The 57,671-nt window shown below is 58.9% G+C and carries 44 protein-coding genes; 16 read left to right on the forward strand and 28 right to left on the reverse strand.

Annotated elements, in window-relative coordinates:
• Nucleotides 1-21 precede the first annotated feature (21 nt).
• Entirely contained in the window at nucleotides 22-1,047 is a 1,026-nt protein-coding gene (locus tag ACEG18_RS07695) for an aspartate-semialdehyde dehydrogenase (protein ID WP_372542148.1), read from the reverse strand.
• A gap of 174 nt (nucleotides 1,048-1,221) precedes the next feature.
• Nucleotides 1,222-2,610 carry an aspartate kinase gene (locus ACEG18_RS07700; protein WP_226802621.1) on the reverse strand — a complete coding sequence of 463 codons (1,389 nt, stop codon included), beginning with the start codon at nucleotides 2,608-2,610 and terminating at the stop codon, nucleotides 1,222-1,224.
• A gap of 103 nt (nucleotides 2,611-2,713) precedes the next feature.
• On the opposite strand from ACEG18_RS07700, the gene thrC reads away from it, so the two are divergent.
• Both thrC and thrB read left to right on the forward strand, forming a co-directional pair.
• Nucleotides 2,714-4,231, forward strand: a complete 1,518-nt coding sequence (gene thrC, locus ACEG18_RS07705; RefSeq protein WP_372542150.1) for a threonine synthase — start codon at nucleotides 2,714-2,716, stop codon at nucleotides 4,229-4,231.
• 203 nt (nucleotides 4,232-4,434) lie between these two features.
• On the forward strand, nucleotides 4,435-5,316 hold the full coding sequence (gene thrB, locus ACEG18_RS07710; protein WP_372542151.1) for a homoserine kinase: 882 nt from the start codon (nucleotides 4,435-4,437) through the stop codon (nucleotides 5,314-5,316).
• Nucleotides 5,317-5,574: 258 nt separating this feature from the next.
• Here thrB and yihA read toward each other — a convergent pair whose 3' ends face one another.
• The 13 genes from yihA to ACEG18_RS07775 all read right to left on the reverse strand — a co-directional run bounded on the left by yihA (nucleotide 5,575) and on the right by ACEG18_RS07775 (nucleotide 21,249).
• Nucleotides 5,575-6,165 carry a ribosome biogenesis GTP-binding protein YihA/YsxC gene (gene yihA / locus ACEG18_RS07715; RefSeq protein ID WP_055252447.1) on the reverse strand — a complete coding sequence of 197 codons (591 nt, stop codon included), beginning with the start codon at nucleotides 6,163-6,165 and terminating at the stop codon, nucleotides 5,575-5,577.
• Nucleotides 6,166-6,203: 38 nt separating this feature from the next.
• On the reverse strand, nucleotides 6,204-6,944 hold the full coding sequence (mtnN, locus tag ACEG18_RS07720; RefSeq protein WP_372542153.1) for a 5'-methylthioadenosine/S-adenosylhomocysteine nucleosidase: 741 nt from the start codon (nucleotides 6,942-6,944) through the stop codon (nucleotides 6,204-6,206).
• 78 nt (nucleotides 6,945-7,022) lie between these two features.
• Entirely contained in the window at nucleotides 7,023-8,141 is a 1,119-nt protein-coding gene (locus ACEG18_RS07725) for a serine hydrolase (RefSeq protein ID WP_372542154.1), read from the reverse strand.
• Nucleotides 8,142-8,457: 316 nt separating this feature from the next.
• A complete protein-coding gene (pflA, locus tag ACEG18_RS07730) occupies nucleotides 8,458-9,276 on the reverse strand; it encodes a pyruvate formate-lyase-activating protein (RefSeq protein ID WP_372542156.1) in 819 nt (272 codons plus the stop codon).
• Between the two features lie 187 nt (nucleotides 9,277-9,463).
• The gene (locus ACEG18_RS07735; protein WP_372542157.1) at nucleotides 9,464-10,318 is read right to left on the reverse strand and encodes a DegV family protein; all 855 of its coding nucleotides are present in this window, start codon (nucleotides 10,316-10,318) and stop codon (nucleotides 9,464-9,466) included.
• Nucleotides 10,319-10,595: 277 nt separating this feature from the next.
• On the reverse strand, nucleotides 10,596-12,038 hold the full coding sequence (locus ACEG18_RS07740; protein WP_372542158.1) for a glycoside hydrolase family 32 protein: 1,443 nt from the start codon (nucleotides 12,036-12,038) through the stop codon (nucleotides 10,596-10,598).
• A 101-nt stretch (nucleotides 12,039-12,139) separates the two neighbouring features.
• A complete protein-coding gene (locus tag ACEG18_RS07745; protein WP_052044095.1) occupies nucleotides 12,140-13,591 on the reverse strand; it encodes a PTS transporter subunit EIIC in 1,452 nt (483 codons plus the stop codon).
• 45 nt (nucleotides 13,592-13,636) lie between these two features.
• Nucleotides 13,637-15,019, reverse strand: coding sequence for a family 43 glycosylhydrolase (locus ACEG18_RS07750; protein ID WP_035137642.1), 1,383 nt, complete (start codon nucleotides 15,017-15,019; stop codon nucleotides 13,637-13,639).
• A 183-nt stretch (nucleotides 15,020-15,202) separates the two neighbouring features.
• Nucleotides 15,203-16,213, reverse strand: coding sequence for a LacI family DNA-binding transcriptional regulator (locus ACEG18_RS07755; protein WP_372542159.1), 1,011 nt, complete (start codon nucleotides 16,211-16,213; stop codon nucleotides 15,203-15,205).
• 302 nt (nucleotides 16,214-16,515) lie between these two features.
• Nucleotides 16,516-16,767: an autonomous glycyl radical cofactor GrcA3 gene (gene grcA3 / locus ACEG18_RS07760; protein WP_117583521.1), complete on the reverse strand. Its 252-nt coding sequence runs from the start codon at nucleotides 16,765-16,767 to the stop codon at nucleotides 16,516-16,518.
• An 85-nt stretch (nucleotides 16,768-16,852) separates the two neighbouring features.
• Nucleotides 16,853-18,904, reverse strand: coding sequence for a formate C-acetyltransferase (gene pflB, locus ACEG18_RS07765; protein ID WP_055310750.1), 2,052 nt, complete (start codon nucleotides 18,902-18,904; stop codon nucleotides 16,853-16,855).
• Between the two features lie 470 nt (nucleotides 18,905-19,374).
• Nucleotides 19,375-20,391, reverse strand: a complete 1,017-nt coding sequence (locus tag ACEG18_RS07770; RefSeq protein ID WP_372542161.1) for a 2-keto-3-deoxygluconate permease — start codon at nucleotides 20,389-20,391, stop codon at nucleotides 19,375-19,377.
• 108 nt (nucleotides 20,392-20,499) lie between these two features.
• Nucleotides 20,500-21,249, reverse strand: coding sequence for an SDR family NAD(P)-dependent oxidoreductase (locus ACEG18_RS07775; RefSeq protein ID WP_117654951.1), 750 nt, complete (start codon nucleotides 21,247-21,249; stop codon nucleotides 20,500-20,502).
• A gap of 363 nt (nucleotides 21,250-21,612) precedes the next feature.
• Between ACEG18_RS07775 and ACEG18_RS07780 the strand changes: the two genes are divergently transcribed.
• The 4 genes from ACEG18_RS07780 (at nucleotide 21,613) to ACEG18_RS07795 (ending at nucleotide 27,889) form a co-directional block, all read left to right on the forward strand.
• Nucleotides 21,613-22,062 carry a MarR family winged helix-turn-helix transcriptional regulator gene (locus ACEG18_RS07780; protein ID WP_372542162.1) on the forward strand — a complete coding sequence of 150 codons (450 nt, stop codon included), beginning with the start codon at nucleotides 21,613-21,615 and terminating at the stop codon, nucleotides 22,060-22,062.
• Nucleotides 22,059-24,425 (forward strand): ABC transporter ATP-binding protein, encoded by a 2,367-nt coding sequence (locus ACEG18_RS07785; RefSeq protein WP_217108185.1) that lies wholly within the window; start codon nucleotides 22,059-22,061, stop codon nucleotides 24,423-24,425. Before ACEG18_RS07780 ends, ACEG18_RS07785 begins: the two co-directional genes overlap by 4 nt.
• Nucleotides 24,425-26,281 carry an ABC transporter ATP-binding protein gene (locus tag ACEG18_RS07790; RefSeq protein WP_372542164.1) on the forward strand — a complete coding sequence of 619 codons (1,857 nt, stop codon included), beginning with the start codon at nucleotides 24,425-24,427 and terminating at the stop codon, nucleotides 26,279-26,281. The genes ACEG18_RS07785 and ACEG18_RS07790 overlap by 1 nt, the downstream gene beginning before the upstream one ends.
• Before the next feature lie 576 nt (nucleotides 26,282-26,857).
• Nucleotides 26,858-27,889 carry a 3-deoxy-7-phosphoheptulonate synthase gene (locus ACEG18_RS07795; RefSeq protein ID WP_372542165.1) on the forward strand — a complete coding sequence of 344 codons (1,032 nt, stop codon included), beginning with the start codon at nucleotides 26,858-26,860 and terminating at the stop codon, nucleotides 27,887-27,889.
• 184 nt (nucleotides 27,890-28,073) lie between these two features.
• Here the strand turns inward: ACEG18_RS07795 and ACEG18_RS07800 are convergent, their stop codons facing one another.
• A complete protein-coding gene (locus tag ACEG18_RS07800; RefSeq protein WP_372542167.1) occupies nucleotides 28,074-30,311 on the reverse strand; it encodes an ABC transporter permease in 2,238 nt (745 codons plus the stop codon).
• The gene (locus ACEG18_RS07805) at nucleotides 30,301-31,086 is read right to left on the reverse strand and encodes an ABC transporter ATP-binding protein (protein WP_372542169.1); all 786 of its coding nucleotides are present in this window, start codon (nucleotides 31,084-31,086) and stop codon (nucleotides 30,301-30,303) included. The genes ACEG18_RS07800 and ACEG18_RS07805 overlap by 11 nt, the downstream gene beginning before the upstream one ends.
• A 148-nt stretch (nucleotides 31,087-31,234) precedes the next feature.
• Here ACEG18_RS07805 and vsr point away from each other — a divergent pair, with 148 nt between their 5' ends.
• The 3 genes from vsr to ACEG18_RS07820 all read left to right on the forward strand — a co-directional run bounded on the left by vsr (nucleotide 31,235) and on the right by ACEG18_RS07820 (nucleotide 34,332).
• A complete protein-coding gene (gene vsr, locus ACEG18_RS07810; RefSeq protein WP_372542171.1) occupies nucleotides 31,235-32,224 on the forward strand; it encodes a DNA mismatch endonuclease Vsr in 990 nt (329 codons plus the stop codon).
• Nucleotides 32,225-32,722: 498 nt separating this feature from the next.
• Nucleotides 32,723-33,652: an AraC family transcriptional regulator gene (locus tag ACEG18_RS07815; protein WP_372542173.1), complete on the forward strand. Its 930-nt coding sequence runs from the start codon at nucleotides 32,723-32,725 to the stop codon at nucleotides 33,650-33,652.
• A 56-nt stretch (nucleotides 33,653-33,708) separates the two neighbouring features.
• On the forward strand, nucleotides 33,709-34,332 hold the full coding sequence (locus ACEG18_RS07820; protein WP_372542174.1) for an HAD family hydrolase: 624 nt from the start codon (nucleotides 33,709-33,711) through the stop codon (nucleotides 34,330-34,332).
• Between the two features lie 430 nt (nucleotides 34,333-34,762).
• Here ACEG18_RS07820 and ACEG18_RS07825 read toward each other — a convergent pair whose 3' ends face one another.
• Nucleotides 34,763-35,620, reverse strand: a complete 858-nt coding sequence (locus ACEG18_RS07825) for a class II fructose-bisphosphate aldolase (protein WP_022095149.1) — start codon at nucleotides 35,618-35,620, stop codon at nucleotides 34,763-34,765.
• A 335-nt stretch (nucleotides 35,621-35,955) separates the two neighbouring features.
• Between ACEG18_RS07825 and ACEG18_RS07830 the strand changes: the two genes are divergently transcribed.
• Nucleotides 35,956-36,759 (forward strand): DeoR/GlpR family DNA-binding transcription regulator, encoded by an 804-nt coding sequence (locus ACEG18_RS07830; RefSeq protein WP_217108191.1) that lies wholly within the window; start codon nucleotides 35,956-35,958, stop codon nucleotides 36,757-36,759.
• A gap of 74 nt (nucleotides 36,760-36,833) precedes the next feature.
• Here ACEG18_RS07830 and ACEG18_RS07835 read toward each other — a convergent pair whose 3' ends face one another.
• Nucleotides 36,834-37,994: an FprA family A-type flavoprotein gene (locus tag ACEG18_RS07835; protein ID WP_226790631.1), complete on the reverse strand. Its 1,161-nt coding sequence runs from the start codon at nucleotides 37,992-37,994 to the stop codon at nucleotides 36,834-36,836.
• Between the two features lie 129 nt (nucleotides 37,995-38,123).
• Complete coding sequence (locus ACEG18_RS07840; protein WP_225094228.1) at nucleotides 38,124-39,110, reverse strand: LacI family DNA-binding transcriptional regulator; 987 nt, start codon at nucleotides 39,108-39,110, stop codon at nucleotides 38,124-38,126.
• Nucleotides 39,111-39,493: 383 nt separating this feature from the next.
• Here ACEG18_RS07840 and ACEG18_RS07845 point away from each other — a divergent pair, with 383 nt between their 5' ends.
• On the forward strand, nucleotides 39,494-40,699 hold the full coding sequence (locus ACEG18_RS07845) for a galactokinase (protein ID WP_372542177.1): 1,206 nt from the start codon (nucleotides 39,494-39,496) through the stop codon (nucleotides 40,697-40,699).
• On the forward strand, nucleotides 40,690-42,318 hold the full coding sequence (locus tag ACEG18_RS07850) for a UDP-glucose--hexose-1-phosphate uridylyltransferase (protein WP_372542178.1): 1,629 nt from the start codon (nucleotides 40,690-40,692) through the stop codon (nucleotides 42,316-42,318). Before ACEG18_RS07845 ends, ACEG18_RS07850 begins: the two co-directional genes overlap by 10 nt.
• Before the next feature lie 328 nt (nucleotides 42,319-42,646).
• Here ACEG18_RS07850 and ACEG18_RS07855 read toward each other — a convergent pair whose 3' ends face one another.
• From ACEG18_RS07855 to ACEG18_RS07885, 7 genes are all read right to left on the reverse strand, one after another.
• Nucleotides 42,647-43,582 (reverse strand): hexose kinase, encoded by a 936-nt coding sequence (locus ACEG18_RS07855; RefSeq protein ID WP_372542180.1) that lies wholly within the window; start codon nucleotides 43,580-43,582, stop codon nucleotides 42,647-42,649.
• A 56-nt stretch (nucleotides 43,583-43,638) separates the two neighbouring features.
• Nucleotides 43,639-44,520, reverse strand: coding sequence for an aldose 1-epimerase family protein (locus ACEG18_RS07860; protein WP_372542181.1), 882 nt, complete (start codon nucleotides 44,518-44,520; stop codon nucleotides 43,639-43,641).
• A gap of 119 nt (nucleotides 44,521-44,639) precedes the next feature.
• Nucleotides 44,640-45,164, reverse strand: a complete 525-nt coding sequence (lacB, locus tag ACEG18_RS07865) for a galactose-6-phosphate isomerase subunit LacB (protein WP_006234831.1) — start codon at nucleotides 45,162-45,164, stop codon at nucleotides 44,640-44,642.
• Between the two features lie 63 nt (nucleotides 45,165-45,227).
• The gene (gene lacA / locus ACEG18_RS07870; protein ID WP_006234830.1) at nucleotides 45,228-45,656 is read right to left on the reverse strand and encodes a galactose-6-phosphate isomerase subunit LacA; all 429 of its coding nucleotides are present in this window, start codon (nucleotides 45,654-45,656) and stop codon (nucleotides 45,228-45,230) included.
• Nucleotides 45,657-45,965: 309 nt separating this feature from the next.
• The gene (locus ACEG18_RS07875; protein ID WP_372542182.1) at nucleotides 45,966-46,979 is read right to left on the reverse strand and encodes a hypothetical protein; all 1,014 of its coding nucleotides are present in this window, start codon (nucleotides 46,977-46,979) and stop codon (nucleotides 45,966-45,968) included.
• A gap of 287 nt (nucleotides 46,980-47,266) precedes the next feature.
• Complete coding sequence (locus tag ACEG18_RS07880; protein WP_006234827.1) at nucleotides 47,267-47,605, reverse strand: PTS lactose/cellobiose transporter subunit IIA; 339 nt, start codon at nucleotides 47,603-47,605, stop codon at nucleotides 47,267-47,269.
• 214 nt (nucleotides 47,606-47,819) lie between these two features.
• Nucleotides 47,820-48,824 carry a LacI family DNA-binding transcriptional regulator gene (locus ACEG18_RS07885; protein WP_372542184.1) on the reverse strand — a complete coding sequence of 335 codons (1,005 nt, stop codon included), beginning with the start codon at nucleotides 48,822-48,824 and terminating at the stop codon, nucleotides 47,820-47,822.
• 356 nt (nucleotides 48,825-49,180) lie between these two features.
• Here ACEG18_RS07885 and ACEG18_RS07890 point away from each other — a divergent pair, with 356 nt between their 5' ends.
• Together ACEG18_RS07890 and lacG (ACEG18_RS07895) are read left to right on the forward strand one after the other, a co-directional pair.
• Nucleotides 49,181-50,947 carry a PTS lactose transporter subunit IIBC gene (locus ACEG18_RS07890; protein ID WP_372542186.1) on the forward strand — a complete coding sequence of 589 codons (1,767 nt, stop codon included), beginning with the start codon at nucleotides 49,181-49,183 and terminating at the stop codon, nucleotides 50,945-50,947.
• A gap of 66 nt (nucleotides 50,948-51,013) precedes the next feature.
• Nucleotides 51,014-52,453, forward strand: a complete 1,440-nt coding sequence (lacG, locus tag ACEG18_RS07895; protein WP_372542188.1) for a 6-phospho-beta-galactosidase — start codon at nucleotides 51,014-51,016, stop codon at nucleotides 52,451-52,453.
• Between the two features lie 432 nt (nucleotides 52,454-52,885).
• Here lacG (ACEG18_RS07895) and ACEG18_RS07900 read toward each other — a convergent pair whose 3' ends face one another.
• A complete protein-coding gene (locus tag ACEG18_RS07900) occupies nucleotides 52,886-53,887 on the reverse strand; it encodes a LacI family DNA-binding transcriptional regulator (RefSeq protein WP_372542247.1) in 1,002 nt (333 codons plus the stop codon).
• 284 nt (nucleotides 53,888-54,171) lie between these two features.
• On the opposite strand from ACEG18_RS07900, the gene ACEG18_RS07905 reads away from it, so the two are divergent.
• Nucleotides 54,172-55,950, forward strand: a complete 1,779-nt coding sequence (locus ACEG18_RS07905; protein WP_372542190.1) for a PTS lactose transporter subunit IIBC — start codon at nucleotides 54,172-54,174, stop codon at nucleotides 55,948-55,950.
• Between the two features lie 75 nt (nucleotides 55,951-56,025).
• Nucleotides 56,026-57,447: a 6-phospho-beta-galactosidase gene (gene lacG, locus ACEG18_RS07910; protein WP_372542192.1), complete on the forward strand. Its 1,422-nt coding sequence runs from the start codon at nucleotides 56,026-56,028 to the stop codon at nucleotides 57,445-57,447.
• The last annotated feature ends 224 nt before the right edge of the window (nucleotides 57,448-57,671 follow it).

The following is a 57,671-nucleotide window of genomic DNA, read 5'->3' on the forward strand; positions in this document are numbered from 1 at the left end:
CCCCGCCGGACAGGTCCACCGCTACTCGCAGAGCAGCTTAGCGATCTGGACGGCGTTGGTTGCCGCGCCCTTACGGATTTGGTCGCCGCAGCACCAGAAGGTGATGCCACGCGCTGCCTCGGGGTTCGAGATGTCGCGACGCACACGGCCGACCCAAATCAGGTCCTGGTCAGAGGTGTCCATCGGCATGGGGAAGCGATCGTGCGCATCCTCGGCAGCCATATCGTCAACCAGCTTGACGCCGGGAGCGGCAGCCAGCGCAACACGGGCCTCGTCAACCGTAATGTCGCGCTCAAACTCGAGCGTAATGCTCTCGGAGTGCGAACGCAGCACGGGCACGCGCACGCAGGTGCAGTTCACGCGCAGTTCGGGCAGATGCATGATCTTGCGGCCCTCGTTCTGCAGCTTCATTTCCTCGGAGGTAAAGCCCTCCTCCTTGACGCCGCCAATCTGCGGAATCAGGTTGCTCGCCAGCTGGGCGGCAAATGCGCGCGGCTCGGGAATCTCCTCGCCGCGGCCCAGGGCGGCCAGCTGAGCCTCAAGCTCGGCCATACCGGGAGCGCCAGCGCCCGAAGCCGCCTGATACGTCGAGACAATCATGCGCTTCACGCCGGCGAGCTGATGCAGCGGCCACGTGGGAACCAGGCCGATGATGGTCGCGCAGTTGGGATTGGCGATCAGGCCGTGATGCCACTTGATGTCGTCGGCATTGATCTCAGGCACAACCAGCGGCACTTCGGGATCCATGCGGAAGGCGTGACTGTTGTCGACCACGACGGCGCCGCGCTTGACGGCCTCGGGCAGCAGCTCCTTGGCAATATCGTCGCCGGCAGCGCCGAGCACGATGTCGCAGCCCTCAAAGGCCTCGGGGCAAGCTTCCTCAATCGCAACCTGCTCGCCGCGGAACTCAACGGTCTTGCCCGCAGAGCGCGCGCTCGCCAGCAGCTTGAGCTTGCCAACCGGAAACTCCTGCTCGTTGAGGCACTCGAGCATCTGGGTGCCCACGGCTCCCGTCGCGCCCAAAATAGCAACCGTGTACTGTTTCATGCTTCCCCCTTTAAAGGTTTTGGCTTTTGCCCGCACGCCGAGCAGGCCGATTGTTGTTGCCAGTGTATACAAGAACGGGGCGGGCACGAAACCCGCCCCGTCGAAACGAAACCGAAACGAAACGCCCCGCGCTAGATTTTTGGCACTTGTCCCAAAAATCCACCGGGATAGCAGCTACTTGTGGAGCGAAGCCAGGGCGGGATCGGCCGGCGCGGGAGCTTCCAGGTCGGAGACCTTCACAATGCCGTTTTCGTCGGAGAAGGCACGGTAAATGGTCTGAATCGCCAGGTCGAAGTCCTTCTCCTCGACACCGATAATGATGTTGATCTCGTCGCAGCTCTGCGAAATCATACGCACGCTCACGCCGGCCTGACCAAGCATGCCAAACAGGTGGCCCGAGATACCTGCGCGGCCGCGCAGGTTACGGCCGACGGTCGCGATGAGCGCCAAGCCCTCGACAACCTCGATCTCGAGCGGCTCGACCTCCTGCTGAATGTCGCCCACGAGTGAGTACAGCGAATCGTGCACATCCTGCTCCTGCACCACGGCGCCAAAGCGGTCGACGCCGGTGGGCATATGCTCGACGGAAACGTCATAGCGCTCGAAGACCGAAAGCGCGCGGCGCATAAAGCCGACGCGCGGCTTGGTGCGGTCGCGGGCCACGTTGATGGCGACAAAGCCGCGCTTGCCGGTCACACCGGTAATGATGGGCTCCGCCTCGCCCTCATCAGCCGTCTCGCTAATGATGGTGCCGGGGTCCTGCGGCGCATTGGTGTTCTTAATGACCAGCGGAATACCCGCCTCGCGCACGGGGAACACGGCCTCCTCGTGCAGGACGCTTGCGCCCATGTACGAAAGCTCGCGCAGCTCCTCGTAGGTAACGCGCGCAATGGGCTGAGCCTCCGGAACAATACGCGGATCGGCAGAATAGAAACCCGAGACGTCGGTCCAGTTCTCGTACAGGTCGGCGCCCAGGCACTTGGCCAAGATCGAGCCCGAGATATCGCCGCCGCCACGATCGAGCAGCTTAATCTGGCCCTCACGCGTCGCGCCGTAGAAACCGGGCATAACAAAGCCGCCCTGCTGGCCGTACTCCTGCACCAGCTCGGAGGTGCGGTTCATGCTGAGCGTACCGTCATGATGGAACGCCACAACCGTCGCGGCGTCCAGGAACGGCAGGCCCAGGTACTCGGACATCAGACGAGCGGTGAAGTACTCGCCGCGGCTCACAAGCTCCTCGGTGGAGTAGCCGCCCGAGCGGGCGCGTTCGGCAAAGGCTGCGAACTCCTCGCGGATGGGATAGGTGAGCTCCAGCTCGTCAGCGATATCAAAATAGCGCTGGCCAATGTCCTCGAGCAGCTCCTCACACGACACGTGATACTTAACGTGAGCGTTAACCAGGTAGAGCAGGTCGGTCACCTTGGTATCGCCCTTAAAGCGGCGACCGCAGGCGGAAACCACCACAAAACGGCGGGCCGGGTCGGCATCGACGATGGCCTTGATCTTCTTGAAGTGTTCGGCGTCGGCGACCGACGAGCCGCCAAACTTGGCAATTTTTATCATGGGCTGGAGGTTACCTTTCTAAAAGCCTCTGCAAACCTGTTTTGCGCGCTCTGATACCATGAGTTCACCGATTGGGACCAAGGTATCCGAGGAGCACTGTTATATGGGAACTTATCATAGTACACGAGGACGCACTTTATCATGCTCAAGTAAGGTGGCAATCCGCACCGGCATCGCTCCCGACGGGGGTTTGTTTGTCTCGGACGAGCTTGGCACCCAGCAGGTCGATATCAGCTCGCTTACCGATAAATCGTACTTTGAAATCGCTCAAAATGTGTTGGGAATGTTACTGAACGATTACACGGACGAAGAAATTTCGGCCTGCGTGAATGAGGCTTACCGCGGTACGTTTGCGAATGATGAGGTCACACCGCTCGTCAAACTCGATGCCGCACCGGGCACCGACGTCCCTCAAACCTATGTGATGGAGCTCTTTGGCGGCCCCACGAGTGCCTTTAAGGACGTCGCCCTGCAGATGCTCCCCCGCCTCATGGCCCGCACCTCCGCCAAGGACGGCGGCGCCGAGCGCATCATGATCGTCACCGCCACGTCGGGCGACACGGGCAAGGCAGCACTCGCCGGCTTTGCCGACGCCCCGGGCACGGGCATCACCGTCTTTTATCCCGAGGGCAAAGTCAGCCGCGTGCAGAATCTGCAGATGTCCACTCAGGAGGGCGATAACGTCGCCGTCTGCGGCATCCGCGGCAACTTCGACGATGCCCAGAGTGCCGTCAAGCGCATCTTTGCCGATAAGGAGCTTGCCGAGCGTCTGGAGACCGCCGGCACGGTGCTTTCGAGCGCCAACTCCATCAACGTCGGCCGCTTGGTACCGCAGGTCGTCTACTACTTTGCCGCCTATGCGCAGCTGCTGCGCGCCGGCGCCATCGAGGCCGGCGACGCCGTGGAGTTCTGCGTACCGACCGGTAACTTTGGCGATATCCTGGCCGGCTACTACGCCAAGCGCATGGGTCTGCCCGTCGCCAAGCTCATCGTCGCGAGCGACAAGAACAACGTTCTTGCTGACTTCCTGACCACCGGCGTCTACGACCGCAACCGTCCGTTCTTCACGACCATCTCGCCGTCGATGGACATCCTCATCAGCTCTAACCTGGAGCGCATGTTGTACTTCCTGTCCGATGGCGACTGCGAACTCGTTGCCGGCCTTATGGAGCAGCTGGCACAGACTGGTCGCTATGAAGTTCCCGCCGACCTGCTGGCAAAGATTCAGAGCGTCTTTGGCTGCGGTTGGGCCAGCGAGGACGAGGTCCGCGCTGCCATCAAGAGCTGCTGGGACGCGAACGGCTACGTGATCGACCCGCACACCGCTTGCGGCTATCACGTCTTTGAGCAGGTCGCCCCCACCGAGGGCGCCAAGGCCCGCGTGCTGCTTTCGACCGCCAGCCCTTACAAGTTCCCGCGCGCCTGCTGCGACGCCCTGGGCCTCGACGTTCCCGAGGATGATTTTGAGGCTATGCGTGTACTCGAGCAGGCCACCAACACCGTCGCCCCGACCCAGCTCGCCGAGCTCGAATCCAAACCCGTCCGCTTCGAAGACGTCTGCGACGTAGCCGACATGGCCAACTACGTCGAGTCCGCAGCAAAAAAGATGGCTACCAACTAAACCCCTAATTAAGCGCCGGCGAAAGCCGGCGCACCTTCTTTTATCAGATAACCCCCGGGATGATGACGAACGTGCACAGCGTGCCTGGCTGTTTAGTTCGTCGCGAGTTCCGCACGCAAAGGAAAGCACTTAATGTGCTTTCCGTCTTGCGCAGGACTGCCCGAGCAGCGAACTAAACAGCCAGGCACGCCAGGAGGACTCACATGATCAAGATCACCGTCCCAGCAACAAGCGCCAACCTAGGCATCGGCTACGACACCCTCGGCATGGCCGTCAGCCTTTACTCGCACTTCACCTTCGAGCGCGCCGACAAGCTCACCATCACGGGCTGCCCCGAGGAATTCCAAAACGAGAACAACCTGGTCTACGTGAGCTTTGTCGATGCGCTTGCCGCATGGGGCGAGCCGGCCTTCCCCGTCGCCATCGACGTTCAGACTGACGTTCCCGTCGCTCGCGGCCTGGGCTCCAGCTCCACCTGCGTTGTCGCCGGCATTATGGCCGCCGCCGCACTGACAGGCCACACCGTCGACCGCGCCGAGCTCGTCCGCATCGCCACCGAGGTCGAGGGCCATCCCGATAACGTCGCCCCCGCTATCCTGGGCGGCGCCGTCTGCTCCTTTACGCCGACCGATTCGCTCCCCCAGTGCCTGCGCTACGAGGTAAGCGATCGCTTGCGTTTTATTACCGTGATTCCGCCCTACGAGGTGCATACGAGCGAGGCGCGCAAGGTTGTGCCGCAGGAGATTCCACTCTCCACCGCCGTATGGCAAATGGGCCGCATCGCCGGCATGACGCGCGGCCTGGAGACCGGCGACCTTGACCTGATTGCCGCTGCCAATGACGACCGCATCCAGGAACCCTATCGTCGCCGTCTGATTCCCGACTACAACGCCGTGCGCGACACCTGCCTTAACGGCGGCGCCAAGACCATCTGGATCAGCGGTTCGGGCTCGACCCTTATGGCCGTGACCGACGACACCATCGTGGCAAAGTTCCTGCAGGTCAAGCTGCGTGAGCAGTTCCCCAAGTGTGACACGCACATTCTGACGTGCGACACCGAGGGCGCTCAAATCGAGTACCTGTAGACATCGCCGATCGGTCTGTCCGGGCCACCCAGGGGCATCCCCCTAAAAACGTCCTCGCACTTGAGGCCCACTTATCCTGCTCCTTCGGAGCTGCAGATAAGCGGGCCTCGTGCTGCGGAATGTTTTTAAGGGGATGCCCTTGGGTGGCCCTATGGCAACGTGGCTAGCGATGTCTACAGGGACCCACGCTTTGAAGGGGCGCCGGGCTGAAATTATGGCTTTTTATTGATAGGGGCTCTTGCTAGATTGGGGCACTTATTAGAGGCAGGCCTCGGCAATGCGGCGCTTGAGTTCGTCGATGCCGGTGCCGGTTTGGGAGCTTGTGATGATTACGTTTTCGGCCGGGACGTTGAGCTGCTTTTTGATGGCTGCTGCCTGGCGGGCCTGCTGGGTGCGGCTGAGCTTGTCGGCCTTGGTGAGGCAGACGATAAAGTTGAACTCGTTGCCCTGCAGGTAGTCGATCATGTCATGGTCGAGCTTACTGGGATCATGGCGAATGTCCACCAGCGACACAACCAGGTTAAAGCTGCGCTCGGAGTCGAAGAAATCGCCAATGAGCTCGGCCCAGCGATCGCGCTCAGCTTTGGAGCGACGGGCGAAACCGTAACCCGGCAGGTCCACAAAGTGCACGTCGTCGGCCTCGAAGAAATTGATATTGCTCGTCTTACCCGGCGTACTCGAAACCTTGACGAGGTTCTTGCGGCCAAAAAGCTTGTTCATGATCGATGACTTGCCCACGTTGGAGCGGCCGACGAAGCTCACCTCGGGGCAGGTGGACTCGGGGATCTGCGAAACCTTGCCGTAGCTGGCGACGAACTTGGCAAGCTGGTAGTTAATGGAATCGGCCATGGACACTCCTTGGTCGTAGGTTCTTACAAAAGAGCGCGCTAGTAGATAGCAGCGATACGGCGAACGATATCGAGCGTAATGCCGCTCGCGGTACGGGCATACTCGAACAGGTCGAACTCGCGGTCGCAAATCGCATCGTACGCCTCGTCACAATTATCGCTGATAGCGCGCAGCACCAGGCAATCGACACCATTTTTAGTTGCGACATGGGCAATCGCCGCGCCCTCCATGCCGACACAATCGGCATGCGTCGCCTCGATAGCGTCGTTGCGCATGGCGGCACCCGTCACAAAACGGTTGCCCGTGGCAATCGTGCCGACCAGAAACTGCTTTGCGCCCCCGTTCGAGGCGGCTGCATTTGTCGAAGCGTCGACAAAGCCACGCTCAGCAAGCACATCGGCGGCAATATCGACCAGCGCGGGCGTCGAGACAAACTCCTCGAGCCCCGGTGCAGACTCGGCGATAAGCGCGGCATCGGTATCTAAATAGCGCAGGCATTTGCCAATGACGACATCGTCGATATGGAGCTTGGGATTCAGGCCACCTGCGATACCAGAAAACACAACTGCCTGTGGAGCATACTTGCTAATGAGGTGCTGTGTTGCGGCGGCAGCGTTTACCGTGCCCATACCCGCCGTCGTGGCGACAATCGACAGGCCGTCGAGCTCGCCGGTCACAACGTTCAAGCCCGCCTCCTGTACCATGCAAACGTTACCCAACTCTTCCTTAATCTGCATGATCTCTTTTTCGAGCGCACCGATAATCGCGATGGTAGCCATTCCATTCCCCAAACCTATACGAAATTCTCAACCACGGTATGGTACCAGCATTTTGTTTGACCTCGTCAAACGAACACGCTAGGCCAGCACAGCTCGAGCATCAAACAGAGCCTTTGCAATCGCAGTCACCAGCTCACTCGAGCGGTCGCTCCACGGCATCGATGTCATGACGCTCATGACATAGGTACGGTCATCGATGTCGATAAGGCCCGCATCGCATGTCGAATAGCAACCATCCTCGCTAATCCAGCCTGCCTTGTTGCGCACCAAGGCTTGGTCGTCCGCAATGCCGTCGCGGATAAAGGACCGGGTCGTAGAGGCCAAAAGGCCCGACAGCCATTGCGACGTCTCGCTATCACGGCTCAAATACTCGCTCATCTCGCGCCACAACTTGGCCGAGGTGCGCGGGCAATAGGTGGGAAAATCACTCATCGGATCGAGTGCGGTATCGTAATCGATGCCAAGACTTGCAATCCAATCCTCGTAACCGACACGGTCAAACGTCACGCGTAACGCAATAAACGAATCGTTGTCCGAATTAACGACCGCGGCATCGATCAGGTCGCGCACCGTCTGCCAACCCATGTTGTAGCCACCATAGGTGCCAAGGGAATCATCGAGTGAAACCTGACCCGTCTCGACCAGAGATTCGCAGATGTACAACGCATAGAGCGCCTTGTAGCTACTCGCACCGTAAACCTCGACATCGGCGTTATACGTCACACCCTTGCCGCTTGACAGGTCGTAGAACACCACACCCACATCGCCCAGCTCTTGCGCCCGACTCAGGGCATCCTGGAGCAAGGCAAGGCTCTCATCCTCCAGGACGGGGATCTGGTCATCAACCAGTGAGAAGGTCTGCACGGTATTGCCTGAGGGAATATCGTTAAAGTCCGCCTTCGAAAGCCTCGTCTTGAGGCTCGCTGTCGACAGGGTTTGGCTTGCGGTGGCTTTAGATTCAGAGACCTTTTTGTTTTGCGTCTGTACCGTTGACGCATCTGAGTGTGCCATTCGCTCCGACGCATAGGTTTTGGCGGTAATTCCGAGGATAATAACCGCCAACGTTAGCATCCCAATGGCGGCAATCTTCGTCACGCGGATGCGAGCGTCGGCAAGGCCACGCGAAGACGTGCCCTTCGCCTCATATCTGCTGCTATGCTGCGGCACATACTCGTCCCGCGATGCGTTGTTTCGCACGTGGTCTCCTGGCTGCTACCGTTTTATATACGAGCAGCATAATACCGAGCAGGCATTTCTTTCCAAAGATATTCAGCGGCGTTTAAGGCGTCTTTAAAGAAACCACAAGCGTATTTATCCAAATGGCGCGATTCTGTTGCGCATCTCTACCCAAATCGCACTTGCGGTGAAATAGTTCCTGTTTGGGCGACATGGGCCTAAAAACAAGAACTATTCCACCGCAACTTGACAGGGCTCTTTAGCAATCAACTTGGTGCCCAGGGGCACTCATTTAAGTCTGTCCCCAATGAGTGCCCTTGGAGGCGAAAATGGCTCGCTAGCCGATGGCGTTTTTGAGTTCCGCGCGGCGCTTTTTCATGCCCGTCATGACGGCGTTGCGAAGCTCGGGCATGCGCGCGGTATCCATCTGAGGCACGCCCTCGAGCTTATAGGGAATGCCCAGTTGCTCGTACTTGACGACACCCATCGTGTGATACGGCAGCATTTCCAGGCCGACCACGTTGTGCCACGGGGCGATTAGACGACCGAGCGCCTCGCATTCCTCCACCGTATCGGTGATACCCGGCACCACCACGTGGCGAATAACAACCTTAATCTTGCGACGCGCCAGCTCATCGCCAAACGCCAGGATTCGTGTGGGATCGCAACCGGTCAGCTTTTTATGCTCGACGGGATCGGCATGCTTAATGTCGAGCAGCACCATATCGGTCTCGTTGAGCACAGCATCGAACTTCTCGGGGTGGTTGGGGTCAAACGCATATCCGCAGCTGTCAAGGCAGGTATGCACGCGGCCATCGGGGTTGGTGTGCATTGCACGGAACAGGTCGGCCAAAAACTCGGGCTGCAGAAGCGGCTCGCCACCCGAAACCGTAATTCCGCCGCTGCGGTAAAACTCATGGTTACTCTGGAACTCGTCCATCAGGTGCTCGACGGTCACCATGGTGCCGCCTTTAACCGACCAGGTATCGGGATTGTGACAATACGCACAACGCATGGGGCAGCCCTGGACAAACACCACAAAGCGGATGCCGGGTCCGTCGACAGTACCCATCGTCTCGATTGAATGCACGCGGCCCAGGGCAAACGCAGAGTCCTCGGGACGAGCGTCCACTCCCTCAAGCGTCATTTCAGCCATTCGCGCTACCTTGCCTCTCCTTTGGTTTTGCCAATTAAAATGCCAGAGCCATTCTAGCCCATACGCATGATGGTGAAACGGTTTGGCGGTCAATTGGGTTGTCCTATTTGGCCCCACGCAAGAGCGGCGGAAAGGTTATCGCAACCCGCCCGCCGCCGAGGCAATAGATATCGATAGACGCCAGGCCTTACGCCTTAAGCGTAAGCACCGCACCAAAGGCAGTCGGGCCGCAGTGGCTCGAGATGACGCCGCCGACCTGAGTCCAGGTAACGTCCTTAAAGCCCAGGTCGTGCGCATAGACTTCCATATCCTCGCGCAGCTCCTCGGAAAGACCTACTGAATACGCCAAACCAATGTGCGAGTAATCAATATCGCCCTTCGCAACCATGTGGTCGATAAAGGCACGGGCGCACTTGAGCATAGAGCCGCGGAGCTTCTTGGTCGCCACGAACTTGCCGTCCGTTACCTCAATGCAGGGCTTAATCTTGAGCAGATGGGCACCGAGGAATGCCACGTTGGACAAACGACCGCCGGCCTTAAGGAAGGCGAGATCGGTGGGGACAAAGCCCAACAGCACGCGGTCCATCACCGAATTGGTGAAGGCAAAGATCTCGTCGACGGTGGCATCCGGATGGGCTTCGATATACTTGGCAGTCTCGACGACAACAAGCGACTGTCCCACCGAGACAAAGCGCGTGTCCATGGAGAACACGTAGTCGCGCCCCTGGGCCGCAATCTTCGAGGACTGATGCGAACAGGTCGTGGCTTCGGAATACGCGAGATGCAGAATGGTCGCGTCGGGCTGCTCGGCGTGAATGCGGTCGTACACGTGAGCAAAATCCGCAGTCGCACAGCCGCTGGTCTTGGGCATTACGCCAAACTCGTTGCAGCGCGAGTAAATCTCGAGCGGATCGATCGAGCCGTCCTCGACGGTCTCGTCACCAATCGTGACATGCATAGGCACGCGCACGATGCCGTAGCGCTCGCAGAGCTCCGGCGTCACATCCGAACCAGACTCAACCACGATTACGTACTTGCCCATTATCATCACGACCCATCTCGACGTTAGCTTTTCACTACATGACACACGCCCGGCACACTGTTGCACAACGGCGTCCAAGCGCCAAAGAGACGCCGCCCTTTGCACACAACAAAGGACAGCGTCTCCCTGGAAAACTCCGTGCTTATTTAGGATTCTACACGGTTTGCAACAATGTGTTACTTACTCCGCAAACGGTAGCTATACACGATAAACGGTAGTTCGCTGCGGCAACTGCGACACATTCCGCCCGGCAAGTCCAATCGTGCTCCACGCACGGTTAATGCGCGAGGCGGTAGAAATCCATCGACGCCGCACCCTCGGCATGCAACCCCATCGCCGAAACCGCCGGCGAATAGGTACGGCTCGTAAGTGCTGCCTCGCCGCCGTTGGCAAAAATCTCGACCATCGTAGTGTCCGAAAGCACGCGCAGGTCGCGAAGCTCGCTGAGCTCAATCGACCTCCGGTCTCGCCCATAGCCTTCATTACCCATATCGAGGGTAAGCATCCCCTCCGCATAACGCACAAAGACACCCTTGCGGATTTCGAGCTCGACCATCTTGGCGCCCTCACAGGAAACCACAAGATCAAACAGGCGGCCCGGCTCCTCGACGGTCTCTCCGCCTACAGCACGAACGCAGCCGCCGCGCATCCTCTCAATCTCGTGCGCCGGCTGCTGGCAGAGCTTACCATCGCGCATGCTCAGCTCTCGCGGCACCGTCAACGCGCACTGCCACCCGCGCGCCACCGTCGGGTTTTCCGCCGTCGCATCGGGGCAACCCGACCATCCGATCATCAATCGCCGGCCTGCAGCATCCTCAAAGGACTGCGGAGCATAGAAATCAAAACCGGCATCGACCATCGGGGGCATGCCCTGCCCGACGATTTTAAAGCTCGGCGCCTCCCAATCGGCCTCGATGGGGAACCACACGCACTGATGCGGATTGCGGTAACGCCAACCATCGGCAGGCACACCCTGCGGACAGCAAACGAGAACAAGCCCGCCATCGAGCTCAAACAGATCGGGGCACTCCCACATAAAGCCAAACTTCTCGCCCAACTCAATGCGCGTCGCATAGCTCCAGTCCTCAAGATTGCGCGAGGTATAGACAAGCACGCAGCCACGGTCGTCTTTCGTACGAGCGCCCAGAACCATGTAGTAGATACCATCGTGCTCAAGGATCTTGGGGTCGCGCACGTGCGTACCGATATCGTCGGGGTAATCGACCGGTCCAACAGCTATGCGCTTCTCGCCCAATTCGTCGGGGTTCTCCGCAACCATATGAATCTGGTTTTGCTCACGACCCGTCAACACGTAGTCGTAATCATCGCGATCAAAATGCTTGACGTTGCCGGTATAGAAGTAGTGAATCTTGCCATCACGTACAAAGGCAGAACCAGAATACGCTCCGTTCGAATCCAAATCGGAATCGGGGAACAGCGCGGGGCCGCGATTCTCGTACGTCACAAAATCCTTTGTCGTCAGATGGTTCCAAAGCACTGGACCGCCATGCGCAGCATCGAACGGATCGTATTGATGATAGATGTGATACGTATCACCAATCTGAACCAAACCGTTGGGGTCGTTGAGCCAGCCAAGCTCAGGCTCCACATGGAACAGGAGCCTATCGGGGTCGGACGCGATGCGACCCGCCGTCTCATCCTGTCCGGCACGCCACTGCTCATAGTCCGCGCGTGTCACCTTATTTTTTTGATTAAACATCGCCGTTGACTTTCTCGTCTATGGGGAAGGACGCTCGACTCACACGAGTCGAACGCCCTTCCTCAAATGGACTTATCCTCAGATTACACTGAACGGCTCAACTAGAAGCTAACGTCGAAGCCAGCGCCAGCGCCCTCTTCATCGGTGGTCGGCACGCCCTTTGCCTTGTTGTAGGCAAAGATCAAGACGATTGGCACGATAAAGGCGATGAGATTGCCAGCCACATACCACACGAGGGTCTCGGGCGTGACGATGAGCAGGCCAAGCACGCCGGTCAGACCCTGACCGATAGCGCGCACCTCAAAGAGCTTGACGAAGGCACCGCCGCAGCCTGCACCGATGCATGCGCAGATGAACGGAATGATCGAATAGCGCATGTTTGCAGCAAAGATAGCGGGCTCGGAGATTCCGACCAGCGTCGGGATAAAGGACGACATGCAGATGTTGCGCTCTTTGGAGTGCTTCTTGTGAATGAGGTACATACCGATGGCGCCGCCGCCCTGGGCGATGATGGAAACCGACCAGATGGCCTGGATGTAGTTGAAGCCAGTCGTGGCAACAAGGTTTGCCTCGATACCCTGGATGAACTGATGCGTACCGGTAACGACGAGCGGCTGCAGGAACGCGGCGAAGACAAAGGCACCAAAGACGCCCATCCTGTTGTACAGGATATCGATTACGCCGGCGAGGACGTCACCGATCAGGTTACCGAGCGGGCCGAACACGGTGAACAGGGCGACGTTAGCAAGAATCAGGGTAACGGTCGGGACAAAGACGAACGAAACGACCTCGGGGATGTACTTCTGGGCAATCTTTTCGACCTTGGCCATAAACCAGGCGGTCAGAATTGCAGGGAACACGCCGCCCTGGAAAGCAACCATGGGAATGGAGAGCGGACCAAAGTTCCAGTACTCAGCACCCGTCGGGTCCATAACGAACGTGTTGCGGTTCATAAGGCTCGGGTGAACCATGACGATACCGACGAGGATGCCCAGGATCGGGTTACCGCCAAAACGCTTGACTGCGCTGTACATAACCAGGACAGGCAGGTAGTCGAACGTGGTGGCGATAATGGCAAAGAAGCTTGCGAGGTTCTTGAGGAACTCGCTGTGATCGGCGAGGCTGCCCTCCATGCCAAAGAGGCCGTTGGCAACGATCAGCGACTTAAGGCCGATGATGATTGCAGCGCCGACGAAGGCGGGAATGATGGGGATAAAGATGTCCGAGAATACCTTGAGGACCGAGAAGAACTTGCCCTTCTTGTCCGCCTCGGCGCCCTTGACCTCGGAAGCGCTGATCTCCTTAACGCCCGTCAGAGCCATAAACTCATCGTAAACCTTGTTGACGGTACCGGTACCGAAGATGATCATGAGCTGGCCGCTGTTGTACAGCACGCCCTTGACGCCATCGATGTTCTCGAGCTCGGCCTTGTTGTATTTGCTCGTATCCTTGAGCACCAGACGCAGACGGGTCACGCAATGCGTGGCGCCCTCGATGTTCTCCAGTCCGCCGACGTTGTCGACGACTTGCTGGGACACTGCCTTGTAGTCCATGTTCCTCTCCATTCCTTTTCTAAATCATAAAACGGTTCGTTGCCGCTACAGAGACGCGATCGTTGCGTTTGCGCACTTGAGCGCACCGTCGGTGACGGTAAGCGCCACACCCTGGCCCTGCTTGTTGCAGAAGCGAGCGTTGAGCGCAACGTCATCGACAAAGATGGTCGCGATGTCGTCGTCGACGACCAGACGCACATGGTGAGTGCCCTCGCCCTTAAAGAACAACGGACGCTCGAGGCCCATGTTGTTGACCTGGAACCACGGGTACTGGGGAGCCGGCGTGAACTCGAGCTTGCCCTCGCGCAGGTTGGCGCGGAACTCATAGGCAAGACCGGTCTCGGCGTCCTCGGCGAACTTGACCGAGAAGCCGGCAGCGTTACCGCCGAGCTCAATGTCGGCATCGAGCAAGTAGGTGGAGCCGGCATCTGCGGCGAGCACCTGCTCGACCTTGCCCGACTCGCAGGAAAGCTCAAAGGTCTCGACTGCCTTAGCCTCGCCAAAGGCGCCAAGCATGCTGTCGGGGAGCTTGGTGCCGAGCGTTCCGTCGGCACGCTGAACGATCTCGAGGGGCATAAAGGTGCCACCCCATAGGTAAGAGCTGGGGTCGCCGCCCTCGTCACGCGTAGGAACCCAACCAAAGAGAACGCGACGCTCGCCATCGAATGCGGTGCGAGCGGCGTAGTACGCGCGGCCGTCGAAGGAGTCGTCAGCGGGGGTAATCCAAGGACCGTTGATGGACTTGGACATGCGGTAACGGGTCTTGTTGCCGTCGCTGTACTCGGAAAAGACGAGGTACCACCAGTCGCCCATCTTAAAGAGATCAGGCATCTCAAACATGGTGTACAGGCCCGGGTTCCACCAGTCGCCCTGGAACTCCCAGTTGGTCAGATCCTTGGAGGTGAACTTGACCAGGCGGCCGGTCATCAGACGCTTGTCCTCGCCCACACGCGTGCCGAGGATGAGCATGTACTCTTCGTTCTCCTCATCCCAAAGCACAAAGGGATCGCGCCAGTTGCGGTCATCGTAACCCTCCTGGGGCGGAAGCAGCGTCTCGGCGATGTTCTTCTCCCACTTGACGGCGTCGTCGCTCGTTGCGTGAAGAAGAACCTGCTTCATCAAACGTGCGCGGACCTTATCGCGATTGCAACCAGTGTAGAGCGCATGGTACTTGTCGCCCACCTTAAACACCGTGCCGGCATAAATGTACTGGTCGACTTCCTCGTCGCCGCCGCGCTCAAGGCTCTCGCCAAAGTCCTTGTAGTTGACGAAATCCTTGGTCGTAGCGAGTGCCCAGCCAAACGGCTCTCCGAAAGGTTCGGGGTTACGCGTGTCACGCTGATGATAGAGATAGAACGTGCCGTCCTCGCCGTACGGCATGATGTCGCCTACCCAAATTCCCTCAGGCTGGTAATACACCTTGTGCATCCGAGACTTCCTTTCCACGACATACTAACTCGGTACAATGGCAAGATATGTCAATCGTTTTTATATGTCAAACGTTTTCATACCAATACGTCTTTTCGCAGTTCCAGTCGTCGGTAAACGGTTGACATATGCCGGCGAACGGTCATCAGAGGCGTTTGAGGAATTCTTTTGGCACGGGATGAACTACGCGGTTTTGCCCTCAATGAGTTCAACGGGGAGCTTGATATTCGATTCGGGATTATCGCCGTTAATAAGAGCGATGATGGATTGCGCCGCGAGCTCTCCGATGCGATCGATATCTTGACGTACGGTTGTTAAGTCAGGCATAAACGTCATAGTGCGGCGGGCACCATCCGCACCCACGACCTTAATGTCATCTGGAGCGCTCAAGCCGCGCTGCTTCATCACGTTGAGACAGATGGCAGCCATCGTATCGTCTCCCGCAAAGATGCCGTCAATATCGGGGTTCTCATCGAGGATCTTCGCAACGACCGCGCCCTTTTCGTCGTCGGGCTTAACGAACTCAACCTCACGGACAAGCGCGGGCAAACCGGCCTGCTCAACAACATCGAGGTAGGCATCGGTACGCTTATTGGCAGGCATGCGCATGCGGCTATTGCTGCGCAGGCACAGGATGCGTGAACATCCGTCATCGATCAGGCGACGCGTGGCAAGTTCGCCGATGCTATAGCTGTCGCTCGCAATCTGAACAGAGGCCTCGCCAAGGTCGCAGTCGATACCAACCAGGCTCAAGCCCATCTCGGCATATGCCTCAGCACCGATATTGAGGGAGTTGACGATGACGCCATCGACCATATTGCGGCGGAGCATGTCAATATAGGAACGCTCAAGATCGGGTCGATTGGCGCTGTTGCACAGCAACATCTTAAAGCCGTTTTCCGCCAACGTGCGCTCGACCGCCTGCACAACCTGAGCATGGAACGGACTGCTCACAAAGGGAACGATCATGCCGATAAGGTTCAGGCGACCGTTGAGCATGGCACGGGCGATATCGTTGGGCGTGTAATTGATGCGCTCCATCGCGGCATGGACCTTATCGCGGGTTTCTTGGCTAATATAGCCGCGATTATTAAGCACGCGAGATACCGTAGTAGGCGAAACCCCCGCCACCGCTGCAACTTCCTTGATGCCAGGCTTAGCCGTATCCTTAGAACGAGCACCCTCGCGAGCCATAGCACCCTCCCCCATCAACATGTCATACGTTTACATACGAACAAAGCATACCCCAACAACAGCGGGAAGACGGTAACAGCACAAGTAAGTAAACGACTCATCCAAATAATTAGGAGAGTTCCGCCTAAAGGGTGACTACACAGGACCCCCGCCGGGCCGCTTTGGGTTACTTTCCAAAACATTCCGCAGGACGCAAAGAGGCTCCGCAGCGCGAAGCGCGCAGCGGAGCCTCTTTGCATGTCCGAGGACGTTTTGGAAAGTAACCCAAAGCGGCCCGGCGATCCTGCGGGAGTTAAATCCCTTTAGAACTTGTCGTGGAAGGTACGCGAAATGACCTCGTCCTGCTGCTCCTTGGTGAGCGTGTGGAAGTTCACGGCATAGCCGGAAACGCGGATGGTCAGCTGCGGGTACTTCTCGGGGTGAGCCTGAGCATCGAGCAGCGTCTCACGGTTGAAGACGTTGATGTTCAGGTGGTGGCCACCCTTCTCGGCGTAAGCGTCGAGCATGTGGACCAGGTTATCGGCCTGAGTCTCGGAAACTTCAGAAACCTTCATAATGTGTCTCCTTCGATTGATAGGCGCCGGCCGAAACCGGCGCGCTAATCAGTAATCGTTATTGTTAGTATAGCACTAACAATAGTTACTCGCCCAACTGATCAAGGTCGATATCGCCAAAGAACACCTGGTCCTCCTTGCCGAGCGCACTCGGGATGATGGAGAAGGTGTTGGAGATGCCGTCCTGAGCATCGCGGAACGGGAGCTTGGAAACCGAAGACAGCGAAGCGATGGCGCCGTGGCTATCGCGCTTGTGCATGGGGTTAGCACCCGGGGCGAACGGCTGGCCAGCCTTGCGGCCGTCGGGCGTGGAGCCGGTCTTCTTACCGTACACGACGTTGGAGGTGATAGTCAGAACCGAGGTCGTGGGCACGGAGTTGCGGTAGGTGTCGTTCATGCGGATGTACTCCATGAACTGGTGCACAACGTCGTGAGCGATCTGGTCGACGCGGTCGTCGTCGTTACCGTACTTGGGGAACTCGCCCTCGGTCTCGAAGTCGACGATGATGCCGTTCTCGTCACGGACGGGGTGGACCTTGGCGTACTTGATGGCGGACAGGGAGTCGGCCACGACGGAAAGGCCAGCGATGCCCGTAGCGAACCAGCGATGCACGTGCTTGTCGTGCAGAGCCATCTGGATGCGCTCGTAGCAATACTTATCGTGCATGTAGTGAATGATGTTCAGCGAGTTGACGTACACGCCAGCGAGCCACTTCATCATGTCGTTGTACTTGGCCACAACATCGTCGTAATCGAGCGTATCGCCCTCGACGGCGCGATACTTGGGGCCGACCTGCTTCTTGGAGACCTCGTCAACACCGCCGTTGAGTGCATACAGCAGGCACTTGGCCAGGTTGGCACGGGCGCCGAAGAACTGCATCTCCTTGCCGATGCGCATGGAGGACACGCAGCAGGCGATGCCGTAGTCATCGCCGTGGTAAACGCGCATGAGGTCGTCGTTCTCGTACTGGATCGAGGAGCTGGCGACAGAAGTCTTGGCGCAGAACTTCTTGAAGTTCTCGGGCAGACGGGTCGACCACAGAACGGTCATGTTGGGCTCGGGGCTGGTGCCCATGTTCTCGAGTGTGTGCAGGTAGCGGTAGCTCATCTTGGTAACGAGCGTGCGCCCGTCAACGCCCATGCCGCCGATGGACTCGGTGACCCACTGCGGATCGCCGGTGAACAGGGCCTGGTACTCGGGGGTACGGGCAAACTTGACCATGCGGAGCTTCATGATGAAGTGATCCACGAACTCCTGGATCTGCTCCTCGGTGAAGGTACCGTTGGCAAGGTCGCGCTCAGCGTAGATGTCGATGAACGTGGAGGTACGGCCGATGGACATAGCGGCGCCGTTCTGCTCCTTAACGGCAGCGAGGTAGGCGAAGTACATCCACTGGATGGCCTCCTGCGTGTTGGTAGCAGGGTTGGAAATATCGAAACCATAGGTCTCGGCCATCATCTTGAGCTCGCCGAGGGCGCGAATCTGCTCCTGCAGCTCCTCACGATCGCGGATGTTGTCGGCGGTCATGACCGTCGGGGTGGAAGCCTTCTGGGCCTCCTTGTCCTTGATCAGGTAGTCAACACCGTAAAGGGCGACACGACGGTAGTCGCCGATGATGCGACCGCGGCCATAGCCATCGGGCAGACCGGTGATGATGTGGGCCGAGCGGCAGGCGCGCATCTCGGGGGTGTAGACATCGAAGACGCCGGCGTTGTGGGTCTTGCGCTCGAAGGTGTAGCGCTCGACAACGTTCTCGTCGACCTTGTAGCCGTGCTGGCTGGCAGCCTGGCAAGCGATGCGGATACCACCGTTGACGTGCAGCGCGCGCTTGAGCGGCTTGTCGGTCTGGAGGCCTACAATGGTCTCCTTCTCGCGGTGGGCGTTATCGATGTAGCCAGCGGGGTGGCTCACGATGCCCGTGACGGTCTTGGTGTCCATATCGAGGACGCCGCCCTGCTCGCGCTCCTTGAGCAGCAGGTCGAGAACCTCGCCCCACAGCTCCTTGGTACGCTCGGTCGGGCCGGCGAGGAATGACTCGTCGCCCTCGTAGGGGGTGTAGTTCTTCTGGATGAAGTCTCGGACGTCAACCTCTCCCGTCCAGATGCCTTCCTTGAAGCCTTCCCATGCCTCCTGCATTGTGTAACCACGCTCCTAGTTACGTGTAATGCGGCGCTCTCTCACACCGCTGCTTATTGAATTCTTGAATTATCGGCTTGCACTACCGGCTTCTTCCGTTCTTCACCACACGTTGGTACAGGGAAAAACGTTTGTCCACCTTGGAACTGCAACCCAAAACCCAAGATTTCACCCGTTTGAGAAGGATAACATAGCCACCCCCTTCATCAGGTCTGTTATATGTTTCTTTTTTTATACCATTAGTGCGTTTTTAACAAATCCGCAGGAAATGCGAGCGCGAACAACTACCGTTCACCGATTTGTTTGGTATTTTTCCTTGCCTTTGTACGACATTCACTCTAGCTGTTATGCCAGTTTTAGCAGGGTAAAGTGCCCCAGAGATCCCACAGAAACTGCAGGGCGGCCACGGGATTTCCCCCGGGGCCGCCCTGTGGCATGGCTAGTTATTTAGCTTTAATTGCCGCTTGACATTAGGCGGCTGCGGAGGCCTTGTCGGTCGTTGCCTTGCCGTTGCTCTGCTGGCCCTCAAAATGCTTGTGGCACCAGCTGGTAACGAGCGGGGTCAAAATGGCCGTCACGATAGCGCATGCTGCAACCTGTGCCGTAGCCGTCGCGAGCACGGCGCCGCCGTACATGGCCTCGTTGACGCTTGCCATGGCAGCAGGCGTGGCCACATTGGCTCCGGCGCAGCTCGAAATGGCCGCACCTGCGACACCCGTACCGCCCGTGAGCTTATCGACCGCGATGACGGGAATTGCAAAGACCACCGAGCAGATCACGCCGAGCAGAATACCGGGAAGACCGCCATTAATGAGCTGGCCAAAGGTCATGGTCGAGCCCATGGCAAAGAAGACGAGCACAATGATGGCGGAAAGTGCCGGAGCCATCATCTTCTTAAAGCTGGGGAACAAGTTGCCCAGGATAATGCCGACGACGATCGGCAGGATGGCGCCCACGAGCGACCAGCCAATCGGAGCCTGACCGGCGGCGCCGAGCACAATCATCGTGACCGGAGGGCCGACAACGAGCGTGGTGATGGCGACAGCGCCACGCTCGGCCTCGTTGCCCATGGTGCCCATCAGTCCAGCGTACATAGCGTTGTTGGCACCCGTGCAAGCGGCCAGCATCACCATGGCAGAGATGCCAAACAGGTTGTCGTTGAACACATAAAGGATGAGCAGCGACACGGCAACGACTACGATTTGCTTGACGGCAATGATAATGGCGCCGCGGGCAGCGGCGGCAGGAGCGCTCTTAAACGAAATCGTCGTACCGACGATGAGCAAAAAGGCGCCAACAAGCGGGCCTGCGCCCTGCTGGGTCATGCCGAGCGTAAAGCTGCCGAGCGTTTTAAACAGGTCGGGGAACAGCGTGTTGAGCAGGCAGCCCAACAGAAGCGGCACCAAGATATTGGCACCCGGGATGGAGGACATCTTAAAGAACGGCTCTTTTGCCGCCGGCGCCTCCACCGCAGTCGATTCACTCATTTATATCTCCTTTTGATGCTTGCGACACGTGGCCGCACGCTCCTGTGCCAGAAAGAAGGCGACGGTCCCGAGTCGCAGGAGCCGTCGCCGAACGATCACCGCGGGGTATTACCCGTCCAGGACGATGCCACCATCGCAGTCACCGATCTCGCCGTTCACGAAGCTGGCGAGGTCGGAAGCGAAGAACAGCACCATCTGCGCGGGCTCGCTTGCCTGGGCGGCGCGGCCCAGAGGGATACCGTTGATGATGCGCTGAGAGTTCTCGTCAGAAAGAATCGAGGTCATATCGGTAAGGGTGAGCGATGGGCATACAGCGTTGCAGCGGACGCCAAACTTGCCGCCTTCCTTGGCGACAGCCTTGGTTAGACCGTTAACACCGGCCTTGGAGCTCGCGTAGGCCGCGGTGCCGAGCAGGCCGCCGCCGATCTTGCCAGCAACAGAGCTCACGTTGACGATAGAGCCGGCATGCGCTGCCTTAAAGTGCGGGTACACGGCATTCATCATGGTGAAGGTACCATTGAGGTTGATGTCGATGGTGCGACGCCACTCGGTGTCATCGATCTCGTCGAACTTCTTGGTGCTGATGACGCCAGCGCAGTTGATCAGGATGTTGGTTTGCGGCAGATCGGTGAAAATCTGCTCGACGGTCTCGCGCGCCTTGGGCGCATCGGCAACATCGAGCTGATAGAACTTGTTGCCCTCGCCAAGCTCGGCCACAGCGGCCTCGCCCTTGGCAGCGTTCCTTGCGATGAGCGCGACGTGTCCGCCGCCCGCAACGATACCCTTGGCAATCTCGAGGCCAATGCCCTGAGTGCCACCGGTAACAATCGCGGTTTTGCCCGTGAAGTCAAATGCCATGACTCCAACCCCCTTGATTCAGGTGTCTCCTTGCGGGAAGTTGGAGCATCGCACGTGGCGATAAATGAGTCCCAGTCGTCATGGTGATGACAACCCCTCGCCTAACCGCGTGCATGATAATGCTTTGAAACGCTACAATTATTGAATTATTTTAACTCTTTATGCGCTCTTTATATTGCCTAGCGGCCAAGTAGTTTTTTGGGACATGCCTAGAAATCTACCCCTAACTTCGCTGGTACCGACGACATACGGAGGTTCGCCTAAAGGTAGTTTTCTAGGCATGCCCAAAAATCTACCGAATGGGACAGCTGAGCGGGGGTATCATCTTTCACCGAAAATAGTTTCTAGTGTTAGGGGTTTTCGGTGGAAGATACCGATTTCCGTGAACTTGGGCGTCAGCTCCTTACCGAGTTCGGCAGCATGCATCAGGGCATTTCGCGTTTTGCGGACAAAGCCCTCGGCGGCGAGATGGCCGTCATGCGCGCCCTCATACTCGCCGGCGGTTCGCTCACGCCGAGCGAACTCGCTGATCGCGCCTGGGTCTCGAGCGCCCGCATCGCCAATATCTTACGCGCCCTCGAAGCCAAGGGCTGGGTCGAGCGCGAGCACTCAAAGACCGACCGTCGTCGCGTGCACGTCACGGTGACCGACAAGGGATTCCAGGATCTCGAAATCAAACGCCGGGAATTCGAGGACCGCACCGCGGCTTTCCTCGAGCAGCTCGGCGAAACAGATACCCAAGAGATGGTGCGCCTTCTTAGACGTGCCAACGAAATTATCGACCGCAATCAAGAAAGGAGAGATGCCAAGTGAGGATTCTCAAGCTCTTTAAAAAGCATGTCCTGGCACTGTTCGCAGCTATCGTACTTATCGTAATCAGCTGCAACGCCGATCTGGCACTGCCTACCTATATGAGCGACATCGTCGACGTGGGCGTGCAGCAAGGCGGCATCGCCTCGCCCGTGCCCGACACCATCCGCGCCGAATCGCTCGACGACCTCGAACTCTTTATGAGCGCCAAGGACGCCAAGACGGTAGAGGCTGCGTTTGGCAAGGCAGACAAAAACGGGATTCGCACGTACAAGGGCACCGAGGACGAGCGCGCCGACGGCAGCAAGCTCGCCGACATTATGAGCCTGCCCGAAACTGTCGTCCTTTCGCTCAACCAGGGCATTGACGCCAGCTCCATGGACGACATGATGGGCACGTCCGGTGAGAAAGACAACAGCGGCGCCCAGGCCATGCCCACCCCCGAGCAGATGGCGGCGATGACGCCCGAGCAGCTCGCCGAGATACAGCAGAAGGCCGCAGCGGCGCAGAACATGCAAAAGCAGATTGATGCCGACGGCGGTAAGATCACCATAAAGAGCCTGCGTCTGGGCGTTGAAGGCGGCCTAATCGACCAAAGCAAGCTCGTCGAGGGCGCCAACCAAATGGCAGACAAAATGGGCTCCATGTCAGGCTCCATCGTCACCCAGCGCGCCGTGAGCTATGTACAGGACGAGTACAAGGCACAGGGCATCGACCCCGCCGACGTGCAGAACGCCTACCTGAGCCGCATGGCGACCACGATGTTTGGGCTGTGCCTGGTATCGCTCGTCGCCACCATCCTGACCGGCGCCGTGGCGTCGCGCACCGCCTGCTCCATCGCCCGCGACCTGCGCCGCGAGACCTTCAACAAGGTTATGCACTTCTCGCCGGCCGAGGTGGGCAAGTTTAGCCAGGCCTCGCTCATCACCCGCTGCACCAACGACATTCAGCAGATCCAGATGGCCGCAACCCTGTTTATCCGCATGTGCCTGATGGCCCCCGTCATGGGCATCGTCGCCGTCATGCGTGTCCTGGCCAACCACACCGGCCTGGAGTGGACCATCGCTGTGGCCATCATCGCGGTTTCGGCCGTCGTCGGCGTGCTCATGGGCCTCACCATGCCCAAGTTCAAAAAGATGCAGAGCTTTGTGGACCGCGTGAACCTTACCGCCCGCGAGCTGCTCGACGGCCTTATGCCCATCCGCTCGTTCAACCGCGAGGAACATGAGCTCGAGCGCTTTGACAAGGCGTCGCTCGACCTGATGACCACGCAGCTCTACACCAACCGCGCCATGAGCTTTATGATGCCGCTCATGATGCTGGTCATGAACTGCATCACCGTGCTTATCGTCTGGTTTGGCGCCCAGGGCGTGTCCGACGGCGTGATGCAGGTCGGCAACATGATGGCGTTTATCTCCTATACCATGCAGATCGTCATGGCGTTTATGATCCTCACCATGGTTTCGGTCATCCTGCCCCGTGCCGAGGTCGCAGCCGAGCGCGTGGAAGAGGTCATCACTTGTCCCACGAGCATCAACGACCCTGCCTCGCCCAAACTGCCCGCGGCCAGCTCGCCGCGCGGTGAGCTCACCTTCCGCGACGTGAGCTTCCAGTATCCCGATGCCCGTGCCGACGTCATCAGCGGCGTGAACTTCACCACGCATGCCGGTCAGATGCTCGGCATCATTGGCTCCACGGGCTCGGGCAAGTCCACGCTCGTGCAGCTGATTCCGCGTCTGTACGATGTCACGGGCGGCAGCATTTCGCTCGACGGCATCGACGTGCGCGACATGACCCTTTCCGAGCTGCGCCGCCGTATCGGTTATATTCCGCAGCAGGGTCGCCTGTTCTCGGGCACCGTCGAGAGCAACCTCAAGTTTGCCGGCGACATGGTAAGTGATGACGACATGCACAAGGCGGCATGCATCTCACAGGCCAAGGACTTTATCGCCGAGCGCGAGGGCGGCTACGACTCCCCCATCAGCCAGGGTGGCTCCAATGTCTCGGGTGGTCAGCGCCAGCGCTTGGCCATCGCCCGCGCATTGGCCAAAAAGCCCGAGGTTGTGGTGTTCGATGACTCGTTTAGTGCCCTCGACTACAAGACCGACGCGCGCCTGCGCGAAGAGCTTGCCAAAAACGTTACCGACGCCGCGCTCGTGGTCGTGGCCCAGCGCATCGCAACCATCATGCACGCCGACCAGATCATCGTGCTCGACGACGGCCACGTGGTGGGCACCGGCACGCACGAGGAGCTGCTGCGCAGCTGCCCGGCGTACCTGGAGATCGCACAGTCGCAGCTTTCCGCCGAGGAGCTGGGGCTTACCCAAGAAGAAATTGCAGCCGTCACGGAAGGAGGCGAGCGCTAATGGCAGACGAGACCAAGACTCAGATTCCCAAGCCCACCCGCCAGCGTGGTCCCATGGGCCGCATGGGCGGCATGCGTCGCGGCGAAAAGGCCAAGGACTTTAAGGGCACCATGAGGCAGCTGCTCGGCTATATCGGCCAGCACAAGATTGCCGTGTTTACCGCCGTCGCCTTTGCCGTGTGCTCGGTCATCTTTAACATTGTGGGGCCCAAGGTGCTCGGCCAGGTTACCACCAAACTGTTCGAGGGCTTGGTTGCCAAGGTCAACGGCACCGGCGATGTCGACTTTGCCTGGATCGCCAAGACGCTCGGCTTTTTGCTCTGCCTGTATCTGGCGAGCTCTATCTGCAGTCTAATCCAGGGCTGGCTCATGACCGGCGTCACGCAAAAGATCTGCTACCGAATGCGCAAGGAGATCGCCGCCAAGATTGCCGTCGTGCCAATGAGCTACTTTAACGGACACAGCAAGGGCGACGTGCTCAGTCGCATCACCAACGACGTCGATACGCTCGGCCAGTCGCTCAACCAGAGCGTGACCCAGCTCATCACGTCGGTGACGCAGATTATCGGCGTGCTCGTCATGATGCTGTCGATCAGCCTGCCGCTCACCGGCGTCACCGTGCTCACGCTGCCGGCCGCCGCGATTATCCTGACCGTGATGATTCACTTCTCGCAGCCGTACTTCCGCGAGCAGCAGCAGGTTCTGGGCGCCGTCAACGGCATTATCGAAGAGGATTTTGCCGGCCAGAACGTCATTCAGGTGTTCGACCGCGCCGAGGCCTCGATCGAGGAGTTCGACCGTCAGAACGACCGCTTGTTTATTAGTGGCTGGCGCTCGCAGTTCCTGTCGGGCCTGATGATGCCGCTCATGAGTTTGGTGGGCAACATGGGCTACGTGGGCGTCGTCGTGGTGGGCGCGCAACTCGCGCTGACCGGCAATGCCACGCCCGGCGACATCCAGAGCTTTATCCAGTACGTTCGCAACTTTACGCAGCCGGTGCAGCAGCTGGGCAACGTAAGCAACACGATGCAGTCGATGGCCGCCGCCACCGAGCGCGTCTTTGAGTTCCTGGCCGCGCCCGAGGAGGAGCAGAAGGCCGACGCGCAGATTCCCGAGAAGCGCCCCGGCCACGTGGAGTTTGACCATGTCAAGTTTGGCTACACGCCCGACAAGACCATCATCCATGACTTTAGCTGCGAGGCGCAGCCCGGTCAGACCATCGCCATCGTCGGCCCCACCGGCGCCGGCAAGACCACGCTCATCAAGCTGCTGCAGCGCTTCTACGATGTGGACGGCGGTTCGCTGCGCGTTGAGGGCATCGACGTGCGCGACTGGGATCGCGCGGCGCTGCGCGGCGAGTTTGCCATGGTACTGCAGGATACCTGGCTGTTTAACGGCACCATCCGCGAAAACATCCGCTACGGACGCCCCGATGCGACTGACGCCGAGGTCGAGGCCGCCGCACGCGCCGCACGCTGCGACCACTTTATCCATACGCTCGCCGGCGGGTACGACTTTATGATCAATGAGGAAGGTACCAACCTGTCGCAGGGCCAACGCCAGCTCGTGACCATCGCCCGCGCCATTTTGGCCGACCGACCGGCGCTCATTCTGGACGAGGCGACCTCCAACGTCGACACCCGCACCGAGGAGCTCATCCAGCGCGCCATGGACGCGCTGATGCAGGGCCGCACCAGCTTTGTTATCGCGCACCGCCTGTCCACGATCCGCAACGCCGACGTGATCTTGGTAATTCGCGACGGCGACATCGTCGAAAAGGGCACGCACGACGAGCTACTCGCCCAGGGCGGCTTCTACGCCGACCTGTACAACTCGCAGTTCGACGAAGCGGCGTAAATACTGCCACAGGGAACGGATGACGCCCGAGAACGGGGGCGCAGGACAGCCTGCGCCCCCGTTTTATGTCCTTCGAGCCTCGAAACGCCTTCCCTGGGACCTGATTGACGGCGCCTTCCAGATCCCATGGTCAAAAAAGGACAAATATGAGTACTGTTACTTTTTCAGTAACAGCCAAAACAGCCCCAAACGACCTCTTTGCGGCCTCTATACGCCTTCAAATTAATCAAAACGCCCGTTAGCAGGCTTCTGTGTGCCAACGTTAATGAACATATTTACTGTTGTGTCTATCATCTTGTAAGGTTGATATGATACTACGCTAGCAACAGTACTCATATTTGCCATTTTTTGTCCACGGGGTATGCCGCAGAAGATCCAACTTGCTCCAGCGTGCCATACGCCGGCCCTCCCCTTCCGGCGAGTGCCGACATTTCCCCAGATAAAACCGACCAAAATAAACCTGTCCCTTTTTGGCAGGTTTCAGGGTGACAAGGGCTTGCACTTTAGCATGCGACAGCGGATAATGCCGTGCATTCGACAATTCACGCTTTGACTTATTTGATTGAGGAGGTCCCTATGGCCATGGAATTTAAACGCAAGCTGCCAATCCCCATGGAGATCCGCGAGGAAATGCCGCTTTCCGCCGAGCTTACCGCCAAAAAGCAGGCATTCGACGCCGAGGTCGCCAAGGTCTTTACCGGCGAGGACGCACGCAAGGTGCTCATCATCGGCCCGTGCTCTGCCGACCGCGAGGACTCGGTGCTTGAGTACATGAACCGACTGGCCAAGGTCGCCGAGGAGGTCAAGGACAAGCTCATCATCATTCCGCGCGTCTATACCAATAAGCCGCGCACCAAAGGCACCGGCTACAAGGGCCTGCTGCACAACCCCGACCCCGAGGCGCCCGATGACCTGCTCGAAGGCGTTAAGGCCATCCGCCACATGCACCTGCGCGTCATCGAGGAGACTGGCTTCTTTACCGCCGACGAGATGCTCTACCCGTCCAACTATCAGTACCTCGTCGACCTGCTGAGCTACGTCGCCGTGGGCGCGCGCTCGGTCGAAAACCAGGAGCACCGTCTGGTATCGAGCGGCATTTCGGTGCCTGTGGGTATGAAGAACCCCACCGCCGGCTCCACCACTGTCATGCTCAACTCCATCTATGCTGCCCAGGCGCATCAGAGCTTTATCTTCCGCAACTGGGAGGTCGAGTGTGACGGCAACCCGCTCGCGCACGCCGTCATGCGCGGCTACATCGGCCTCGACGGCCGCACCTACCCCAACTACCACTATGAGCATCTGGAGCGTCTTGCCGAGCGCTATACCGAGCACGCCGGCTACGCCAATCCGGCGGCGGTCATCGACTGCAACCATGACAACTCGGGCAAGCGTCCGCTGGAGCAATATCGCATTTGCAAGGAGGTGCTCGACAGCTGCCGCCGCAGCGAATCCATCTCCAAGCTGGTCAAGGGCTTTATGATCGAGTCTTACCTTGAGGACGGCAACCAGCCGGTCGATGGCGGCGTCTTTGGTAAGTCGATCACCGACCCGTGCCTGGGCTGGGAAAAGACCGACTACCTCATCCACGAGATCGCGGAGCGTATTTAGAGTTACGCGGTTTTACCAAACCGCGTAACGACTCGACGCTGCAAACGCCCCTAAGCGGCAATCTGACGTTCGATCGTCGGTCGCGTACCAAAGCACGCTTCCCTCCTCTTTCACGTCACCTTGCTCGCTTAGGGGCGTTTTCGCTGACTTATGCTCAACCTACAATAATTCCGAGCTGAACAAGTTACTCGCTGTAGCGGGTGGCGATGGCAGCTTGTACCATGCCGGTGCTCATGAGGTAGGTCACCAGGAAGTAGCCACCGTATGCTGCCAGGAAGATTGCGCAGGTGAGGCCCACGGTGCCGGCGATGCTCATATCGCCGAATACGCTCACCAGCTCGATGATCACCTTGAGCGCCACAAAGGAGTGCGCCAAGCCCACTGCCAGCGGGAACAGGAAGAACACCGCTTGCTGCGCCATCACCGAATGCCGGATCTGACGGTCGTCACAGCCGATCTGTGCCAGCACACGATAGCTGCGGCTGCCGTCGGCCACGTTGGAGAGTTGCTGGATCGACAGAATCGCCGCGCATGCAACGACCAGTACAAAGCCAATGTAGATGGCCAGATAGCTAATCATGCCGTTCATCTGCGCCGCCTGCGTATACATCTCGGAGCGCGTGATGAAGACTCCCCACGACCCCGGCTCCTTGCCGTCAACGAGCAGATCGTCGAGCAAGGTGTATTTAATGCTCTCGTCTGCCTCGGTCGTATCCATCCCCTGTTTGTAATTAACGAGCAGATTACTGGCATACGGCTGCAGATTAAGCTGGGACAGCAGCTCATCGGCTACGACCACGGTGCCAGGATTGCTGCCCATCGCCGAGTTGGCGATGGCCGCCGTGTCCTCGTCCGCCTTATCGGTTGCGGGCTTGAGCGTATGCCCGCCCAGGGTAAGGGCATGGCCGCCAGCCATATACTTGGTGTACAGGTCGCCCAGCTCACCGCCCATATCACACGTGAGCAGATACTGGTCGCGGCCAATGCTCACCGACTCCTCGCCCATCATCTGGCGCAGCTTGTTGTACTGGCTCGCCGGCGTCACATACAGACCCATCGCATCGGCGTTGCTTCCCTCGAGCGCCTTGGGGAGCTTTTCTCCCATGGCCTTGCACATCTCACCCGCCACCACCGAGGGGCCCGAGCCGCCAAGCGGGTAACTCAGATACGAATCGATCTGCACATGCTCACCGGCAACATCGGCGATATTGACCTTCTTGCCGGTCTCGTCGTTGTTGTCCGCCGACTTGCCCTTAATACCGTCTGCAACGTTATCGGGATCTTTACGATCGCCATGCCATGCAGCGTACAAATCAACCGTTGCATCGGCCAGCACCATGCGATCGGCCTCAGACGGATTGACATACTCCTTGTAGTAGTCGAGCGTTTCGGGCGTGTAATAGACATACGTCTGCGACATGTCGGCCGGATTATAGCGCTCCAGATTCTCGTTCATCACGTTGGCAATCGACATACCGCACGTCACCGAGGTGATGGCCAAAAACAGGAGCATCGCGATGACGCCCATCGAAAAGCACACCGTGTTGACCTTGGCCGCAAGCTGGCGCACGGTAAACATGTTGAGGCCGCGCCAATACACGCCGCGCAGGCTCTGCAGCAGCTTGATGAGCATGCCCGAGAGTCCCCAGAACAGGGCAAAGGTGCCCACGGTAACCATAGCGGTCGTAATACCAAACTGGTTCATGGCCTCTTGCAGCTTGCTGTCCGTCGCGGCTAGCGGGAACCCATCACGTAGCAGACGGTAATAGGCCACGCCCACAAGCACCACGCCCACGGCAAAGATGGCAATCGCGATCCAGGGGTTGCGTGTCTTGATGCTCTCGTTGCGACGCTCGGCACCCATAAGCTCGATGAGTTTGGTACGACGCACGGCGCGAAGGTTCAGCAGTAGCGTGAGCACAAACATTACGAGCATGCAGGCAAGGGTCAGATTGAACGCATGCACCGAGAAAAAGAAGTGGAAATTGGCGATCTGTGTCTTAAAAAGCGAGGCCGTAAAGAACGTCATGAGCTGGGAGAGTCCCACACCCAGCACAATGCCGGCGACAAAGGCCACGACCGATACTATCACGGTCTCGAGCGCCATGATCGTGGCGACGCGCCCACGCCCCATGCCGAGCACCTGGTACAGGCCAAACTCCTTCTTGCGGCGTTTCATGATGAAGTTATTGGCGTACACCATCAAAAAGGCCATGACACCGGCCAAAAAGTACGTCAGGTCACCGAGCATGCTGCCCATAACCTGCGCCAAGCCCTTTTCATCGATTCCGGCGATGTCGACCTGCATCGAGATGGTGTTGAAGGCGTAGAAGACCGTGACGCCCAGGGTGAGCGTCAAAAGGTAGACGAGGTAGTCGCGGCCGGCGCGGCGGACGTTGCCCCAAGCGAGTTTACAGAGCATCGGAGCCCTCACCGCCCATCATGGCAACGACCTCCATAATGCGGTCGAAGAACTCTCGGCGGTCGGTGTCGCCGCGGCGCAGCTCGGTGAAGATCTTGCCGTCGCGAATGAACAGCACACGGCTCGTGTAGCTGGCGGCAAAGCTGTCGTGCGTGACCATGAGCACCGTGGCGCGCAGGCGGCGGTTGAGGGCCTCCAGGCTCTCGAGCAGCAGGCGAGCGCTCTTGGAATCGAGGGCGCCGGTGGGCTCGTCGGCCATGATCATGGTGGGGTCGGTGACGAGCGCGCGAGCCGCGGCAACGCGCTGCTGCTGACCGCCGGACATCTGATAGGGATACTTGTCGAGCACCTGACTGATGGACAGGCGCGCGGCCACATCCTGCACGCGAGTCGAGATCTCTGCCGAGTTTGTGCGGGCGATGGTGAGCGGCAGGGCGATGTTCTCGCGTGCCGTGAGCGTATCGAGCAGGTTGGAGTCCTGGAAGATAAAGCCGAGCTCCTCGCGGCGGAACTGCGAGAGTTTGGCCTGCTTCATACGCGTCACGTCCTGGCCGTTGATGCGGATCATGCCACTTGTGGCGCTATCGATGGTCGACACGCAGTTGAGCAGCGTCGACTTGCCCGAGCCCGAAGCGCCCATGATGCCAACAAATTCGCCGCGGTTGACAGTAAAGCTGACGTCGTTGAGCGCGCGGGTCACGTTGCCCAGCGCTCCGTATACCTTTTCGAGATGCGCGACCTCCAGTACCGGGGTCGCCATGTGCGTGGTTTGCATACCGAGTCCTTTCTTGCAATTAGTCTACGGCATCTATAGTCGCAAGAAGACGAGTCGGCTACCATCGATATGGCTTACGCTTGCCTTACCGTTGTGTAAGGCACGGGTAGCTACCCTGCCATGTGTTGATGTTGAGAGAGGACTCCTGTTGAAGACTGTTCATGTTGCCGCTGGGATCATTCGCAAGGATGGATCTGACGAGCTGCTTGCCGTGCAGCGCGGCTACGGCGACATGCAGGGACTTTGGGAGTTCCCCGGTGGCAAGCTCATGCGCGGCGAGACGCCCGAGGACGCCGTACGCCGCGAGCTCATGGAAGAGCTGCAGGTAAAAGTCACCAACCTGCGCGATTTTTACACCGTTGAGTATGACTACCCCGATTTTCATCTCTCGATGGAGTGCTACTACTGCTCGCTGGCCGATGAATCCGATGAGCCTCAGAAGCACGACCGCCAGCTCGATATCCGCTGGATTCCGCGCACCTCGCTTGCCACGGTGGAATGGATGCCCGCCGACAAGGGGCTCATTGATGCCCTGATTGAGTTGAAGGAAGATCGGCTTGAGGCCAACGGCACTGCCAACGACGCCGAGGCCACCACGACCGACGAGCCCGCTTCCAAGCCCAAGCGCGCACCTAAGCGCCGCAGCAAAAAGCGTCCCAAGCCCGGCCTGCTGGACGGCATCGATACCTCGGACCTCTCCGCCGACGAGCGTGAGCTCGTGCGCCGTCGCGCCGCTATAAAAAAGTCCATGAAAGGCAACAAGCGCGCCAACACCAAGCCCGAGCTGCTCGTACGTCAGCGCCTACGGGCTGCGGGCCTTACGGGCTATCGCTTGGAATGGAAGGTTCCCGGCAAGCCCGACATCGCCTTTCCCGGGCGCAAGATCGCCATCTTTGTCAACGGCTGCTTTTGGCACCGCTGCCCCAAGTGCAACCCTAGCCAGCCCAAGCGCAACGTTGAGTTTTGGGAGGCAAAGTTCCGTCGCAACGTTGAGCGCGACCGCGCTGCCGTGGCAGCACTCACTCAAATGGGTTGGACACCCATAACCATCTGGGAATGCGAGCTCAAGAAAGACCACATCGACGCCACGATGGAAAAGGTCATCGAGCAGGTGCGCGCCGCAGAGCCGCAGCGCTAGGAGCGAGCCGTCCACACGCCCCACACAGGCGAGCCACATCCACGTCACAAACCTTAGAAAGCCCTTAAGCTCAAAACCTTTCAAGAGTGTTACTCGATACCTCTGACCTGCAGTTTCATCGTAACATCAAACCAGGTTAAGCCTTTCTTTAGCGCTTCTTTGCAGCAGCCGCGGCATAATACTGCCAACGCACGGGACCTAGCAGCACACCCCGTGCGCAACCTTTTGGTGGACATCGAGGAGGCCGCATAAGCATGCATTCTTCCAATGACGCAGCACAGCAGCCATCCCTAAAACATGCAGACCTTTTCTCCTTCCCCCCGACACAAAGAGACGGTCTCCTCGACTCCCCCACCACAAAAGCCAAACGCTCAACCGACCAGGAACTCAACTTGCGAGCATCGTTCGAAAAGCTCCAAGCATCCCTAGACAAGGCGTTCCCCGAACAGGCAAGAGCAATCTAAGCCCATCGCGCTTTATACTGATGCCATGCGAAACATGGATCACATAGAATTGCACCGCGGAGGACGCGAGGAAGCGTTTCCCGAGACCGCCGAAGACTGGCCCTATATTGCCGAACGCGCAGAATTCGCTCGCTATCCGGGCAATTCCGTCCCCTGGCACTGGCATTCCGAAGTTGAGCTTTTCTACATGGAGCAGGGAGCGATTGACTATCGAACGCGCGCGGCTCATGAACACGTGCGCTTTGAGGAAGGGTCCGCCGGCTTTATCAACGGCGGCGTTTTGCACAGCACGCTGCAATCGCCCAATTCGGCGCCAGCCATTCAAATGCTGCATATCTTTCAGCCGTCGATGCTCGGCGATCCCGCGGGACGCCTTCAAAAGCGCTATATCAATCCTTTGCTGCAATGTCGAGGCGTCGATGTGCTCAAATGGTCGCCCACCAACCCCGACGATATGTCCTTTATCGATTTGCTAAAGAGTTCCTTTAACCACGACCTTCAACGGCCGCAGAACGAGATGGCGCTTCGGAATAGCTTGTCAGGGCTCTGGATTCAGATTTACGCCAAGGCCGAACCGCTCTTTTCCTCCGACAACGCCTCTTGGATGACCAACCGCGACGTACAGTTCAAGGCAATCCTGGACTATATCCGCGCAAACTATGCAGCCGCTATAGATGTGCCCCAGATGGCATCTGCAGCCGGCGTAAGCGAAAGAGAGTGTTACCGCATTATCGAAGCTTGCGCAGGAACGACCCCGGCGGCATATCTGCGCGCATACCGCGTAAACCGTGCTTGCGAACTTTTGGCACACACCACGCGAACGGTCCAGACAGTCGCGCGCCAATGCGGCTTTGCGACAGCAAGCCATCTTGGCCAGGTATTTAAAAAACAAATGGGGTGCACTCCTTCGAGCTATCGAGCAGCGAGGCAGAATCTCGATAGCACCAGGCAGAAATCCCGCTAGCCTTTCTTCTGTCACCGCATCAAACTTGCAGGCAAACAACAGAGAGGAGCAATCATATGAAGCACTTTGACCATATCGTATTTGACGTTGATGGGACATTGGCAGATACAGAAGAAAGCGTTCTATCATCGCTTGTCCAGATTGTCCAAGAAGAGACCGGCAAAACGCTCCCCCGACACGAGCTTGAATTTGCCCTCGGCATACCCGGCAAGGATGCCCTTGAGAAACTCGGAATCTACTCGCAGGCAACGTTGGATCGCTGGTGCCAAGTTGCCGCCAGCTTTAAAAGCACCATCAGCGTGTTTCCAGGTTTGCTTGAAGTCATCGCAACACTCGCCGATAGCGGCTGCAAACTTGGCATCGTCTCCTCACGTGCGCGCGACGAATACGCAAAAGAAATTGCACCCCTTGGTTTCGATAAATATTTTGAGCGCATCATCCTTGTCGAAGACACAACCGAACATAAACCCGCACCCGCACCCATGCTCGAATATCTCCGGCGTACGGGCGCGAATCCTGGCAACGTCGTCTACGTTGGCGACACCGTCTACGACGAACAATGCGCAACTTCGGCAGGGGTCAGTTTTGCCAGAGCGGCATGGGGATCACACCAAGACATCCCAAACGCCACCTACAACCTCAAAACCCCCAACGACCTACTAACCCTAACAACCAAATAACCCCCGAGCCTAACCCTTTCAGCCCCAACACCACAAGGGCGACGACCTCGAGTAGGTCAACCTGGGAGGGACGAGGGCTTAGTTCCCCAATCTTTCCGCAGGGGGCAAAAAGCAACGTCTTATTTTTCCGACACTAACGCCACAAGGGCGATCGAGCAGGACGGCTTGGGCGGGTCCCGTACTTAGTTTCCAAAATCATTCCGCAGCGCGAAGGCTTCTTATTATTTTCAGACCTAACGCCACAAGGGCGACGACCTCGAGCAGGTCAACTTGGGAGAGACGAGGGCTTAGTTCCCCAATCTTTCCGCAGGGGGCAAAAAGCCTCGCCGCACGAAGTGCGCAGCGAGGCTTTTTGCATGCCCGAGGACGATTGGGGAACTAAGCCCTCGTCCCTCCCCGGGATATGTAGCGAGTCGGAGTACCCTTGCTGTTACTCTGCTTTGCCCACAGAGTTGAGGTTGGTCATGCGGATCTTAACCAGCTCGGTGATCTCACGCATGCCCTCCTTGGCCGGCTTCTTGGGATCGAAGCAGGCGGGGTTCTCGGCCATGTAGGCCATGAAGCCCTTGGTGTAGGCCTGACGCAGCTCGGTGGCGTAGTTAACCTTGCAGATGCCGTTCTTCACAGCCTCGGCAACTTGCTCATCGGGCACACCAGAGGTGCCGTGCAGAACCAGCGGCACGTCGACGGCGTCGCGGATGGCCTTGACCACGGACTGCTCGATGTGCGGATCGCTCGTGTACACACCGTGGCTGGTGCCAACGCCAATTGCGAGGGAGGTGCAGCCGGTACGCTCGACGAACTCCTTGGCCTCGGCCGGATCGGTGTAGGGGCTCTCGCCCTCAACCGCGGGACCGTCGTCCTCCTTGCCGCCAACCTTACCGAGCTCAGCCTCGACGGGCACGCCCATGGCGCGGCCAGCATCGGCGACGGACTTGGTCAGGGCAATGTTGTCCTCGAAGGACTCGTGCGAACCGTCGATCATGACAGAGGTGTAGCCCGTGCGGAAAGCCTGCATGCAGCGGTCATAGCCATCGCCGTGATCGAGGTGCAGAGCGACGGGCACGGAAGCGCGCTCGGCGGCAGCCTTGACCATGCCGTAGAAGTAGTCCAGACCAGCGGTCTTGATGGTGCCCGGGGTGGTCTGCATGATGACGGGGGACTTGGTCTCCTCGGCAGCGGCCAGAACGGCCATAACAAACTCGAGGTTCTCGACGTTGAACGCGCCGACGGCGTAGTGGCCGGCCTGAGCGTCCTTGAGCATCTTTTCGGTGGTAACAAGTGCCATGAGCGTTTGCTCCTCTCCCTCGCCCGCATCTGGACATCGGGCGTAGTTGTTCACAAGGCGTTTTACCTTGCGTTTTGCTGCGCTCATTGTATGAAAATCGACGGCGTCGCACGTATGAGATATCACCGGCACACAGGTCAAGACACTCGTTTTTGAAAAGCAAACGGAAGGGATTCGCGCCGGATCCCTCTATACGACATTGCAGTTTTCAAGCGAATCATCTTTCTTTTATAGAAAAGATAAGTAATCGAAAGGCGTTTTCTTACTCAAAAAGAAAATGAACGAAAATGGACTCAACACAATTCCTGCAAATTTCAGTTGAGGATGGAGCAGCTATGGCCCATGCAACAACCCGAGCCTTCGCCGATGAGCGTCGTGCCGCCATCATGGAGATGCTTGAGCATAATGCCTCGGTGCAGGTAGCAGAAATCGCCCAGACCTTTGGTGTGTCCTCCGTTACCGCCCGTGCCGACCTAGACGCGCTCGCCGAGTCCGGCAAGCTGCGCCGCACGCATGGTGGCGCTGTGTCGCTCCAGAAGCGACTGACCGTATCCACCCAGGATCGCCGTATCAACGTCAATGTTGCCGCCAAGCAGGCCATCGCACAAAGCGCCATTGAACTCGTCGGCAACGGTGACACCCTGCTCGTCGACTCGGGCACCACCGCTCTCGAGTTTGTCCGGCTCCTCGACCAGCACGATGGCATCACCGTCATCACGGCCGACATTACCATTGCCGATTACATCGACGAGAGCATGCCCTCGGTCGATGTCGTCATGCTGGGCGGGGCACTGCGCAAAGGTCATCGCTATCTGTACGGCCCACTTACCATGCAGGCGCTCCAAATGGTCCACGCCGACCTTGCCGTCATGTGCCCTGGAGCTTTTGTTCCCGGCTGCGGCTTTACGACCGACTTTCCGCAGATGGCCGAGACCAAAGCGGCTATGGTCGGTGCCGCCCGTCAAAGCGTCGCCCTCATGGACGCCAGCAAGGTTAACGGACGCGGCATGTACCGCTTTGCCAAGCTGACCGATGTCGACACCATCGTGATGGACCGTGATCCCGATGGCGCCGTCGCCACCTCAATCGCCGAGACCGCCGACGACGCCCGCCCAAATCTCGTCATCGCCGGCGCTTAAACAAAAACCACCACAAAGGTGCCTGTCCCCTTTGTGGTGGTTGTGATGGCTGAGCGTCAAAAGTGAACGTGTCGCTACTTGGAAAGCTCGTCGGCGAGGGCCTCGATCTGAGCGCGCGAGGCGTCGTTGAGCGAACCCAGCACGGTCACCTTGTTCTGCGCCAGAGTGATGTCCTTCATGCCCTCGAGTTCCTTGGTCATAACCTTGGCAGCGGTGGGCGCCCAAGAGCCGGCCTCGACGAGTGCCACCGTACGGTTCTGATAGGCGTGCTCGGCAAGCGTATGGATAAAGGTGCTCATGAACGGGAAGATCTCGCCCTGATAGGTGATGGAGGCGAGCACCAGACGGTCATAGCGGAACGCATCCTCAACGGCCTCGGCCATATCGTCGCGTGCCAGGTCAAAAACGGAAACCTTCTGGCCGCGAGCCTCGAGCGCAGAAGCGAGCTCCTCAACAGCAGCCTTCAGATGGCCATACACGCTCACATAGGCGATCGTGATGCCCTCGTCCTCGGGCTGATAGCTCGACCAGGTGTTGTAGGTGTCGAGGTAATAGCCCAGATTCTCGGTCAGCACGGGGCCGTGGAGCGGACAGATAATCTGAATGTCCAGGTCGGCGGCCTTCTTGAGCACGGCCTGCACGAACTTGCCGAACTTACCGACGATGCCAAAGTAGTAGCGGCGCGCCTCGCAGGCCCAGCCTTCCGGGTCCTCGATGTCGTTGGCGCCGAACTTGCCAAAGCCGTCGGCACTAAAGAGCACCTTGTCGGTAGACTCGTAGGAGAAGATCACCTCGGGCCAGTGCACGTTGGGGGCGCAGACAAACGTTAGGCTGTGGCCACCCAGGTCGAGCACGTCGCCCTCTTTGACGACTATCTTACGCTCGGGGTAGTCGGTGCCAAAGTAGTTGACCATCATGCGGAAGGCGCCCATGCTGGCCACAATCTGTGCCTGGGGATAGCGCTCCATAAAGGCGGCGATACCGGCGGAGTGATCGGGCTCCATGTGATGGACGACCAGGTAGTCGGGCGTACGGCCATCGAGCGCGGCCTCGAGGTTGCCGAGCCATTCGTCGACAAAACCGCCATCGACTGAATCGGCGACAGCGATCTTTTCGCCCAAGATAACGTAGCTGTTGTATGCCATACCGTTCTCGGACACGTCGTACTGGCCCTCGAACAGGTCAATGTCGTGATCGTCGACACCGATGTAGCGGATATCCTTGGTGATCTCCATCAGGCAAAGCCTCCTAGATAGACAAAAGAACCCGTCTATCATAACACTCGGCAGTATCCCAGCTGTTATCTGCCGGCATCCATACCGATTGTTATTGAAATACGATAAATCGCCGTTTACCTGCGCAAACTATGCGCGCGGTATCGCCGTGCTATGTCGAATAATGAGCTGGCCGGGAATACGAATGGCAACGGTTTTGCCCGCCGTACCCGCCTCGGGAACCGCATGCTCGAATACCTCGCGTCCGCGCTGATGTAGATCAAATCGCACGGTCGTGAGCTCGTTGTGTGCCACAAAATCATCGAGCGAATCATCGACGCCCACCACGCTCACGTCCTCGGGCACGCGCAAGCCACTATCGCGCAGCGCTGCAATTGCGCCGTTTGCCATCTGGTCGTTTGCCGCGTAAATCGCCGTCATGGTGCGGTCGTGCTCGGCCAGATATCTGCCGGCCTCGTAACCGCTGTTGGCAGACCAGTCGCCCTCGAGCGGCGTCTGCGGCTTAATGTGCCTACGCTCGAGCGCATCCTGCCAACCGGCTCGACGAAATTGCTCGTCGACCGAGAACGACGGGCCGCCAATATAGCGAATTTGCTCATGCCCCAGCTCAAACAGGTGATTCATAAGCAAGAGCGAGCAGCCGTAATGATCGGAGTCTACCGTGGTCACCCGCGGGTGCGCGTACATGGTAACGATGACCGTGCCAATGCCCGGCAGTGGATCAAACGTCTCAAAATCGGGCGCCATACGGCTCATGCCGATAATGATGCCGTCCACAGGCAGCGCGGCCATACGACGCGTGGCCTCGGCAAGCGAAAACTCCTCGGTCTTGGACATCTCGACCAGCGTGATGGCGCAATTATGCTCGCGAGCAGCGCTGGCGATGCCGTCGATCATTGAGAGGTTGCCAAACTTGGTGACATCGTTGACGCACAGACCGACCGAATGGTAGCGGCCGTCGCGCAGCGAGCGACCGGCATAACTCGGACGAAAGCCGAGCTCTTGCATAGCGGCCTGCACGCGCTGGCGCGTCTGCTCGTTAACGTTGGGCAAGCCGTTGGCGACGCGCGAAACCGTCTGCTGCGAAACGCCAGCAGCGCGGGCGACGTCGGCCATGGAGACCGGACGCGTACCTGTATCGTTGGACGGGCGCCTTGCCACAGGATCACCTTCACCGTTGCGAGATCTGAATAGCGTGCATGCCGGCCCGGGCAGAAATACACCCCGCGCCGAGGCCCGCTATCGTCGGACGCATGTTAACGTACTCTACTTTTTCAATCCGCAACTCTTCTGCTCTATAAGTCCATACGGCAATACCGTTCACGGCTGAATTTCTACCGATTACCAGATTCTCAAAAAGTGATAAGCGTTGTGTTATGAGTACGTTAACATAGCCCGTAACGTGCGGCATCGTAGATGCTGAGTTCACGCCGCTTCAGATTGTTAACGTACTCACTACGACGGAAAACTCGTCAGTATGCGCCAAGGAAAGGACTCCCATGACCACCCCCGACGAAAAGACACTCGCCACGCTCACCAAGCTGTTCGAGGAGGAGTTTGGGCCCATCGGCGATCGCCAGGTGCTCTACGTGCACGCGCCCGGGCGTTCCGAGATCAGCGGCAATCACACCGATCACGAGGGCGGTCACGTTATCGCCGGCTCGCTCGATGTCGCCGTCGACGGCATCGCCGTGGCAACCGACTCCAGCAAGATTCGCGTCGCCGACGAGGGCTATCCTACGTTTGAGATCGCACTCGACACGCTGGATGTTCAGGAGTCCGAGAAGGGCGCGTCCGCAAGCCTCGTGCGTGGTATGGCCCACGAAATTGCAGCCCTTGGCGTTGAGCCCCACGGCTTCGACTTCGCCTTCACCTGCTCCGTCCCCTCGGGTGGCGGCCTTTCCAGCTCTGCCGCCGTCGAGGCCGCGTACGGTCGTGCCATGGAGACGCTCTGGGGCGCGCCCGCCATTGAGCCCGTCACGCTCGCTCAGATGAGCCAGCGCACCGAGAACAAATACTACGGCAAGCCCTGCGGTCTGATGGACCAGGCCGCTGTGTGCCTGGGCGGCCTTGCTTACATGGACTTTGAGGATCAGGCTCAGCCTAAGACCCAGAAGCTCGAGCTCAACTTTGAGGATCACGGCTATGCGCTCGTGCTCGTTAAGGTCGGCGCCGACCACGTGGCCGCCACCGATGACTACGCCGCCGTTCCGCGCGAAATGCAAGACGTCGCCGCCGAGTTTGGCAAGACACGCCTGTGCGAGGTAAACGTTGCCGATTTTGACGCCAAGCTCCCCGAGCTGCGCGCCAAGCTGGGCGACCGTGCCTGCCTGCGCGCCGTTCACTACTGGTACGAGAACGGCCTGGTCGATAAGCGCTGGGCGGCCCTGAACGCCGGCGACATTGACCAGTTCCTGGTCCTGACGCGCGAGTCCGGCGCCAGCTCCGCCATGTACCTGCAGAATGTTGTTGCCAAACTGGGTGCCGAGCAGCCTTCCATGTACGCGCTTGCTCTTGCCGAGCATGTGCTCGACGGCCGTGGCGCCGTTCGTATTCACGGCGGCGGCTTTGGCGGTACCATCCAGGCCTTCGTACCGCTCGATCTGGTCGACACCTTCATCACCAAGATGAACAGCTGGCTGGGCGAGGGCTCTGCCCGTCACTACGCCATCTCTGACAAGGGGGCTTACGCGGCATGGCTGTAATGACTGACGTGCGCGAGGCCGCGCAGAACCTGATCGAGTACGCTATCCACCGATCGATGATCGGCCAGGACGATCGCATCTGGGCATACAACACCATTTTGGAGTGCATCGGCGCCACGGGTCCCGCACTCGACATGGCTTGGGCGCTCAAGACCGAGAAGATTTCGCTCTTGCACCCCGATACACTCCCCAACTTTGACCTGGAGGGCACACTTGCCGTGCTTTCCGAGGCCGCCGTTGCCAACGGTGCTGCCGAGGACACGGCGTCGGGCCGCGACCGCATCGCCATGCGCATCATGGGCGCGCTCATGCCGAGGCCTTCGGTTGTAAACGAGGAGTTCAACGGACGTATGGGCGTCAACGAGCCTCGTGCCGCGACCGACTGGTTCTACGGCCTGTGCTGTGACGCCGGTTACGTGCGCCGCGCCGCCATCGCGCGCAACATCAAGTGGAGCACTTCCACCAACTGGGGCGACCTGGAGATCACCATCAACCTGTCCAAACCTGAGAAGGACCCGCGCGATATCGCCGCGGCAGGTGCAGCCAAGAACACGGGCGAGAAGTATCCCGCCTGCCAGCTCTGTATCGAAAACGAGGGCTATCCGGGACGTTCTGCCACAGCCGACGGCGGCGCCCACCCCGCCCGTCAGAACCTGCGCATTATCCCCATCCAGCTCAACGGCGAGCGCTGGGGCTTCCAGTACAGCCCGTACGCGTACTTTAACGAGCATTGCATTGCCATGAGCTCCGAGCATCGTCCGATGCACGTGGACCGCAAGAGCCTCTCCTGTTTGCTCGACTTTGTGGACCTGTTCCCGCACTACTTTATCGGCTCCAATGCCGACCTGCCCATCGTGGGCGGCTCGATTCTGTCGCACGACCATTTCCAGGGTGGCGCGCACGAGTTCCCCATGATGCACGCCGCCGAGGTCTCGCAGTTTAGCGTGCCCGGTTTTGACCAGGTCAGCGGTACTGTGCTGCAGTGGCCGCTTTCGGTGCTACGACTGCGTTCGCACGACCGCGCCCAGTTGCTCGATGCTGCTGAGAAGATTATCCTGGCATGGCGCGAGTGGACCGATGAGTCGGTGGGCGTCATCGCGCACACAGCCGATGGCATGGCGCACAACACCGTGACGCCCGTCATCCGCCGCGTCGACTCCCGCGGCAACGCCGGCGGCGAGATCTACGAGGCCTACTTGGCGCTTCGCTGCAATATCACGACCGACGAGCATCCGCTGGGCGTGTTCCACCCGCATGCCGAGTATCACCATATTAAAAAGGAGAACATCGGCCTGATCGAAGTCATGGGCCTGGCCATTTTGCCGCCGCGCTTGGTTCCCGAGCTCGGCGCTGTCCGCGAGCACCTGCTAGCGGCCAAAGCCGATGCCGGCTACGACCTTGCCAGCGCGCTCGAGGGCGACGACCTTTGCCGCAGCCACGCCGCATGGGCCGAAGATGTTTTTGCCCGCCGCGCCGACGAGCTTACGGCGGACAACGCCATCGATATCCTGCACGAGGAGGTCGGCGTGGTGTTTGGCCACGTGCTCGACAACGCCGGCGTCTTTAAGTGGGACGAGGCCGGCCGCGCCGCCCAGCAGCGCTTTATCGACTCACTGTAATGATCCCTTAGGGACGGAGGAAAACGGATCATTTCGTCTTCAAGACAACGGCGCCCGCCGGCAACATCGCCGACGGGCGCCGTTTTATTGGCTAGTCATTGGGGACGTTCTTAAACGACTAGTCAAACAAGAACGTCCCCAATGACTACTTGCGGCCAAGACATCGGCGTTGCCTTGGCATTGTCAGCGAAAACGCCCCTAAGCGAGCAAGGTGACGTGAAAGAGAAGGGCATTGACCTTCTGGTCATGCCCGACGATTGAACGTCAGATTGCCGCTTAGGGGCGTTTGCAACGTCGAGCCGTTACGGCGTTTGATAAAACGCCAACCCTACAGTTCAGTCACGACAACGCTGTTGTAGACCTCGTCCCATTTCTCCATAACCAAATGCCCGGTCTTGGGATCCATGGCGTTGAGCTTGCCACAGGTATTGGCGGTCTTGAGCACCGTGACGTCGTCGGCACCAGCAGCAATAGCATGCGCAAAGCCGGCGATGGTCGAGTCGCCGGAACCCGTCGCGTTCACAGCCGCAATCGCGGGCGTCTTGGCGCGGAACGCGCGACCCTCATGAAAGCCCACCGAACCGGCAGCACCCATCGAAACGACAACCCAGGGAATACCGGCAAAGCGGTCATCGGCGGCAAGCGCCTCGCGCAGGGCATCGACATCATCGGTCGTAAAGGACGTACCCAGCAGGCCGTTAATCTCGGTCAGGTTGGGCTTTACGAGCTCAGGCTTAGCGTCGGACTCCAGCGCGGCCTCCAGCGATGCACCCGAGGTGTCGAGCAGCACCTTGGCGCCCGCCTCCTCGGCGATCTTGACAAGCTCGGCATAGTAGCCGGCATCGACGCCACGCGGCAGCGAGCCCGAAAGCGTCACGACGTCAGCCTTCGCTGCAAGCTCGGCGAACTTGGCCGTAAAGGCCTCAAGCTCGGCCGGGGCAATCTGCGGGCCGCTCTCCAGCAGCTCGGTCTGATTACCCTCGTGCAGAATATTCAGGCAAATGCGCGTCTCGCCGGCGATGGGCACAAAGTCGTTCTTGACGCCGTCGGCATCCATAAGCTCGGCCATATAGGCACCCATGTGGCCGCCGAGCAGACCGGTCGCGAGCACATCGTCGCCCAACTGCAGCAGCACACGGCTCACGTTGAGACCCTTGCCGCCGGCAGTCTTTTCGGGCGTCACGCGGTTAACGTCGTCGATAATCAGCTTGTCGAGCTGATAGCGCGTATCGATCGACGGGTTCATGGTAACGGTCAGAATCATGTTGAACTCCTGTTTCCGGGGCACGACACGCGCGGCCCCAAACATACGATAGCTCGTTAAAGGATCTCGATCTCAAAGCCGCGGGTGACGGTCTCCCCCGGCTTGGCAACCAGACAGCCACGCTTGTGCTCCAGAATATCGTCCTCGTCGGAGCAGGTAGACAGACCACCCCACGGCTCCACGGCCACAAAGTCGCCCTCGGGCTTGCTCCACACAATCAGGTACGGCATATCGGGGAATGTCAGGCGCACGCCCTTGTCCTCGGTTTTCTTGGTCAGCGTAACCACGCGGCTCTCGAGCACGTCAAAGATGGTCTCCGCGAAGTCGAAGAGTTCGTGGGTCAGTGGCAGGTTCTGGCCGATCATGGGGTTCTTGCTGCGGTGCTCAACATCAATCAGACCCGTCGAGGGAACGGCAGTGCAGAGCTCGGCGGCCTCACGCTGATCAAAACGAAGCTCGTAATCGCTGTAGGACTCGCCCTCGTCGAGCGGACACTTAAAGCCAGGGTGGCCACCCACAAAAAACGGCATGTCCTCGGTGCCCTCATTGGTCACCTCGTACGACACGGCTACCTTTTCCGAATCGATCGTGTAACGAGCAACGATCTTAAACGGATACGGGTACTGCTCGAGCAACTCGGCATGGTCGGCAGAGCTTAGGCTCAGCGCAACCATGCTGTCGCCCTGCTCCTCGAGCTTCCACTCCTGCTTGCGCGCAAAGCCGTGGCGGGCGAGCTTGACCTCGCGGCCGCCCATGGTCATTGCGCGACCGTCACGAAGGCCGCCGCAGATCGGGAAGCAAATGGGTGCCTGACCCGACCAGACCGAAGGATCGCCCTGCCACAGGTACTCGCGACCGTTGGCTTTAATCGAAGTGAACGATCCGCCAGCCGTGCTCAGTGCCACGCGAACAGAACCGTTATCAAGAACAAACTCCATAGGAGCCTTCCCTTTCGTACGACAGCCCGCCGAGTCAGTGGGGCTGATAGAAAACCGGCCCGCGCCCCCTCACAGAAACGCGAGCCGTCAACGGACTAGTAAATTTCGCCGGATACCCGCTAGTCGTGATACTCGCCGCGGTCCCACTTCTCGAGGAACTCGTCAAAGAAGTGCGGGTCAGCCTGAGCCTCGGCGTCGGCCTTATTGCAGGCATCGATCTTGGCGATCAGGGCATCGTGCTCGGGGGTCTTCTCGTAGGGCTCCTCCAGGAAGGCAAGCATGATATCGGCCATCAGGAACTCGCCGGTAATCTTGCCGCCAAAGCCCACGATGTTAGCGTTGAGCTCGCGACGGGCATACAGGGCAGAGGTCATGTCGCGGACCAGGGCGCAGCGGGCGCCGGGAACCTTGTTGACGGCGTTGGTGATGCCGATGCCGGTGCCGCACAGGGCCACGCCAAAGTCGGCCTTGCCGCTGGCAACAGCCTCGCCCACGGCCTTACCGTAGATGGGATAGTGCGTACGGGTGTGGCTGTAGGTGCCGCAGTCGAGCACTTTGTAGCCAGCCTGCTCCAGGCGGTCGGCCAGATAGATCTTCTCGTCCGTAACGATATGGTCGCAACCGATTGCGATGGTCTTCTTCATCAGAACGTCCTTTCGTCTGAATTCACAAGTTGAGGTAGAAGTTCGAGTTCTCGGTGGCTCTCGTTAGGCCATCTTGTTGAGCATGTCGACACGGATCTGGTGACGGCCGCCGGCGTACTGGGCGCGCAGGAACTCGCGGGCGATCTTCTTGGCGACCTCGGTGCCCACAACGCCCGGGCCCATGGTGACCATGCGCGAGCCGTTGTGCTCGCGGGTCATGTAGGCGGAACGCTCGTCGGAAATGTTGGCGACGACCATGCCCTTGATCTTGACGGCGGCCATATAGGAGCCGACGCCGTACTTATCGAATGCGAAGCCCTGGGAATCCTTGTGCTCCAGCAGGTCCTTGGCAACGGCGGTCGCGGAATCGACAAAGTCCGCGGCAGGGGTCTCGGAATAGTCGACGACCTCGTGACCGTCGGCGATGAGCATCTCCTTGATGGACTCCTTCATCGACATACCGTCGGCATCGGAAGCGATTACAACCCTCATGACATCCTCCTTGAGAGATACGCAGGTGCGTAGTTTCTGTTTGGAAGTGTTGAATCGCGTTCAGGTCCGGGCATCTGAATGTGCGGTTCTTCACTGTTCATGTTTATTTGAACACATTCAAACATTTACTGCAATAACTATTTGTTTATCTTTGTTCTTTTTTGAACAAATACCGTTCGCGGATGATTGGCGACCGTTTAGGCTCAGGGAAGGCCCGGCTTACCACGTATTCAACAAACAAAAAGGGCGGCCGAGAACGCATCTCGGCCGCCCTTCGGCGGTATGCCTCGGTATATACAGTTGTTTAAGTTACTCGAACTGCCCACCCTTTTTGGCGTGCTTGGACGGAGCACTCAGAAAGCGGCCCGTCAAATAGTTCGCCGGGCCGGAAATATCAATCCCCAGCAGCGTGTGCCCCAGCCACAAAAACACCGCGAGCACCAGCAATGGGATCACGCACGAGGTCACGATCATCACGATGACGCCTTCGATCAGATCGGTCACCTGCTGCACAATTTCATCGGTCATCTGCTTGGCGCCACTGGTCACCGACGTGACGAGACCCGAGGCACCGTCGGCAAGCTGCTCAAGCACGCTCTTGGACTCTGTGGACTCGGTCTTTTTCTTGCTTGCTTTGGAGCTGTCGCTATCTGCCGCACTCGCAGCGTCGGCCGCCTTTTGCTCGGCTGCCTCGATGCTCACTCGATACGTTTCGTCGACCTTTTGCGACACCCATACGCTTGCAGGCACCAACGCCATGCCGATCATGGCAACCACCAGCACGCGAGTCGCCACGCGGCGCAGGACGGCGCTCGTACTCCAGCGCCCGTGAATGCCGAGCGACACCGCAAAGAGCACCAACGCAAACGGGATTAAGATGCCTAGGCCAACCGACCACAAAATAGTCAGCAAATATTTCTCGAGATAGAGCACGGCAAGCACGATGCCCAAGTTGCCTGAAAGCTGCGCGAGCTGCTCGGCAACCGGCGTTCCCGTATCGCCCGGCAGCGCGGTAATGCCCGCAGACAGCGCCACGCACGAGGTCGTGAGCGCCAGTACGTTACCTTTCTTTTGGTCGATAACCTCGATGGTGGAGTCCCAAGTCTTGGTATCGGCAAAATGCGGACGAGCTACAAAGCCCGACAGCAGCGCCAGCACCACGAGCGCAACGATAAAGCCAATCTGCAGCTTTTTGTTTGCGCACACGACATCGGACAGGCTGGGCTGCAGCTCGGTAACCGTCGTATGCTCGGTTATCTGGACAGGACGCCCATGAGCCATCTCATACGCGTCTCTTTTTTGAATTGATCCGTTGTCCGGCATTTGGATACCTCCTCATTCCGGCCTGTATTGCGGTGGAAAGTATACCCACCCATCGAAAAACCGAACGGCAAGACGAACGGAGCGCACTAAGACTGTCCCCAATGCCCAGTCGTTTAAGAACGTCCCCAATGACTATCTCCGGATGAGTTGCGGTGGAATAGGGATTGTTTTGCGCCCGCCGGCCCCTATTCAGTCCTTATTTCACCGCAACTTGGAGGAGAACAGAAAAAGCCCTGTCGCAGGGTAGCGGCAGGGCTTTTGGAAGGGGGCTTGGTTGTGAGGGTTCGTTAGGCGAGCTTGGCCTCGAGCTCAGCGATGCGCTTGTAGGCATCGATGGTAAAGCGGGTCTGCTTCTCCAGGATCATAGTGGTCATGAGAGTGTCCTGAGCGTGAGCCATGATGAAGGTCATCTCCATCTCGCCGCCGCCGGCCTCCTGCGAAAGCAGCTTGGTCTGCGTGTCGTGGGCGCCAATGAGTGCATCGCTGGCGTCCTTGTGCAGCTGTTCGGCCTTCTCAAAATCACCCTCGCGAGCAGCATCGAGCGCTGCAAGCAGATCGGTCTGGGCGTCACCCGCGTATGCGACGATCTCGAATCCAACCATCGAGATTTCTTCTTTGGTTGCCATGTTGCGTTCCTTTCACATATGAACCAATGGAGAGCATCGCGTCCGGGCATACGCGCTGCGCTGTGTATGACAGAAACATTAACATTCAAACAAAACAGAACAATGCAAAACGCAATTTCGAGCTATGAACGGTCGATTTTCTCCCGTGAACGGTTTTTAAATCAATACGAACAATATCGAACACAATTAGTGGCAACCCAAACAGGACCGCACCCTAACGCAAATCGCGCACCGTATCGCCCTCTACGAGCACACCGGGGATCAGCATGTGCTCCACGCCAGACGCGCCCCCCTCGGCGCCGGCAATCTTGTCGACAGCCCACATGCCGACGCGCTTGTTGTCAAAGCGCACCGTGGTCAGGTGACGGTCGGGCACGATATCGCCCAGGCTGTCATCAACACCCACTACGCTCACGTCCTCGGGCACGCGCTTTCCGCGCGATTCGAGCCCGCGAATGCAGCCGTAGGCCATGGCGTCGTTAGAAGCATAAATGGCCGTACAGGTCGGATCGTCCGCCAGAACCTGACCGGCAGCATACCCGCTCTGTGCCGTCCAATCGCCACGGACGAGTCGCGGCGGCTCAATACCATGCGCGCGCAATGTCTCACGCCAGCCCTCCTCGCGTTGCATGCCCGAAAGCGAGCGCTCGGGGCACGAGATAAAGTGCACGGTCTTGTGCCCCTGCCCCAGCAAGTACTCGACAACCTGGTGCGAGCAATCGAACTGATCGTTATCAACCGTCGAGCACAGCGGGTGCTCCAGCATAGTAACGAGCACCGTCTGCATACCGGGCAGTGGCTCGAAGGAGCCAAAGTCCGCCGGCATGCGGTTCATGATCACGACCATGCCGTCCACCGGCAGCGCGCTCATGCGCGACGATGCGCTCTCGAGGGTATAGGGATGTCCATCTACTTTAGTAAGGGTGATGGCATAGCCGTGCTTGTCGGCGGCGGCGGCAAAGCCCTCCATACGGTCGAGGTTGCCGGTGCCGGTAATGTTGAACATGGCGACGCCGACGGTCTTAAACTTGCCGCGGCGCAGCGATCGGCCGGCAAAATTGGGGCGATACCCCAGCTCGCGCATGGCGGCACGCACGCGCTCCTTGGTCTCGGGGCGCACGCTGGGCGAATCGTGCACGGTGCGCGAGACCGTCTGCTCCGAGACGCCCGCGAGGCGCGCCACGTCCTTAACGGAAACCGATTTTTTAACAGCGGCCATAGGTCGATCTTTCTATGTCAACGATGCCATTGGCGGCACCCTACGCAGTCAAATGAACGCCTTCAAGTATATCCAACACCTCCCCCACAATACGTTTACCACCCAAAACCTACCGTTCACCGACAATCTTGCTTCCCCGAACGGCTTTTGTCGCCCAAATGTTAACGTTGCCATTGCGCAAACACAAAGCCACCGGGCGGCTCAAACGTTTACGCCTAAGGAATCGATGGTTCGCAGGCACAGGAACCACCGGTTCGCGTCTTTTTTTGTGTCGCAAAATGGCAACGTCACCATTTTGGCAACCGAACGCCAAAAGCTGTCATCGTTGCTAACCCACCGACTCTTAGGAGCATTGCATGGAGCAACTCATCGCCATCATCGAAAAGGGCCAGCCCTTTTTCAACGCGATCGCCCGCAACAAGTATCTCAAGGCGATCCGCGACGGCTTTATCTCCGTCATCCCCATCATCATCTTCTCGTCCATCTTCTGCCTGGTAGCCTCGGTCCCCAACATCTGGGGTTTCTATTGGCCCGATGACATCAACAACGCCCTGTGGAAGTGCTACAACTACTCCATGGGCATCCTGGCAATCGCCTGCGCCGCCACCACGGCCAAGCACTTCGCGGACGCCCAGAACCGCGATCTGCCCAAGAATAACCAGATCAACTTTATCTCGTGCATGTGCGCGGCCATCATCGGCTTCTTGCTCCTTTCGAGCGACACGATCGCCACGGACGCCGCCAGCGGCTTCAACACCACCTATCTTGGTTCCAAGGGCCTGCTGACCGCCTTCATCGCTGCGTTTGTAACCGGCATCATCTACAAGTTCTTCATTAAGCGCAACATCACCGTCAAGATGCCCGAGCAGGTTCCGCCTAACATCTCGCAGACCTTTAAGGACATCATCCCCTTCTCCGTCTGCATCACCGTCTTTTGGGTCTTTGACATCGTCTTCCGCGCTGCCTTTGGCTTCTGCTTTGCCCAGGGCGTCATCCAGGTGTTCCAGCCCCTGTTCACCGCCGCCGACGGCTACCTCGGCCTCGCTGTCATCTACGGCGCCATGAGCCTCTTCTGGTTCGTCGGCGTCCACGGCCCCTCGATCGTCGAGCCCGCCATCGCCGCCGCCCTCGTTGCCAACATGACCGACAACCTGGCTGCATTCCAGGCCGGCGAGCACGCCTCCGCCGTTCTGACCCAGGGTGCCCAGTACTTCGTCGTCTGCATGGGCGGCACCGGCGCCACGCTCGTCCTGGTCTTTATGTTCTGCTTCCTGGCCAAGTCCCAGGAGATGCGCGCTGTCGGTAAGGCAGCCATCGTCCCCGTGTGCTTCGCTGTCAACGAACCGCTGCTGTTCGCCGCGCCCATCGTGCTCAACCCCGTCTTCTTTGTCCCGTTTGTCTTTGCCCCGATCGCCAACATCTGGATCCTCAAGATCTTTATCGATTTCTTGGGCATGAACGGCTTTATGTATACCCTGCCCTGGACCGTCCCCGGCCCCATCGGCACCATCATGGGCCTGGGCTTCCAGCCGCTCGCCTTTGTGATGCTCGCCCTTATCCTGGTCGTCGACTTTGCCCTGTACTACCCGTTCTTCCGTGCCTATGACGCCCAGAAGTGCACCGAGGAGGCCGAGATCTCCCAGGAGGAGCTCGCCGCCAAGAACGCCGAGAAGGCCGCCAAGCTCAACGATGCCTTCCAGGGCAAGGCCGACGCCAAGAGCGTTGCCGCCGGCGCCGCTGCCGAGGCCGTGAAGGCCGACGCTCCCGCCGCTGTCGCCACCGAGGCTACGTCCACCAGCGACCTCAACGGCAAGCGCGTGCTCGTGCTCTGCCAGGGCGGCGGAACCTCGGGCCTGCTCGCCAACGCGCTGTCCAAGGCCGCCAAAGAGCGCGGCATTAACCTCGAGACCGCTGCCGAGGCCTATGGCAACCACGTCGATATGCTCCCCGACTTCGATCTGGTCGTCCTGGCCCCGCAGGCTGCCAGCTACTTGGCCGACCTGCAGAAGGACTGCGAGCGCGTGGGCAACAAGTGCGTCGCCTGCCGCGGTAAGCAGTACATCGAGCTCTCCCAGAACGGCGACGAGTCTCTCGCCTTCGTAAGCGAGCAACTCTCGAAGTAAGTAACGCTCAGGGCCAGCCGACCATCCAAGACCGGCTGGCCCTTCGATTTAGACGATTGGATCATCATGTCCGTTAACCCTGCTAGCGTCACCAATCCGCCTGCACAGTTTCCCGAGAACTTTGTCTTTGGCGGCGCCACTGCTGCCTACCAGGTAGAGGGCGAGACCCGCACTCACGGTAAGGGCAAGGTTGCCTGGGACGACTTCCTGGAGGCCCAGGGGCGCTTTTCCCCCGATCCCGCTTCGGACTTCTACAACCAGTACCCCGTCGACCTGGAACTGTGCGAGGAGTTTGGCATCAACGGCATCCGCCTCTCCATCGCCTGGAGCCGCATCTTCCCCAACGGCACCGGCGAGATCAACCCCGAGGGCGTCCAGTTCTACCACGACCTCTTCGCCGAATGCCATAAGCACCATGTTGAGCCGTTCGTCACGCTGCATCACTTTGACACGCCGCTGCCCCTCTTTGAGAAGGGCGATTTCCTCAACCGCGAGACCATCGACGCCTTTGTGGACTTTGCCACCTTCTGCTTTCAGGAGTACGCCGACCAGGTGACCTATTGGTTCACCTTTAACGAGATCTGGGCGGACGCCTCCAACACCTACATCGAGGGCACCTTCCCCGGCGGCGTCAAGGCGCATCTTGCCGAGGCCTTCCAGTGCGAGCACAACATGATGCTCGCCCACGCCAAGGCCGTGCTGGCCTTCCACAACGGCGGCTTTAAGGGCAAGATCGGCGTCATCCAGTCGCTGGAGTTTAAGTATCCGCTCAACGAGAACGACCCCGCCGACATCAAGGCCGCCAATAACGAGCACGTGCTGCAGAACCAGTTCTTGCTCGACGCCACCTTCCGCGGCGACTACGCGCCCGACACCCTCGAGTGCGCCAACCGCCTGGCGGCCATCTCGGGCGGCACCATCGAGATCCCGGACGAGGATCTGAAAATCATGCGCGAGGCCGCGCTCTACAACGACTACCTGGGCGTTAACAACTACCAGTGCCGCTTCCTCAAGGCTTACGACGGCGAGAACGACCTGCACCACAACGGTACGGGCGAGAAGGGTACCGGCCGCTGGCGCGTCAAGGGCATTGGCGAGCACGTGAACAAGCCCGGCATCCCCACCACCGACTGGGACTGGATCATCTATCCCGAGGGCCTGTTCGACCTGCTCGTCTACATTAAGCAGCGCTATCCCAACTACAAGCAGATCTTCATTACCGAAAACGGCATGGGCTACAAGGACCCCTACAAAGACGGCTTTGTGGACGACCAGCCGCGCATCGACTACATCGAGCAGCACCTGCGCTGGCTGCTCAAGGCCATGGAGGTGGGCGTCAACGTGGGCGGCTACTTCCTGTGGAGCCTGCAAGATCAGTTCTCCTGGACCAACGGATACAACAAGCGCTATGGCTTCTTCTACGTTGACTTTGAGACCCAGAAGCGCACGCCCAAGGCAAGCGCCTACTGGTATAAGCACGTAGCGCAGACCCGTCGTCTGGACTAGCGGCTTGCGGGGTTGTCTGCCCACATAACCTGTCCCCATTTCTCAGCCGGGGGCGACACGTCACACGGCGCGCCGCCCCCGGTCTTTTTGTTTTTGGGCTGGTCAGGAGCCGTTTGTCTCGATCTGTAACATCTAGCCGAGTCTTTGGGTCCTAACTGTTACAGATAGAGATAAACAGGGTGGGCCGGACCGAATTGTCTAAATCTGTAACACTAAAACCGGTTTTGGGCGTCTAGTTGTTACAGATCGAGATGAATGCACGGGGGCAGTTCCCTCAATCTAAATCTGTAACAACTAGCGGGTTATTTCGCTCCCACCTGTTATAGATCGAGACAAACGGAATAAGCCGAGCCGAAAGATCTCAATCTGTAACATCTAGCAGGGATTTTCGGTCCTAACTGTTACAGATTAAGATGAACGAGCCGAGCACGTCTACGCCCGTAGGTCTTTCACGCTGGAACGTTCGACCAACACGCCCGAGACGAGCGTACGGCTTCTGGAGCTCGGGGCTTCCAGGCCTGCGACGACCTCGTTAAGCGCACGGATGCCCAGCTCGCGGTGGCGAAACTTCACCGACGTCAGAATCGAGTTGGGAATCGTCTTGTAGAGCTCGTCATCGAAGCCGATCACGGACACATCATCGGGCACACTCAGACCCTTGTCACGTAGAGCCATCATCACGCCGTTTGCCATGCAGTCGTTAGCAGCGAGGACCGCCGTGCAATCGGGTTTAGCGGCAAGCACAAGGCCCGCGGCATAGCCACTATCCGCATTCCAATCGCCTTGCAGAGGCTCGGGCGGCTCAATGCCACGCGCCTCGAGTGCCGCACGCCAACCTTTCATACGGCACTGGCTCGACAGCGACTCTTTCTTACCAGAGACGAAGTACACGTTCTTGTGCCCGCGATTCAAGAAGTACTCGCACGCCATGCGCGCGCCGTCCTCTTGGTCGTCACTGACGGTGGAGCAGGTAGGATGCTCCATCGGCGTAATAATCACCGTCTTGAGGTCTTTCGGCGCCTCAAAGGTATCAAAGTCATCGACCATCTGACGCAGGTTGAAAATCATGCCGTCGACGGGAAGCTGCGACATCCTACGTGCCGCTTCGGCAAGGGTCATCTTCTCCCCCGCCCGCTTTTTGATCATCGTGAGCGCAAAGCCTCGCTCTTCGGCGGCATCGGCGATACCGTCGATCATGTCCACGTTGCCGCCCGACAAGTGGAACAGCACCACGCCGATGCACCCGTAACGGCCCAACTTGAGTGAACGCGCGGCAAAGTTCGCCCGGAACCCAAGCGCCTCCATGGCGGCATGGACCCTATCGCGCGTCGACTCGCGCACGCTATCGGGCTCGTTGATCACGCGCGACACCGTCTTAAGAGAAACGCCCGCGGCAACTGCCACATCGTTCATCGAGACGTTTTTCTTGTCCATCGTTGCCACTACTTCTCCAGTCGGTTTTGCATCGCTTGTTTTTTGCGTTCTAGCATACACTACCTGCCTGACTGATAAATCAACCGTTTACCGAACAATATCGACCGCTCACCCGTATATCCTTGTTGCTCTTCCAAAAATGTCTTACGTTGTCATTAACGAAATGACAACGTTGTCATTTCGCAATGCCTTCCTTAAGCAGGAAGGTTTCCGGGCAGTCCTGACCATCCATCGACGACCAGTTCCATCCACATGCATCGCGCATCGAGCAGCAAAGGAGCTCTATGGACGCCATCGTAAAGATGCTCGAAAAGCATCAGCCGTTCTTTGAGAAGATCTCGAGGAACATCTACCTCCAGGCCATTAAGGACGGATTCCTTGGGTGCATGCCCATCGTCCTCACCTCTTCGATCTTTCTGTTGATCGCCACCCTTCCTGGCGTAGTTGGCATCACGCTGCCCCAGCCGCTCATCGACTGGTGCAATAAGCTGTACAACTTCACCATGGGCGTCATGGGCATCATGGTTGCCGGCACCACTGCCAAGAACTTTACGGCTTCCATGAACCGTCGCATGCCCGCCGGCAAAGTGCTCAACGACGGCTCCACCATGGTGGCCGCCCAGTGCAGCATGCTGCTGCTCGCTGTTACGCAGTTCACCACCAAGTTCAACGGCTCCGAACTTTCGGTCTTCGATTGCACCAGCATGGGTACGCGCGGTCTGTTCTCGGCCTATATCGCCGCGTTCATTACCGTGTGGGTCTATAAGTTCTGCGTCTCGCGCGATCTGACCATTAAGCTGCCCAAGGAGGTCCCGGGCGCCATCGCTCAGAACTTCCGCGACATCATCCCCTTTGGCGGCGCCGTCATCATCTGCGGCATCATCGATGTCGTCGTGCGTAACCTCATGGGCGTCCCGTTCTCCGAGCTGCTTATCAAGCTGCTCTCCCCGCTCTTTACCGCTGCAGAAACCTATCCTGGCCTTATCCTTATCCAGGCAGCCACCGCGTTCTTCTGGTTCATCGGCGTCCACGGCCCCTCGATCGTCCAGCCGGGCATCGACCCCATCCGTCTTGCCAACCAGGCCGAGAACCTGCAGGTTCTGCTGGCCGGTGGTCACCCCGCCCACTCCCTCACCTTTAACATGTCGCTCGTGGGTGAGTTCGGCGGCACCGGCGCCACGTTCATCGTGCCGCTTCTGCTGATTCTCTTTATGAAGTCCAAGCAGCTCAAAGCCGTCGGTAAGGCCTCGATTGTTCCTGTTGCCTTCGCCGTCAACGAACCGCTGCTCTTTGGCGCGCCGATGATCCTTAACCCCTACATGCTCGTCCCCTTTGTTGCCGCCGGCTGCGTCAACGTGAGTGTTGCCAAGTTCTTTATCGATAACGTGGGCATGAACGGCTTCTCCTTCGTGGTGCCTTGGGCTACCCCTGCCCCCATCGGCATCTTCATCACCACGAACTTCCAGCTTATCGCCCTGGTATTTGTTGCAATCATCATCTTGCTGGACGCCATCATCTACCTGCCGTTCTTGAAGGCATACGATAAGCTGCTCTGCGACCAGGAGGCCGAGCGCGCCGCCGAGCTGGGTCTCGAGTCCGATGGTGCTGCCACCATCGCCGCCAGCACCCCTGCGCCCGCTGTCGAGCAGGCCACCGCTTCCGTCGAGACGACCGTTGCCGACGCCGACAGCAAGCCTGTTACCGACCAGTCCGAGCCCACTTCCGAAGCATCCACCAAGAAGGATGTCGACGGTCTGAAGGTCCTCGTACTGTGCGCCGGCGCCGGCACCTCTGCCATGCTTGCCAACGCCATCAAGGAAGGTGCTGCGCAGACCGGAGAGAACATCGCTTCTTCCGCAGGCGCCTATGGCCAGCACACTGCCATCATGGATCAGTACGACGTTATCGTGCTCGCCCCGCAGGTTCGTAGCTACTACAACGACATGAAGGCCGACACCGATCGTCTGGGCATTAAGTTGCTCGCTCCCCGCGGCAAGGAATATATCGACCTTACCCGCGACCCCGCCGGCGCCATCAAGTGGCTCCGCGAGAACCTCGACTAGCTCCTCCCTCTGTTGGTGCCCGGATCCCCTGTTCGGGCACCTCTCCCTATTCGAATCCCACAGAAAGGATGACTCATGACCAACCCCATGCAGTTCCCCGACGGCTTTGTGTTTGGCGGCGCCACCGCCGCTTACCAGGTTGAGGGCGAGACCCGCACGCACGGTAAGGGCAAAGTGCCCTGGGACGATTTCCTGGCTGCCCAGGGTCGCTTCTCCCCCGACCCCGCAAGCGATTTCTACAACAAGTATCCGGTCGATATTGACCTGTGCCAGCGCTTCGGCATCAACGGTATTCGCGTCTCCATCGCTTGGAGCCGTATCTTCCCCAGTGGCACCGGCGAGATTAACCCCGAGGGCGTCGCTTTCTATCACGAGCTTTTCGCCACCTGCAACAAAGCCGGCGTTATCCCCTATGTCACGCTCGATCACTTCGATACGCCCGAGGCCTTTTACCAGAACGGCGGCGAGGGCTTCCTGACGCGCACGACGATCGACGCCTTTGTCGAGTACGCCAAGTTCTGCTTTGCCGAGTTCACCGAGGTCAAGCACTGGTTTACCTTTAACGAGATTCCCGCAACCGCCGAGGGCAGCTTTATCGTCGGCAACTGGCCGCACGGCGAGAAGTACCGCCTGGACAAGGCCTTCCAGCTCATGCACAACATGATGGTTGCCCACGCCAAGGCTATCGTCGCCTTCCACGAGGGCGACTTTGAGGGCGAGATCGGCATTGTCCAGAACCTGGAGCCCAAGTATCCCCTCGACCCCAACAACGCCGCCGACTGCGAGGCAGCTCGCATGGCCGACGTCATCAACAACCGCTGGGTACTCGACGCCACCTTCCGCGGCCACTATGCAGCCGACACCATGGAGGCCGCAACCAAGCTGGCCCATATCGCCGGCGGCGAGCTCGACGTCCGCGACGAGGACATCGCCGCGCTGACTGCCGCGCTCCCCTACAACGATTGCCTGGGCGTCAACACCTACAAGTGCCAGTTCCTGCGTGCCGCCGAGGGCGAAAACGACATCAACCACAATGGCACCGGCGACAAGGGCTCCTCGCGCTGGTTCCTCAAGGGCGTGGGCGAGTCATGCGTGCGTGAAGGCGTACCCACCACCGATTGGGACTGGATTATCTATCCCGAGGGCCTCTACGACCTGCTGCTGCGCATTAAGAACGATTACCCCAACTACAAGAAGATCTACATTACCGAGAACGGCATGGGCTATAAGGACGACTTCGAGGACGGCTTTATCGACGACGCCCCTCGCATCGACTACATGCGCCAGCATCTCGCGTGGATCCTCAAGGCAATCGACGGCGGCGTGAACGTCGACGGCTACTTTGTGTGGTCGCTGCAGGACCAGTTCTCCTGGACCAACGGCTATAACAAGCGCTACGGCCTGTTCTACATCGACTTTGAGACCCAGAAGCGCTATCCCAAGGCCAGCGCGTACTGGTACAAGAACGTCGCGGAGACCGGCCTGCTCATGGCCTAACTTTTGCCGCATGCCCCCTGTCGGCCGTATGTGAGTCCCTCCACGGGATCGCATGCGGCCTTTTTTATTTTGGTGGGCCCGAGCGGATCATTCGTCTCGATCTGTAACACATAGACCAATTTCTCGGTCCCACCTGTTACAGATCAAGATGAACGGAATGACTGGGCCGAAAGATCTCGATCTGTAACACGTAACCGAGTATTCCGGCCCTACCTGTTACAGAT

The sequence above is a fragment of the Collinsella aerofaciens genome (assembly GCF_041537385.1).
GTDB lineage: Bacteria > Actinomycetota > Coriobacteriia > Coriobacteriales > Coriobacteriaceae > Collinsella > Collinsella aerofaciens_BV.

Coding starts and splice junctions, on each gene's coding strand:
- lacG (WP_372542192.1), top strand. CDS start 56,026: ATGACCAACCCCATGCAGTTCCCCGACGGCTTTGTGTTTGGCGGCGCC.
- ACEG18_RS07805 (WP_372542169.1), bottom strand. CDS start 31,086: ATGCAAACCACGCACATGGCGACCCCGGTACTGGAGGTCGCGCATCTC.
- ACEG18_RS07745 (WP_052044095.1), bottom strand. CDS start 13,591: ATGGACTACAAGGCAGTGTCCCAGCAAGTCGTCGACAACGTCGGCGGA.
- ACEG18_RS07835 (WP_226790631.1), bottom strand. CDS start 37,994: ATGGAGATCACCAAGGATATCCGCTACATCGGTGTCGACGATCACGAC.
- mtnN (WP_372542153.1), bottom strand. CDS start 6,944: ATGGCTACCATCGCGATTATCGGTGCGCTCGAAAAAGAGATCATGCAG.
- ACEG18_RS07905 (WP_372542190.1), top strand. CDS start 54,172: ATGGACGCCATCGTAAAGATGCTCGAAAAGCATCAGCCGTTCTTTGAG.
- ACEG18_RS07840 (WP_225094228.1), bottom strand. CDS start 39,110: ATGGCCGACGTCGCCCGCGCTGCTGGCGTTTCGCAGCAGACGGTTTCG.
- ACEG18_RS07775 (WP_117654951.1), bottom strand. CDS start 21,249: ATGGCATTTGACTTCACGGGCAAAACCGCGATTGTTACCGGTGGCACT.
- ACEG18_RS07740 (WP_372542158.1), bottom strand. CDS start 12,038: ATGTTTAATCAAAAAAATAAGGTGACACGCGCGGACTATGAGCAGTGG.
- ACEG18_RS07700 (WP_226802621.1), bottom strand. CDS start 2,610: ATGATAAAAATTGCCAAGTTTGGCGGCTCGTCGGTCGCCGACGCCGAA.
- lacB (WP_006234831.1), bottom strand. CDS start 45,164: ATGAAGAAGACCATCGCAATCGGTTGCGACCATATCGTTACGGACGAG.
- pflB (WP_055310750.1), bottom strand. CDS start 18,904: ATGCAGGAGGCATGGGAAGGCTTCAAGGAAGGCATCTGGACGGGAGAG.
- ACEG18_RS07875 (WP_372542182.1), bottom strand. CDS start 46,979: ATGCCGGACAACGGATCAATTCAAAAAAGAGACGCGTATGAGATGGCT.
- ACEG18_RS07800 (WP_372542167.1), bottom strand. CDS start 30,311: ATGCTCTGTAAACTCGCTTGGGGCAACGTCCGCCGCGCCGGCCGCGAC.
- ACEG18_RS07845 (WP_372542177.1), top strand. CDS start 39,494: ATGACCACCCCCGACGAAAAGACACTCGCCACGCTCACCAAGCTGTTC.
- thrB (WP_372542151.1), top strand. CDS start 4,435: ATGATCAAGATCACCGTCCCAGCAACAAGCGCCAACCTAGGCATCGGC.
- ACEG18_RS07750 (WP_035137642.1), bottom strand. CDS start 15,019: ATGCACAAGGTGTATTACCAGCCTGAGGGAATTTGGGTAGGCGACATC.
- ACEG18_RS07695 (WP_372542148.1), bottom strand. CDS start 1,047: ATGAAACAGTACACGGTTGCTATTTTGGGCGCGACGGGAGCCGTGGGC.
- ACEG18_RS07735 (WP_372542157.1), bottom strand. CDS start 10,318: ATGGGCAAGTACGTAATCGTGGTTGAGTCTGGTTCGGATGTGACGCCG.
- ACEG18_RS07820 (WP_372542174.1), top strand. CDS start 33,709: ATGAAGCACTTTGACCATATCGTATTTGACGTTGATGGGACATTGGCA.
- pflA (WP_372542156.1), bottom strand. CDS start 9,276: ATGGCTGAAATGACGCTTGAGGGAGTGGACGCTCGTCCCGAGGACTCT.
- ACEG18_RS07830 (WP_217108191.1), top strand. CDS start 35,956: ATGGCCCATGCAACAACCCGAGCCTTCGCCGATGAGCGTCGTGCCGCC.
- grcA3 (WP_117583521.1), bottom strand. CDS start 16,767: ATGAAGGTTTCTGAAGTTTCCGAGACTCAGGCCGATAACCTGGTCCAC.
- ACEG18_RS07880 (WP_006234827.1), bottom strand. CDS start 47,605: ATGGCAACCAAAGAAGAAATCTCGATGGTTGGATTCGAGATCGTCGCA.
- ACEG18_RS07755 (WP_372542159.1), bottom strand. CDS start 16,213: ATGGCTCGCGAGGGTGCTCGTTCTAAGGATACGGCTAAGCCTGGCATC.
- ACEG18_RS07825 (WP_022095149.1), bottom strand. CDS start 35,620: ATGGCACTTGTTACCACCGAAAAGATGCTCAAGGACGCTCAGGCCGGC.
- ACEG18_RS07850 (WP_372542178.1), top strand. CDS start 40,690: ATGGCTGTAATGACTGACGTGCGCGAGGCCGCGCAGAACCTGATCGAG.
- ACEG18_RS07795 (WP_372542165.1), top strand. CDS start 26,858: ATGGCCATGGAATTTAAACGCAAGCTGCCAATCCCCATGGAGATCCGC.
- ACEG18_RS07900 (WP_372542247.1), bottom strand. CDS start 53,887: ATGGACAAGAAAAACGTCTCGATGAACGATGTGGCAGTTGCCGCGGGC.
- ACEG18_RS07890 (WP_372542186.1), top strand. CDS start 49,181: ATGGAGCAACTCATCGCCATCATCGAAAAGGGCCAGCCCTTTTTCAAC.
- lacA (WP_006234830.1), bottom strand. CDS start 45,656: ATGAGGGTTGTAATCGCTTCCGATGCCGACGGTATGTCGATGAAGGAG.
- thrC (WP_372542150.1), top strand. CDS start 2,714: ATGGGAACTTATCATAGTACACGAGGACGCACTTTATCATGCTCAAGT.
- ACEG18_RS07860 (WP_372542181.1), bottom strand. CDS start 44,520: ATGGAGTTTGTTCTTGATAACGGTTCTGTTCGCGTGGCACTGAGCACG.
- ACEG18_RS07815 (WP_372542173.1), top strand. CDS start 32,723: ATGGATCACATAGAATTGCACCGCGGAGGACGCGAGGAAGCGTTTCCC.
- yihA (WP_055252447.1), bottom strand. CDS start 6,165: ATGGCCGATTCCATTAACTACCAGCTTGCCAAGTTCGTCGCCAGCTAC.
- ACEG18_RS07855 (WP_372542180.1), bottom strand. CDS start 43,582: ATGATTCTGACCGTTACCATGAACCCGTCGATCGATACGCGCTATCAG.
- ACEG18_RS07770 (WP_372542161.1), bottom strand. CDS start 20,391: ATGAGTGAATCGACTGCGGTGGAGGCGCCGGCGGCAAAAGAGCCGTTC.
- ACEG18_RS07790 (WP_372542164.1), top strand. CDS start 24,425: ATGGCAGACGAGACCAAGACTCAGATTCCCAAGCCCACCCGCCAGCGT.
- lacG (WP_372542188.1), top strand. CDS start 51,014: ATGTCCGTTAACCCTGCTAGCGTCACCAATCCGCCTGCACAGTTTCCC.
- ACEG18_RS07885 (WP_372542184.1), bottom strand. CDS start 48,824: ATGGCCGCTGTTAAAAAATCGGTTTCCGTTAAGGACGTGGCGCGCCTC.